The sequence below is a fragment of the Listeria floridensis FSL S10-1187 genome, assembly GCF_000525875.1.
Taxonomy (GTDB): domain Bacteria; phylum Bacillota; class Bacilli; order Lactobacillales; family Listeriaceae; genus Listeria; species Listeria floridensis.
On the sequence record NZ_AODF01000001.1, the window covers coordinates 230,686 to 287,045 of the forward strand.

The 56,360-nt window shown below is 42.7% G+C and carries 65 protein-coding genes, 8 pseudogenes and 2 other annotated features (2 of these 75 only partly in view); of the genes and pseudogenes, 6 read left to right on the forward strand and 67 right to left on the reverse strand.

Going from position 1 to position 56,360, the window contains the following annotated elements; genetic code table 11:
* The 5 genes and pseudogenes from MFLO_RS01185 to MFLO_RS01205 form a co-directional block, all read right to left on the reverse strand.
* Positions 1–52, reverse strand: the 5' portion of a protein-coding gene (locus MFLO_RS01185; RefSeq protein ID WP_077913114.1) for a MarR family winged helix-turn-helix transcriptional regulator. 578 nt of this gene lie to the left of the window's left edge; 52 of the gene's 630 nt are visible here — the first part of the coding sequence; its start codon is at positions 50–52; its stop codon lies off the left edge, out of view.
* Positions 53–163: 111 nt separating this feature from the next.
* Positions 164–808, reverse strand: a complete 645-nt coding sequence (locus MFLO_RS01190; protein WP_036095744.1) for a histidine phosphatase family protein — start codon at positions 806–808, stop codon at positions 164–166.
* 145 nt (positions 809–953) lie between these two features.
* Positions 954–1,914, reverse strand: a pseudogene (locus tag MFLO_RS01195) (ring-cleaving dioxygenase).
* Between the two features lie 15 nt (positions 1,915–1,929).
* The gene (locus MFLO_RS01200; RefSeq protein WP_036095747.1) at positions 1,930–2,343 is read right to left on the reverse strand and encodes a MarR family winged helix-turn-helix transcriptional regulator; all 414 of its coding nucleotides are present in this window, start codon (positions 2,341–2,343) and stop codon (positions 1,930–1,932) included.
* A gap of 65 nt (positions 2,344–2,408) precedes the next feature.
* Entirely contained in the window at positions 2,409–2,948 is a 540-nt protein-coding gene (locus MFLO_RS01205) for a TetR/AcrR family transcriptional regulator (protein WP_036095749.1), read from the reverse strand.
* A 147-nt stretch (positions 2,949–3,095) separates the two neighbouring features.
* Between MFLO_RS01205 and MFLO_RS01210 the strand changes: the two genes are divergently transcribed.
* Together MFLO_RS01210 and MFLO_RS14425 are read left to right on the forward strand one after the other, a co-directional pair.
* Entirely contained in the window at positions 3,096–4,559 is a 1,464-nt protein-coding gene (locus MFLO_RS01210) for a glycoside hydrolase family 1 protein (protein ID WP_036095750.1), read from the forward strand.
* A gap of 248 nt (positions 4,560–4,807) precedes the next feature.
* On the forward strand, positions 4,808–6,199 hold the full coding sequence (locus MFLO_RS14425; RefSeq protein ID WP_051993390.1) for a GW dipeptide domain-containing protein: 1,392 nt from the start codon (positions 4,808–4,810) through the stop codon (positions 6,197–6,199).
* 298 nt (positions 6,200–6,497) lie between these two features.
* On the opposite strand, the gene rpoC is transcribed toward MFLO_RS14425, so the two are convergent.
* The 28 genes and pseudogenes from rpoC to MFLO_RS01355 all read right to left on the reverse strand — a co-directional run bounded on the left by rpoC (position 6,498) and on the right by MFLO_RS01355 (position 35,010).
* Positions 6,498–10,106, reverse strand: a complete 3,609-nt coding sequence (rpoC, locus tag MFLO_RS01220) for a DNA-directed RNA polymerase subunit beta' (protein WP_036095751.1) — start codon at positions 10,104–10,106, stop codon at positions 6,498–6,500.
* A 162-nt stretch (positions 10,107–10,268) separates the two neighbouring features.
* Positions 10,269–13,820, reverse strand: coding sequence for a DNA-directed RNA polymerase subunit beta (gene rpoB / locus MFLO_RS01225; protein ID WP_149022937.1), 3,552 nt, complete (start codon positions 13,818–13,820; stop codon positions 10,269–10,271).
* A gap of 496 nt (positions 13,821–14,316) precedes the next feature.
* Positions 14,317–14,925 carry a class I SAM-dependent methyltransferase gene (locus tag MFLO_RS01230; protein ID WP_036095755.1) on the reverse strand — a complete coding sequence of 203 codons (609 nt, stop codon included), beginning with the start codon at positions 14,923–14,925 and terminating at the stop codon, positions 14,317–14,319.
* A gap of 98 nt (positions 14,926–15,023) precedes the next feature.
* Positions 15,024–15,392, reverse strand: coding sequence for a 50S ribosomal protein L7/L12 (rplL, locus tag MFLO_RS01235; protein ID WP_036095756.1), 369 nt, complete (start codon positions 15,390–15,392; stop codon positions 15,024–15,026).
* Between the two features lie 54 nt (positions 15,393–15,446).
* The gene (gene rplJ, locus MFLO_RS01240) at positions 15,447–15,947 is read right to left on the reverse strand and encodes a 50S ribosomal protein L10 (protein ID WP_036095758.1); all 501 of its coding nucleotides are present in this window, start codon (positions 15,945–15,947) and stop codon (positions 15,447–15,449) included.
* 49 nt (positions 15,948–15,996) lie between these two features.
* Positions 15,997–16,139 (reverse strand) — a sequence feature (ribosomal protein L10 leader region).
* Positions 16,140–16,185: 46 nt separating this feature from the next.
* Positions 16,186–16,875 carry a 50S ribosomal protein L1 gene (gene rplA / locus MFLO_RS01245; protein ID WP_036095762.1) on the reverse strand — a complete coding sequence of 230 codons (690 nt, stop codon included), beginning with the start codon at positions 16,873–16,875 and terminating at the stop codon, positions 16,186–16,188.
* 36 nt (positions 16,876–16,911) lie between these two features.
* Positions 16,912–17,338: pseudogene (rplK, locus tag MFLO_RS01250) on the reverse strand (50S ribosomal protein L11).
* A 238-nt stretch (positions 17,339–17,576) separates the two neighbouring features.
* Positions 17,577–18,110, reverse strand: coding sequence for a transcription termination/antitermination protein NusG (gene nusG, locus MFLO_RS01255; RefSeq protein WP_036095765.1), 534 nt, complete (start codon positions 18,108–18,110; stop codon positions 17,577–17,579).
* Between the two features lie 152 nt (positions 18,111–18,262).
* Positions 18,263–18,442 (reverse strand): preprotein translocase subunit SecE, encoded by a 180-nt coding sequence (gene secE, locus MFLO_RS01260; RefSeq protein WP_036095768.1) that lies wholly within the window; start codon positions 18,440–18,442, stop codon positions 18,263–18,265.
* A 19-nt stretch (positions 18,443–18,461) separates the two neighbouring features.
* On the reverse strand, positions 18,462–18,611 hold the full coding sequence (rpmG, locus tag MFLO_RS14965; protein ID WP_077913116.1) for a 50S ribosomal protein L33: 150 nt from the start codon (positions 18,609–18,611) through the stop codon (positions 18,462–18,464).
* Positions 18,612–18,741: 130 nt separating this feature from the next.
* Positions 18,742–19,359, reverse strand: coding sequence for an RNA polymerase factor sigma-70 (locus MFLO_RS01265; RefSeq protein WP_036095771.1), 618 nt, complete (start codon positions 19,357–19,359; stop codon positions 18,742–18,744).
* Positions 19,360–19,433: 74 nt separating this feature from the next.
* A complete protein-coding gene (locus MFLO_RS01270) occupies positions 19,434–19,946 on the reverse strand; it encodes an NYN domain-containing protein (RefSeq protein WP_036095773.1) in 513 nt (170 codons plus the stop codon).
* 2 nt (positions 19,947–19,948) lie between these two features.
* Positions 19,949–20,698, reverse strand: a complete 750-nt coding sequence (gene rlmB / locus MFLO_RS01275) for a 23S rRNA (guanosine(2251)-2'-O)-methyltransferase RlmB (RefSeq protein ID WP_036095776.1) — start codon at positions 20,696–20,698, stop codon at positions 19,949–19,951.
* A complete protein-coding gene (locus MFLO_RS01280) occupies positions 20,688–21,101 on the reverse strand; it encodes a Mini-ribonuclease 3 (RefSeq protein ID WP_036095779.1) in 414 nt (137 codons plus the stop codon). The genes rlmB and MFLO_RS01280 overlap by 11 nt, the downstream gene beginning before the upstream one ends.
* Positions 21,102–21,104: 3 nt before the next feature.
* Positions 21,105–22,520 (reverse strand): cysteine--tRNA ligase, encoded by a 1,416-nt coding sequence (gene cysS / locus MFLO_RS01285; RefSeq protein WP_036095782.1) that lies wholly within the window; start codon positions 22,518–22,520, stop codon positions 21,105–21,107.
* The gene (epsC, locus tag MFLO_RS01290; RefSeq protein WP_036095784.1) at positions 22,521–23,138 is read right to left on the reverse strand and encodes a serine O-acetyltransferase EpsC; all 618 of its coding nucleotides are present in this window, start codon (positions 23,136–23,138) and stop codon (positions 22,521–22,523) included.
* A gap of 87 nt (positions 23,139–23,225) precedes the next feature.
* Positions 23,226–23,448: a binding site (T-box leader), on the reverse strand.
* A gap of 256 nt (positions 23,449–23,704) precedes the next feature.
* The gene (gltX, locus tag MFLO_RS01300) at positions 23,705–25,183 is read right to left on the reverse strand and encodes a glutamate--tRNA ligase (protein WP_036095788.1); all 1,479 of its coding nucleotides are present in this window, start codon (positions 25,181–25,183) and stop codon (positions 23,705–23,707) included.
* A gap of 13 nt (positions 25,184–25,196) precedes the next feature.
* Positions 25,197–25,673, reverse strand: coding sequence for a 2-C-methyl-D-erythritol 2,4-cyclodiphosphate synthase (gene ispF, locus MFLO_RS01305; protein WP_036095789.1), 477 nt, complete (start codon positions 25,671–25,673; stop codon positions 25,197–25,199).
* On the reverse strand, positions 25,670–26,365 hold the full coding sequence (ispD, locus tag MFLO_RS01310; RefSeq protein WP_036095793.1) for a 2-C-methyl-D-erythritol 4-phosphate cytidylyltransferase: 696 nt from the start codon (positions 26,363–26,365) through the stop codon (positions 25,670–25,672). Before ispD ends, ispF begins: the two co-directional genes overlap by 4 nt.
* Positions 26,366–26,383: 18 nt before the next feature.
* Complete coding sequence (locus tag MFLO_RS01315) at positions 26,384–27,466, reverse strand: PIN/TRAM domain-containing protein (protein ID WP_036095796.1); 1,083 nt, start codon at positions 27,464–27,466, stop codon at positions 26,384–26,386.
* A gap of 223 nt (positions 27,467–27,689) precedes the next feature.
* On the reverse strand, positions 27,690–29,066 hold the full coding sequence (gene radA / locus MFLO_RS01320) for a DNA repair protein RadA (protein WP_036095798.1): 1,377 nt from the start codon (positions 29,064–29,066) through the stop codon (positions 27,690–27,692).
* A 93-nt stretch (positions 29,067–29,159) separates the two neighbouring features.
* A pseudogene (locus MFLO_RS01325) lies at positions 29,160–31,143 on the reverse strand (SA1320 family protein).
* Position 31,144: 1 nt separating this feature from the next.
* Positions 31,145–31,969: a DUF1672 family protein gene (locus MFLO_RS01330; protein WP_051993392.1), complete on the reverse strand. Its 825-nt coding sequence runs from the start codon at positions 31,967–31,969 to the stop codon at positions 31,145–31,147.
* 239 nt (positions 31,970–32,208) lie between these two features.
* Entirely contained in the window at positions 32,209–32,613 is a 405-nt protein-coding gene (locus MFLO_RS01335; protein ID WP_051993395.1) for a MerR family transcriptional regulator, read from the reverse strand.
* A gap of 156 nt (positions 32,614–32,769) precedes the next feature.
* Positions 32,770–33,081, reverse strand: coding sequence for a carboxymuconolactone decarboxylase family protein (locus MFLO_RS01340; protein ID WP_036095804.1), 312 nt, complete (start codon positions 33,079–33,081; stop codon positions 32,770–32,772).
* Positions 33,078–33,503, reverse strand: coding sequence for a cupin domain-containing protein (locus tag MFLO_RS01345; RefSeq protein WP_036095807.1), 426 nt, complete (start codon positions 33,501–33,503; stop codon positions 33,078–33,080). Before MFLO_RS01345 ends, MFLO_RS01340 begins: the two co-directional genes overlap by 4 nt.
* Before the next feature lie 4 nt (positions 33,504–33,507).
* Positions 33,508–34,023 carry a flavodoxin gene (locus MFLO_RS01350; protein ID WP_241433503.1) on the reverse strand — a complete coding sequence of 172 codons (516 nt, stop codon included), beginning with the start codon at positions 34,021–34,023 and terminating at the stop codon, positions 33,508–33,510.
* A 102-nt stretch (positions 34,024–34,125) separates the two neighbouring features.
* Positions 34,126–35,010: a LysR family transcriptional regulator gene (locus MFLO_RS01355; RefSeq protein WP_036095809.1), complete on the reverse strand. Its 885-nt coding sequence runs from the start codon at positions 35,008–35,010 to the stop codon at positions 34,126–34,128.
* Between the two features lie 253 nt (positions 35,011–35,263).
* Here MFLO_RS01355 and MFLO_RS01360 point away from each other — a divergent pair, with 253 nt between their 5' ends.
* Both MFLO_RS01360 and MFLO_RS01365 read left to right on the forward strand, forming a co-directional pair.
* Positions 35,264–35,986: a RibD family protein gene (locus MFLO_RS01360; protein ID WP_036095811.1), complete on the forward strand. Its 723-nt coding sequence runs from the start codon at positions 35,264–35,266 to the stop codon at positions 35,984–35,986.
* A 79-nt stretch (positions 35,987–36,065) separates the two neighbouring features.
* The gene (locus MFLO_RS01365; protein ID WP_173400568.1) at positions 36,066–36,425 is read left to right on the forward strand and encodes a cupin domain-containing protein; all 360 of its coding nucleotides are present in this window, start codon (positions 36,066–36,068) and stop codon (positions 36,423–36,425) included.
* Positions 36,426–36,544: 119 nt separating this feature from the next.
* On the opposite strand, the gene MFLO_RS01370 is transcribed toward MFLO_RS01365, so the two are convergent.
* The 3 genes and pseudogenes from MFLO_RS01370 to MFLO_RS01380 all read right to left on the reverse strand — a co-directional run bounded on the left by MFLO_RS01370 (position 36,545) and on the right by MFLO_RS01380 (position 38,299).
* Entirely contained in the window at positions 36,545–37,180 is a 636-nt protein-coding gene (locus tag MFLO_RS01370) for a hypothetical protein (RefSeq protein WP_036095812.1), read from the reverse strand.
* Between the two features lie 10 nt (positions 37,181–37,190).
* Positions 37,191–37,733: pseudogene (locus tag MFLO_RS01375) on the reverse strand (matrixin family metalloprotease).
* A gap of 164 nt (positions 37,734–37,897) precedes the next feature.
* Entirely contained in the window at positions 37,898–38,299 is a 402-nt protein-coding gene (locus tag MFLO_RS01380) for an HTH domain-containing protein (RefSeq protein WP_036095813.1), read from the reverse strand.
* A 90-nt stretch (positions 38,300–38,389) separates the two neighbouring features.
* On the opposite strand from MFLO_RS01380, the gene MFLO_RS01385 reads away from it, so the two are divergent.
* The gene (locus MFLO_RS01385; protein ID WP_036095814.1) at positions 38,390–38,836 is read left to right on the forward strand and encodes a hypothetical protein; all 447 of its coding nucleotides are present in this window, start codon (positions 38,390–38,392) and stop codon (positions 38,834–38,836) included.
* A gap of 108 nt (positions 38,837–38,944) precedes the next feature.
* Here the strand turns inward: MFLO_RS01385 and rpsI are convergent, their stop codons facing one another.
* The 6 genes and pseudogenes from rpsI to MFLO_RS01415 all read right to left on the reverse strand — a co-directional run bounded on the left by rpsI (position 38,945) and on the right by MFLO_RS01415 (position 43,274).
* The gene (gene rpsI / locus MFLO_RS01390; RefSeq protein ID WP_036095816.1) at positions 38,945–39,337 is read right to left on the reverse strand and encodes a 30S ribosomal protein S9; all 393 of its coding nucleotides are present in this window, start codon (positions 39,335–39,337) and stop codon (positions 38,945–38,947) included.
* A 22-nt stretch (positions 39,338–39,359) separates the two neighbouring features.
* Positions 39,360–39,797 carry a 50S ribosomal protein L13 gene (gene rplM, locus MFLO_RS01395; RefSeq protein WP_036095817.1) on the reverse strand — a complete coding sequence of 146 codons (438 nt, stop codon included), beginning with the start codon at positions 39,795–39,797 and terminating at the stop codon, positions 39,360–39,362.
* A 220-nt stretch (positions 39,798–40,017) separates the two neighbouring features.
* Positions 40,018–40,776, reverse strand: a complete 759-nt coding sequence (gene truA / locus MFLO_RS01400; protein ID WP_036095819.1) for a tRNA pseudouridine(38-40) synthase TruA — start codon at positions 40,774–40,776, stop codon at positions 40,018–40,020.
* Between the two features lie 14 nt (positions 40,777–40,790).
* Positions 40,791–41,590: pseudogene (locus MFLO_RS01405) on the reverse strand (energy-coupling factor transporter transmembrane component T family protein).
* Complete coding sequence (locus MFLO_RS01410) at positions 41,587–42,459, reverse strand: energy-coupling factor ABC transporter ATP-binding protein (protein ID WP_036095820.1); 873 nt, start codon at positions 42,457–42,459, stop codon at positions 41,587–41,589. The pseudogene MFLO_RS01405 and the gene MFLO_RS01410 overlap by 4 nt, the downstream one beginning before the upstream one ends.
* Positions 42,435–43,274 carry an energy-coupling factor ABC transporter ATP-binding protein gene (locus MFLO_RS01415; RefSeq protein WP_036095821.1) on the reverse strand — a complete coding sequence of 280 codons (840 nt, stop codon included), beginning with the start codon at positions 43,272–43,274 and terminating at the stop codon, positions 42,435–42,437. Before MFLO_RS01415 ends, MFLO_RS01410 begins: the two co-directional genes overlap by 25 nt.
* 119 nt (positions 43,275–43,393) lie before the next feature.
* On the opposite strand from MFLO_RS01415, the gene MFLO_RS01420 reads away from it, so the two are divergent.
* Positions 43,394–44,056 (forward strand): MgtC/SapB family protein, encoded by a 663-nt coding sequence (locus tag MFLO_RS01420; RefSeq protein WP_036095825.1) that lies wholly within the window; start codon positions 43,394–43,396, stop codon positions 44,054–44,056.
* A gap of 203 nt (positions 44,057–44,259) precedes the next feature.
* On the opposite strand, the gene rplQ is transcribed toward MFLO_RS01420, so the two are convergent.
* The 25 genes and pseudogenes from rplQ to rplB all read right to left on the reverse strand — a co-directional run.
* Positions 44,260–44,655 (reverse strand): 50S ribosomal protein L17, encoded by a 396-nt coding sequence (gene rplQ, locus MFLO_RS01425; protein WP_036095827.1) that lies wholly within the window; start codon positions 44,653–44,655, stop codon positions 44,260–44,262.
* 24 nt (positions 44,656–44,679) lie between these two features.
* Positions 44,680–45,625, reverse strand: a pseudogene (locus MFLO_RS01430) (DNA-directed RNA polymerase subunit alpha).
* A 103-nt stretch (positions 45,626–45,728) separates the two neighbouring features.
* Positions 45,729–46,118 (reverse strand): 30S ribosomal protein S11, encoded by a 390-nt coding sequence (gene rpsK / locus MFLO_RS01435; RefSeq protein WP_036095830.1) that lies wholly within the window; start codon positions 46,116–46,118, stop codon positions 45,729–45,731.
* A gap of 27 nt (positions 46,119–46,145) precedes the next feature.
* Positions 46,146–46,511, reverse strand: a complete 366-nt coding sequence (rpsM, locus tag MFLO_RS01440) for a 30S ribosomal protein S13 (protein ID WP_036095833.1) — start codon at positions 46,509–46,511, stop codon at positions 46,146–46,148.
* A 28-nt stretch (positions 46,512–46,539) separates the two neighbouring features.
* Positions 46,540–46,653 (reverse strand): 50S ribosomal protein L36, encoded by a 114-nt coding sequence (gene rpmJ, locus MFLO_RS01445; protein WP_003720928.1) that lies wholly within the window; start codon positions 46,651–46,653, stop codon positions 46,540–46,542.
* A 101-nt stretch (positions 46,654–46,754) separates the two neighbouring features.
* A complete protein-coding gene (infA, locus tag MFLO_RS01450; RefSeq protein WP_003720929.1) occupies positions 46,755–46,973 on the reverse strand; it encodes a translation initiation factor IF-1 in 219 nt (72 codons plus the stop codon).
* A 329-nt stretch (positions 46,974–47,302) separates the two neighbouring features.
* Positions 47,303–47,959: an adenylate kinase gene (locus MFLO_RS01455; protein ID WP_036095837.1), complete on the reverse strand. Its 657-nt coding sequence runs from the start codon at positions 47,957–47,959 to the stop codon at positions 47,303–47,305.
* 64 nt (positions 47,960–48,023) lie between these two features.
* Positions 48,024–49,319 carry a preprotein translocase subunit SecY gene (gene secY / locus MFLO_RS01460; RefSeq protein ID WP_036095838.1) on the reverse strand — a complete coding sequence of 432 codons (1,296 nt, stop codon included), beginning with the start codon at positions 49,317–49,319 and terminating at the stop codon, positions 48,024–48,026.
* The gene (gene rplO, locus MFLO_RS01465; RefSeq protein WP_036095840.1) at positions 49,319–49,759 is read right to left on the reverse strand and encodes a 50S ribosomal protein L15; all 441 of its coding nucleotides are present in this window, start codon (positions 49,757–49,759) and stop codon (positions 49,319–49,321) included. Before rplO ends, secY begins: the two co-directional genes overlap by 1 nt.
* A 51-nt stretch (positions 49,760–49,810) precedes the next feature.
* Positions 49,811–49,990 (reverse strand): 50S ribosomal protein L30, encoded by a 180-nt coding sequence (gene rpmD / locus MFLO_RS01470; RefSeq protein WP_036095841.1) that lies wholly within the window; start codon positions 49,988–49,990, stop codon positions 49,811–49,813.
* Between the two features lie 16 nt (positions 49,991–50,006).
* Positions 50,007–50,510 carry a 30S ribosomal protein S5 gene (rpsE, locus tag MFLO_RS01475; protein ID WP_036095843.1) on the reverse strand — a complete coding sequence of 168 codons (504 nt, stop codon included), beginning with the start codon at positions 50,508–50,510 and terminating at the stop codon, positions 50,007–50,009.
* 21 nt (positions 50,511–50,531) lie between these two features.
* Positions 50,532–50,892: pseudogene (gene rplR, locus MFLO_RS01480) on the reverse strand (50S ribosomal protein L18).
* A 34-nt stretch (positions 50,893–50,926) separates the two neighbouring features.
* The gene (gene rplF, locus MFLO_RS01485; protein ID WP_036095847.1) at positions 50,927–51,463 is read right to left on the reverse strand and encodes a 50S ribosomal protein L6; all 537 of its coding nucleotides are present in this window, start codon (positions 51,461–51,463) and stop codon (positions 50,927–50,929) included.
* Positions 51,464–51,489: 26 nt separating this feature from the next.
* Complete coding sequence (gene rpsH / locus MFLO_RS01490) at positions 51,490–51,888, reverse strand: 30S ribosomal protein S8 (RefSeq protein ID WP_036072868.1); 399 nt, start codon at positions 51,886–51,888, stop codon at positions 51,490–51,492.
* A gap of 32 nt (positions 51,889–51,920) precedes the next feature.
* The gene (locus MFLO_RS01495) at positions 51,921–52,106 is read right to left on the reverse strand and encodes a type Z 30S ribosomal protein S14 (protein WP_036072865.1); all 186 of its coding nucleotides are present in this window, start codon (positions 52,104–52,106) and stop codon (positions 51,921–51,923) included.
* 28 nt (positions 52,107–52,134) lie between these two features.
* Entirely contained in the window at positions 52,135–52,674 is a 540-nt protein-coding gene (gene rplE, locus MFLO_RS01500) for a 50S ribosomal protein L5 (RefSeq protein ID WP_036095851.1), read from the reverse strand.
* Positions 52,675–52,705: 31 nt separating this feature from the next.
* Positions 52,706–53,018 (reverse strand): annotated as a pseudogene (gene rplX, locus MFLO_RS01505) (50S ribosomal protein L24).
* 35 nt (positions 53,019–53,053) lie between these two features.
* Positions 53,054–53,422 (reverse strand): 50S ribosomal protein L14, encoded by a 369-nt coding sequence (gene rplN / locus MFLO_RS01510; RefSeq protein ID WP_036095852.1) that lies wholly within the window; start codon positions 53,420–53,422, stop codon positions 53,054–53,056.
* A 70-nt stretch (positions 53,423–53,492) separates the two neighbouring features.
* Positions 53,493–53,756: a 30S ribosomal protein S17 gene (rpsQ, locus tag MFLO_RS01515; RefSeq protein WP_036095854.1), complete on the reverse strand. Its 264-nt coding sequence runs from the start codon at positions 53,754–53,756 to the stop codon at positions 53,493–53,495.
* A 27-nt stretch (positions 53,757–53,783) separates the two neighbouring features.
* On the reverse strand, positions 53,784–53,975 hold the full coding sequence (gene rpmC, locus MFLO_RS01520; protein ID WP_036095857.1) for a 50S ribosomal protein L29: 192 nt from the start codon (positions 53,973–53,975) through the stop codon (positions 53,784–53,786).
* Positions 53,965–54,399, reverse strand: coding sequence for a 50S ribosomal protein L16 (rplP, locus tag MFLO_RS01525; RefSeq protein ID WP_007474821.1), 435 nt, complete (start codon positions 54,397–54,399; stop codon positions 53,965–53,967). Before rplP ends, rpmC begins: the two co-directional genes overlap by 11 nt.
* A gap of 2 nt (positions 54,400–54,401) precedes the next feature.
* Complete coding sequence (rpsC, locus tag MFLO_RS01530; RefSeq protein WP_036095862.1) at positions 54,402–55,058, reverse strand: 30S ribosomal protein S3; 657 nt, start codon at positions 55,056–55,058, stop codon at positions 54,402–54,404.
* A gap of 2 nt (positions 55,059–55,060) precedes the next feature.
* Positions 55,061–55,417: a 50S ribosomal protein L22 gene (gene rplV, locus MFLO_RS01535; protein WP_036095864.1), complete on the reverse strand. Its 357-nt coding sequence runs from the start codon at positions 55,415–55,417 to the stop codon at positions 55,061–55,063.
* Between the two features lie 20 nt (positions 55,418–55,437).
* The gene (rpsS, locus tag MFLO_RS01540) at positions 55,438–55,716 is read right to left on the reverse strand and encodes a 30S ribosomal protein S19 (protein ID WP_036095866.1); all 279 of its coding nucleotides are present in this window, start codon (positions 55,714–55,716) and stop codon (positions 55,438–55,440) included.
* Between the two features lie 90 nt (positions 55,717–55,806).
* On the reverse strand, positions 55,807–56,360 hold the 3' portion of the coding sequence (gene rplB / locus MFLO_RS01545) for a 50S ribosomal protein L2 (protein WP_036095867.1). 280 nt of this gene lie beyond the right edge of the window; only the last 554 of its 834 coding nucleotides appear in the window; its start codon lies beyond the right edge, outside the window; the stop codon is at positions 55,807–55,809.

Here is a 56,360-nt window from a genome sequence, read left to right on the forward strand (position 1 = left end):
GCATCATTTTGTCGAGTTTCAAAAATTGTTTCATTAAATCTTGATTTTCCATTTTCCATTCCTCCATAAAAAGAATTCTAATAGAAAGGTACCTTACAAAAACCATTATAAAGGTACCTGATTAATTTGTCAACAAAAAAGAAAGGTACCTGATGATACCTTCTTAAACACGAATTTTATCGAGATGATCTGTGTTATTTAGTTCAAGCACGTCAAAATTCCCATCCTTATATTCAACCACACTGATGCTGGTATTCAAAATTCGCGTTCCTTTCGTACGATGATCAGCCATTTTTCCGCCGCCAAGCAGATATAATAATAGCGTCAGTGTCATACCGTGTGAAACGACAAGCACATTGCCGCCTCTTTTCTCGCTTTGAATAATCTCATTGATGCCTTTTCGCACGCGCTCTTCCAGTTGATAATAGGTTTCGCCGCCGTTTTCCTTCGCGTCGAATGTCGCCGGACTTTTCAGCATAGCTGCACGGGCTTCCTTAAATTCGACATCAAGATCGCTGACATACTGCCCTTCCCATGAGCCAAAGCTCATTTCGCGAAATTCATCCATCAGCTTGATTGGCACCTTTTTTTGTCCAAGAATATACCGCGCCGTGTCTTGCGTCCGTTTGCTTGGACTAACATAAGCGGCATTGAATTTAATATTCTTAAGCGCCTCGCCAACAGCAATTGCGCCATTTTTACCTTCAGAAACTAGCGGTGAATCTCCCCATCCTTGCATTTGACCAGTTAAGTTCCACTCCGTTTTACCATGTCTTACAAAATAGATTTTCAAACTTTCTGACGCCAACTAAAATCCTCCTAGAAAAAACATTTCGTCCCATTTTAGCATTATTTAGATTAATTTAAAAGGGGGCTATCTGCCTCTTTTCATTCATTTTCATCCCAAATAAAAAAATCTGCCGGATATTCTTTTCCGGCAGATCAATGAATGTTTATTTATCTGTATCAAGTGGTGATAAATGTTCTAAAATTTCTTCCCGGCGCGGTTCAAGCTTTGGAGGAAGTTCGACGTATTCGCCGTGTTCCACATCAAAGTTTGTTCTAAATCCAGGACCATCTGTTGCAAGCTCAATCAAGATACCATTTGATTCGCGGAAGTAAAGCGAATGGAAGTAATGGCGGTCGATGAACCCGGAGTTTGGATAATTGGAATCTGCAATTTTTTCTATCCATTCCATCATTTCTGCATCATCAGCGACTCGGAAAGCTACATGATGGATTCCGCCAGCGCCAAGATTATGATCCTCAAGGTCAGGACGCGCTTCAAGATGCACTTCTGCACCAGTTCCGCCAGCGCCAGTTTGGAAAACAGTAAGCAATTTATCATTTTCTTCATACGCACCAACTGCCTTAAAACCAAGTACTTTTGTCAGCATATGATCTGTTTTTTTCTTTTTTATATACCGAGATGCGCACTGGGCCGAGGCCTTGGATCGCATACTCAACGGGAACTGGGCTTTCTTTCCATGGATGCCCGCCAGGAACACCCGTGTTATTTTCATCAGATACAAGGTGAATCATCAACCCATCTGGATCTTTGACGCGCATTGTTTTACGGTTAAAGCGGATTTCGACTGGGCTGTGGAAGACTTGTTGTTGATCGAGACGTTCACCCCAGTATTCAAGTGCCGCATCGTTTGGGACGCGTAAGCCGAGCGCTGAGATTTGATTGCGACCAAGCTTGTTTTTTGCCATGTTCGGCACCTCAAAGAACGTTACGGTTGTTCCGGGATTGCCAATTTCATCCGCGTAATATAGGTGATACGTATATGGATCATCTTGATTGACGGTTTTTTTCACCAAACGAAGTCCTAATACTTTTGTGTAAAAATCAAAGTTTCTACGTGCATTTTCCGTAAAAATTGATACGTGATGCAAACCTTTAAGTTCCATTGTCTATCCCTCCGATTAATCGAGTTTTTTTAGTAAGCGCAGTAGTTCTTTTTGTTCTGTACGCGTTAATTTGCTAAATTGTTCTTGCTGGAAAGATTCCTGCTCTGGCACATATTTTTTATAATAATCTTCGCCGCTCTCTGTTAGTGAGATAAACTTTTCGCGACCGATTTTTTCGCGCCTTACGAGCCCCAAATTTTCGAGTTTGACAAGCAACTGTGTAATATTACCTTTCGTGACGACAAGTTTGTCGCCGAGTGCTTGCTGTGTCAAACTGTTCCCTAGTCCGATTTGAGCGATACAATCAAACATGGCCGTTGAAATTCCCGCTTCTTTTAAGTTTTGGTTGGTTTTTTTGATATTTAAGTTATAAAAGCGGCTGAGCCGAAACCATAACAAGATTCCAAGCCTCTCTTCTGACTTTACCATTTTGATCGGCCTCCTTTGCTATCTATAGTTTAGTCCTAAACTATATAGAAAGCAAGAAAAATGCTTTATTTTTTTTGCTTAATAATACCCATCAAAAAATCGGCAACTTGTTTACGGTTCGCAGCTTCAAATTCTGGCATTCCAAGGATTCTTGCATGCCACATGCCGTCGATCGCGTAGCGAAGCAGCTCTGCTTGATCAGCACCGATTTCTGGAACGAGACGGTTAAAATCGTGCGCGTAGGCGTCATGCCATTCATGATTTCCCACTTCGCCGGAGACAACGGTAGCTAGGAGTGCACCGTGAAGACCCACTAGGTTTTTATCATCGAGCTGGCGTAAATTCCCATTTACATAAGCTTCTGTGAAGGGAAAGTTCGTTTTTTCATCGGTTTTCTCAAATTCTTCTTGTAAAATGTGTTCGTAAGCTTGAATAGTGTAATGAATCAAAGAGAGCGTTAACTCATCTTTATTTTCAAAGTGATAAAAGATAGCGGCTTTCGTCATTCCGGCTTTCTTTGCCACCTTTGCTAGGCTATAATTGGCGATTCCTTCATCTTGAATGACTTCTATGGCCGATTCGATGATGCGTTCTCTGGTTTTCATTACGTTCCTCCCATTCGCTCTTTTCTAAAGTGTACCGAATAATGCAGTTTTTAGCAATTTCCGGCTATGAAAATTATACGCTTGACATGTAATGCATTACATACTGTAGGATAAAAATGTGAGATAGATCATAAAGGAGTGACAAACATGACAAAAATGAAAAACGGCTTTCCTGAAGGCTTTTTATGGGGAGGAGCAACTGCTGCAAACCAAGTTGAAGGCGCTTACGATCTTGACGGAAAAGGATTAACAACGGCAGATATGGTTAGGTTTATTCCAAAAGAAAAACGTAAAAACGGGCATGCACTTGATGTGACAAAAGCAGAAATTGATGCGATTTTGGCGGGGCAAGAAACAGATATTCGCTTCCCGAAACGAGAAGGTATTGATTTTTATCATCATTATAAGGAAGATATTGCTTTGTTTGCGGAAATGGGATTCAAGACATTTCGACTTTCCATCGCATGGTCGCGAATTTTTCCAAACGGGGACGATAAAGAACCAAATGAAGCAGGTTTGGCATTTTATGATGCTGTTTTCGACGAGTTGCTAAAATATGGAATTGAACCGCTTGTTACGCTTTCCCACTATGAAACACCGCTTAATTTAACACTAAAATATAACGGCTGGGCGGATCGGCGTGTTATTGGGTTCTTCACTAAATATGCAGAAACAGTTTTTAAACGCTATCAAGACAAGGTTAAGTACTGGCTGACGTTTAACGAAATTAATATTATCGCAATCAGTCCTTATACAGGCGGCGGTGTTTTAACGGAAGATGCTAAAAACAAGCTTGAACTTTCATTCCAAGCTGGGCATCATCAATTTGTTGCAAGCGCGCTTGCAACAAAACTGGCACACGAAATTATCCCAGACGTAAAAGTCGGTTGTATGCTTGCTCGGATGGCCACTTATCCGGCAACAAATAATCCAGATGATATCCTGTTGGCACAATCAATTAATCAGCAAAATTTATTTTTCACAGATGTTCAAGCACGCGGCGAGTATCCAAGCTACATGGAGCGTTTCTTCTCTGACCACGATATTACGATTCAAAAAGAAGTTGGCGATGATGAAATCTTGAAAGAACATACCGTTGATTTTATATCGTTCAGCTATTACATGTCGCTTTCTGCTTCCGCTAATCCAGCTGGACAAACAGCAGGTGGAAACTTTATGGGCGGCGTCAAAAATGAATACCTAGAAACTTCTGATTGGGGCTGGCAAATTGATCCAAAAGGATTACGTTACACGCTAAACGACTTTTATACACGTTATGAGCTTCCGCTTTTCATTGTTGAAAATGGACTTGGCGCGTATGATACGGTGACAGCAGACGGTAAAATTCACGATGATTACCGGATTGATTATTTGCGTAAACACATCGAACAAATGCGTGAAGCGATTGCAGATGGCGTTGACTTGATGGGCTATACAAGTTGGGGGCCAATTGACCTTATCAGTGCATCAACAAGCGAAATGTCGAAGCGCTACGGTTTTATTTATGTCGATAAAGAGGACGACGGAAGCGGAACGCTGAAACGCTCAAAGAAAGATTCCTTTGACTGGTATAAAAAAGTCATTGCTTCAAACGGTGCAGATTTAGATTAATTTTGATAAAAGCCTTGTGTACTCAATGAGACACAAGGCTTTTATTCTATATAAAATATTAACTTTGGAAATGATGCAAACAAGGCCAAACGGGTGTTTCTGCAATTTTTTCACATCTACCCTTGAATGAAAAACTAGAAATTAAAAAGTTTTCCATATATCTCCTTCGTTACATTTCCTTTACAACTCCGAAAACCTAAACCATTATCGGTATAATAGAAGTAGCGTAATGAGAAAGGAGTTTGATGATGGGAAAAAGAAAATGGATCATCGGGATTGCAATTGGATTCGCAGTATTTTTCGGCTTCTTAGGGGGACAGCAGGCAAACGCCGCATCGTATGAAACCGTACTTTCAACAAAGACAGTCAGTTATGATGCCAAAGTAACGCGGGCAACAGATGGCATTTACACGCGGCCATACAAAACACCGAATTATAAGTGGCTTGCGTCCTCGAAAACTTACCTCAATCAAAATATAAAAGTGACCGAGGAAGTGAAAACAGTTCGGGCAACTTACGTCAAATTTATGGTTGGCGGTAAAGTGATTGGCTACATGGACAAGAACGGGATGCGAATTTATGAAAAAATAACGTCGACAAAAACCGCTAACTATGGCGCGATTATCATTACCAAAACAGATGGGGTCTACACCGCCCCGTACAACACACTCGGCTATAAGTACCTAACAAACTCGGCCAGCTACCTTAGCCGCTACGTGACTGTACTCGAGGAAAAAGTGACACCTCGCGCGACTTATGTCAAATTCGCGGTGGACGGAAAAGTGATCGGCTATGTAGATAAACGCGCGCTTAAAGCACCTGAAAAAGTAACGTCAACCAAAGCGACAAACTATCATGCTGTAATGACTTCAAAAACGGATGGCATCTACAGCGCGCCATACATGACTGCGGGTTACAAATATTTAACCATGTCAAGTAGCTACTTGAACCGCGCCGTAACGGTACTTGAAGAAAAAGTAACGCCGCGGGCAACTTACGTCAAGTTCTCTTATGCAGGAAAAACAATCGGTTATGTCGACAAACGCGCACTCCGAATTGGGGAACAAACCATTGCCAGTTCGCCGACTGCAAAGAAAACCGATCAAATTCTAACGGTGGTTGGAAATGGTTCAAAGGCAACTGTCACCTTCTGGCAAAAAGCTTACGGCGTCTGGAACACTAAATTCGTCGTACAAGGGCATGTTGGGAGCAAAGGAGTGGGTGCCGCTAGTGAAACTACGAGTTTCACGCCAAAAGGCTCTTACAAGCTTGGATTCAGCTTTGGAACGAGTAACCCCAGTTCCGCCTCAACTTTCAAAAAAATTACAAACAGCAGCTACTGGATATCAACCGTATCGAGTCCTTACTACAACACGTGGCGCGAGTTTAAAATCTCAAATGCGGATGAACATTTAGCGAGCTATCCGGTGCAGTATCAATATGCGCGCGTAATCAACTACAATACGAATCCTGTTGTAAAAGGTGCGGGCTCGGCATTTTTCTTACACGTTGATAACGGTCAGCCAACAGCCGGATGCGTATCCATTCCTAAAAATGAAATGATTCGCGTCATAAAAGAAACCGGAAATAATGCGTACATTGTCAATGTAAATGCTGCTAGTGAAATTACGAAGTATTGAAAAAGCCTTACGCCGATATCTTAATTCGAATACTGCTTCGGTGAGGTATGTGTTTCTAATGGGAATTAAGTAGGAATTGAAGTAAAACAAGCTGTTTTGATAAAAGTCTTATATAAAATTGTTAAAAAATTAGAGCGTTATCGTGCTCCCAATGCTGCTGACTTGATTGACCAACAAGTTTGCTTTGCAACCAATGGAAATCATGTAAAAATCCTTTATAACTGTATTTTGCGTATTGATTGGTTAGACACAAAAAAAGCCGTCCAAGTAAAAACTTGGACGGCTTTTTCAAAAAATATTACGCATTTGTGGTTTCTTCTGTATCTTCTTGGGGTGTCGCTCCCACAACTTGTGATTTTAATTTGCGATAACGGCCAATTCCTGTTCCGGCTGGGACAAGTTTACCAAGAATAACGTTTTCCTTAAGACCAAGTAGCTCATCACGTTTTCCTTTGATGGCTGCGTCTGTAAGAACACGTGTAGTTTCTTGGAACGATGCCGCTGACAAGAACGAATCGGTTTCAAGTGAAGCTTTTGTGATCCCTAGAAGGACTGGACGACCAGTTGCCGGCTGTCTGCCATTCATAAGCGCATCACGGTTTGCTTCTGTAAAGGTGTGAATATCCATCAATGTTCCAGGAAGGATATCTGTATCCCCTGTATCCATTACGCGGATCTTGCGAAGCATTTGGCGAACCATTACTTCAACGTGTTTATCCCCAATTTCTACCCCTTGCATCCGGTAAACTTTTTGTACTTCGGCAAGCAAGTATTCTTGAACGGATAATACGTCACGAACACGGATCAATGCTTTCGGATCAATCGAACCTTCCGTTAAAGCTTCCCCGCGGTCTACAAATGAACCTTCTTGAACACGCAAGCGCGCTGTATAAGGAACGGTGTAGCTACGGCGGTCATCTGTACCTTGGATCGTGATTTCTTGTCCGCGGTCACGTCCTTCTTCGATCGAAACAACTTCACCAGCTACCTCAGTGATTGTTGCTTGACCTTTCGGATTACGCGCTTCGAAGATTTCTTGGATACGTGGAAGACCTTGTGTGATATCGTCTCCGGCAACCCCACCGGTATGGAACGTACGCATTGTAAGCTGTGTTCCCGGTTCCCCGATTGATTGAGCGGCAATGATTCCCACTGCTTCCCCAACTTCAACTTCGGTACCTGTTGCCAAGTTTTTACCGTAACATTTTTTACATACGCCGTGTTTCGTATTACATGTGAAGGCAGAACGGATAGAAACTTCTTCAATGCCTGCTTCCACAATATTGTGAGCAATTGGTTCTGTAATCAAATCGTTTTCTGCAACAAGGATTTCTCCTGTTTCAGGGTGACGAATTGTTTTACGCGCATAACGACCTTCAAGACGTTCTTCAAGGGATTCGATGATTTCTGTGCCTTCACGAATCGCTTTGATTGTAAGTCCGCGGTCCGTTCCGCAATCGTCTTCACGAATGATAACATCTTGCGCCACATCAACAAGACGACGAGTAAGATAACCAGAATCGGCCGTTTTAAGGGCTGTATCGGTAAGACCTTTACGCGCTCCGTGAGTCGAGATGAAGTATTCGAGGACAGTCAGCCCTTCACGGAAGTTTGATGTGATTGGAAGTTCTACGATACGTCCAGATGGATCAGCCATCAGTCCACGCATGCCGGCAAGCTGAGTGAAGTTCGAGATGTTACCACGAGCTCCGGAATCTTGCATCATGAAGATTGGATTTAGGCGTTCCAAGCTGACGATCAGTTTTTCTTGAATTTCATCTTTTGCAGCATTCCAGACGCCGATAACGCGTTCGTATCTTTCTTCGTCTGTAATCAAACCGCGACGGAATTGTTTCGTAATTTTTTCAACCATATCATGCGCTTCTTCAAGGATTTCATGTTTTTCATTCAATGTCAGGATGTCGGCGATACCAACTGTGATCCCTGCTTTTGTTGAAATTTTGAATCCAAGGTCTTTCATCCGGTCAAGCATTTTCGAAGTTTCCGTAATGTGGAACCGTTTGAAGACTTCCGCAATGATATTTCCGAGAATTTTCTTCTTGAATGGATCAACAAGCGGCTGTTTCGCAATATGCTCTTTCACATCCGTCGTTGTGTCCACAAAGTATTTCTCAGGCGTTTCAATTTCCAAGTTATACTTGGTCGGTTCATTAATATAAGGGAACGATGTTGGTAAAATTGTGTTAAAGATCAGCTTACCAACCGTCGTAATTAGAAGCTGCCCGCGTTGTTTGTCGGTAAAGCGTTCGTTTGGAATCGATCCGGCATAGACAGCAATACGAGAATGAAGATGAACGTAGCCATTTTGATAAGCTAAGTTCGCCTCGTTAAGGTCTTTAAAGATCATTCCTTCGCCGACTGCATTTTCACGTTCAAGCGTCAAATAGTAGTTCCCGAGCACCATATCTTGTGAAGGTGTAACAACCGGTTTACCATCTTTTGGATTCAGGATATTTTGAGCAGCGAGCATCAAAATCCGTGCTTCCGCTTGCGCTTCTGCCGAAAGTGGAACGTGAACCGCCATTTGGTCACCATCAAAGTCAGCGTTATAAGCTGTACATACGAGCGGGTGAAGACGAATTGCGCGTCCTTCAACAAGCGTTGGTTCAAAGGCTTGGATACCAAGTCTGTGAAGCGTAGGGGCACGGTTCAAGAGAACTGGATGCTCACGAATAACTTCTTCAAGCACATCCCAAATTTCTGGCGCCATACGTTCAATTTTGCGTTTTGCACTCTTAATATTGTGCGCAAGTCCGCGACCAACAAGCTCTTTCATCACAAACGGCTTAAAGAGTTCAAGCGCCATTTCTTTTGGAAGACCACATTGGTACATTTTAAGATTAGGTCCTACGACGATAACCGAACGTCCAGAGTAATCTACCCGTTTACCGAGCAAGTTTTGACGGAATCGACCTTGCTTCCCTTTCAACATGTGCGAAAGAGATTTTAACGGACGGTTCCCTGGTCCAGTTACCGGACGACCACGACGACCATTATCAATTAGCGCATCGACCGCTTCTTGTAGCATCCGTTTTTCATTTTGCACGATGATCGTTGGAGCACCAAGATCAAGCAAACGTTTCAAACGATTATTCCGGTTGATTACACGACGATACAAGTCATTCAAATCACTCGTAGCAAAGCGACCGCCTTCAAGTTGAACCATTGGACGAAGTTCTGGCGGAATAACCGGGAGAACATCAAGAATCATCCAACTAGGTTCATTTCCTGAGTTACGGAACGCTTCCATAACTTCAAGACGACGAATGGCACGCGTACGACGTTGTCCTTGAGCTGTTTTAAGCTCTTCTTTCAGTTCATCCGTTTCTTTTTCAAGATTGATATCAGAAAGAAGTTTTTTGATCGCTTCCGCACCCATTCCGGCTTGGAAAGTCTGACCATATTTTTCGCGATAAACGCGGTATTCTTTTTCAGAAAGAAGCTGTTTCTTTTCAAGTGGTGTATCACCTGGTTCAGTGACCACATAAGAAGCAAAATAAATGACTTCTTCAAGCGCACGCGGGCTCATATCCATCACAAGACCCATACGGCTTGGGATACCTTTAAAGTACCAGATATGCGATACAGGAGCAGCAAGTTCGATATGTCCCATACGTTCGCGACGAACTTTCGATTTTGTTACTTCAACACCACAGCGGTCACAAACAACACCTTTATAGCGTACACGTTTGTATTTTCCGCAAGAACATTCCCAGTCTTTTGTTGGACCGAAGATACGTTCACAGAACAGGCCATCACGTTCAGGCTTAAGCGTACGATAGTTGATTGTCTCAGGCTTTTTCACTTCACCGTGCGACCATGAACGGATTTTATCCGGAGATGCTAGACCTATTTTCATATACTCAAAATTATTAACATCTATCAAGTGCCCTACCTCCTAATTTTGGTTGCGCCTTTTTGAGCCGGGATTCCAAGCAGAATTTGGCGTTTCTTTCTGCTAAAAATCACCGGTTCTAAAAAGAGCGCTTCGTTTATCGGCAAAAACATTCGTTTTTAATCTATATTGGAGTTTATAAATTCGGGCGGGTTAATCAACCTGCTCGGTAGTTTCTTCCGGCTTCACGATATTGAAAGCTTCGTTTTGTCCACCGAAGTCGTCATCCTCTGTATCACGCATCTCGATTTCTTCCTCGTCTGCAGAAAGAATCTTAACATCCATCCCAAGACTTTGAAGTTCTTTGATGAGTACGCGGAATGATTCTGGCACGCCTGGTTTCGGCACACTTTCGCCTTTTACAATAGCTTCATACGTCTTCACACGACCAACAACATCGTCTGATTTAATCGTTAGAATTTCTTGCAAGGTATAAGCAGCACCATAAGCTTCCAGTGCCCATACTTCCATTTCCCCGAAACGTTGTCCACCGAATTGTGCTTTACCACCAAGCGGTTGTTGTGTTACGAGTGAGTATGGTCCAGTTGAACGAGCATGAAGTTTATCATCAACCATGTGGGCAAGCTTGATCATATACATAACCCCGACAGAAACGCGATTATCAAATGGTTCCCCAGTACGTCCATCATAAAGGATTGTCTTCGCATCGCGAGCCATTCCAGCTTCTTCTACCGTGCTCCAAACATCTTCTTCGTTAGCACCGTCAAATACCGGTGTAGCGACATGAATACCTAGTTTACGTGCAGCCATTCCAAGATGGAGTTCGAGCACTTGCCCGATGTTCATCCGTGATGGTACCCCTAGTGGGTTAAGCATGATATCAACTGGCGTTCCGTCTGGCATGAACGGCATATCTTCTTCTGGCAAGATACGCGAGATAACCCCTTTGTTACCATGACGTCCAGCCATTTTGTCTCCTTCGTGAATCTTACGTTTTTGAACGATATAGACCCTTACGAGTTGGTTTACACCTGGAGGAAGCTCATCGCCTGCTTCACGTGTAAAGATTTTCACGTCAAGGACAATTCCACCGCCGCCGTGAGGGACACGAAGTGAAGTATCGCGCACTTCACGTGCTTTTTCACCAAAGATCGCATGAAGCAAGCGTTCTTCAGCCGTAAGTTCCGTTACCCCCTTAGGCGTTACTTTCCCTACAAGAAGGTCATTATCTTTAACCTCAGCTCCGACACGGATAATACCACGGTCATCGAGGTCACGAAGTGCGTCTTCCCCAACGTTAGGGATATCGCGAGTCATTTCCTCAGGTCCGAGTTTTGTATCACGAGCTTCGGATTCAAATTCTTCAATATGAATCGACGTATAGACATCATCTTTCACGAGACGTTCGCTCATGATGATGGCATCCTCATAGTTATAGCCATCCCAAGTCATGAAAGCAACGAGAACGTTTCTTCCAAGCGCAAGTTCGCCTGAATCCATCGAAGGACCGTTACCAAGGATTTCGCCTTTTACAACGCGGTCTCCTTCAGCAACGTTTGGACGTTGGTTATAACAAGTTCCTTGGTTCGAACGAACAAATTTCCGTAACGTATATTTGTCGATTCCGCCAGTCACTTCTTTACCATCAACCATAGATACGCGTCGAACCCAGATTTCTCGTGCTTCAACGTGTTCTACAATTCCGTCATGCTTCGCAACAACAGCAGCTCCTGAGTCTTTTGCAGATACGTGTTCCATACCTGTTCCGACAAATGGTGCTTCCGGATGCATAAGCGGTACAGCTTGACGCTGCATGTTCGCACCCATAAGGGCACGGTTACTATCATCATTTTCAAGGAACGGGATACAAGCCGTCGCAACCGATACAACTTGTTTCGGTGATACGTCCATGTAATCGACACGTTCTTTATCTACAGCAAGGTTTTCAGAACGGAAACGAGCCATAACTTCTTCTTCCGTGAAGACCCCGTTTTCATCTAGCTTCGAGTTTGCTTGCGCAACCACGTAGTTATCTTCCTCATCAGCAGTCAAATAATCAATCGTATCGGTTACTTGATGCGTTTCAGGATCAACGCGGCGGTAAGGTGTTTCAATGAACCCGAAACGGTTAACTTTCGCATAAGAAGACAGCGAGTTAATCAGCCCGATATTCGGACCTTCCGGCGTTTCAATTGGACACATACGACCATAGTGAGAGTAGTGAACGTCACGAACTTCATAGCCGGCACGTTCACGCGTCAAACCACCAGGTCCGAGCGCAGAAAGACGACGTTTATGCGTCAGTTCACTAAGCGGATTCGATTGATCCATGAACTGCGATAATTGCGAACTTCCGAAGAACTCTTTGATCGAAGCGACTACCGGACGAATATTAATGAGTTGTTGTGGCGTAATTGTACTCATGTCTTGGATAGACATCCGCTCGCGAACCACACGCTCCATCCGAGATAAGCCGATCCGGAATTGATTTTGCAGTAATTCCCCAACAGAACGAAGACGACGGTTTCCAAGGTGATCAATATCATCCGTGTCGCCAACACCGTGAAGCAAGTTGAAGAAATAACTAATTGAAGATACGATATCAGATGGCGTAATATGTTTCACTGTTTCATCAATGTAAGCATTACCGATGATGTTGATTTCTTTCTCTTCATCATCTGGCGCATAAATCTTAATTGATTGAACAAGAACACTGTCTTCCATTACACCGTCAGTTGGACGAAGTGTGCGGAAGCCAACACCGTTTTCAAGATTAGGAATGATTGCATCTAGTTTACGGCGATCAAGAATATCACCTTTCGATGCGATGATTTCCCCAGTTTCAGGGTCAACCAATGTTTCAGCAAGTGTTTGATTAAACAAGCGGTTCTTCAAATGAAGCTTCTTGTTAATTTTATAGCGTCCAACGCTTGCAAGATCATAACGTTTTGGATCGAAGAAGCGGGAAATCAGTAAGCTTCTTGCATTTTCTACAGTTGGCGGTTCGCCTGGACGAAGCCGTTCGTAGATTTCAAGAAGAGCTTTTCCAGCGCTGTCAGTATTGTCTTTTTCGAGCGTGTTGCGAAGATAATCATTATCTCCGATTAAATCAATGATTTCTTGGTCAGAACCAAAACCTAAAGCACGAAGAAGAACAGTAACCGGCAATTTACGCGTACGGTCGATACGAACGTGAACAACATCTTTCGCATCCGTTTCGTATTCAAGCCATGCTCCGCGGTTTGGAATTACCGTCGAACCAAAACCTTTTTTACCGTTTTTGTCCACTTTATCGTTGAAATAAACCCCTGGCGAACGAACAAGTTGCGAAACGATAACACGTTCAGCACCATTAATAATGAATGTTCCCATTTCCGTCATTAACGGGAAATCTCCCATGAAGACTTCTTGGTCTTTTACTTCACCAGTTTCTTTGTTGATTAGGCGCAATTTCACACGAAGCGGAGCTGCGTAGTTAGCATCACGGTTTTTAGACTCTTCAACCGAATATTTCGGCTCGCCGAGATCATAATCGATAAACTCAAGTGATAGATTTCCTGCAAAGTCTTCAATTGGAGAAATATCGCGGAACATTTCCCTAAGACCTTCATCTAAGAACCACTGATAAGAAGCGGTTTGAATTTCGATCAAATTCGGCAACTCTAAAACTTCACTAATCCGAGCGAAACTTCTACGCTTACGGTGTCTGCCGTATTGTACATCATGTCCTGACAAACTCTTCACCCCTCAAATTTTTTAAATTTATAAGCACACCTCTGCTTTTACACACATCCGCAAAACAGTGGAACCCCCCGCACCCGGCGTTTAAACTAAAGAGCTTTTTACACGTGTAAAAAATACCCGCTTAAACGTCCGTTCATCAAAAGTTTCCTGCTGCCTGCTCACTCTTACTTCTTTCATCTGCGTAAAAACACAAGTGGAACTATTAAAATCGTCTAGGCTGTTTTAGACAAAAAGAAAGCGGATTTCATCTTGCTTGATACTTTCCTAAAAAAGTTTCACGACAATCGCGAAAATACATTCCGTTTTTGTCAGCACCTTGAAAACCACATCCATATCTTTTATTTAACCAAAATCGCTGTAAACGCTTCATTTTCCTCAGTTTCCATTGAAAAATGGGCATGCGAAAAAACAGTCTAGATTCTTTTGGCATTTTACTATATTACAACATTCACCATTAAATGTCAACCTACATGATTCAAAAAAGATGCCTATCTGATTAAGCATCTTTTCTGCTACGATAAATATAATAGCCCTTATCTTTTTTCATGATCTCAACATTCCCAAATACTTGCTCCATCTTGTTTGCCGCCGAAGGTCCACCTTGTTTTTTCTGAATAACAATCCAAAGCTCGCCTCCAGCGACAAGCCGTTCATAAGCACCTTCAAGTATCGCATGTACAACAGCCTTCCCAGCACGAATCGGCGGGTTGCTGACAATCGCTGCAAAGTCCGCATCTGATACTTCCTCATAAACCGAGCTCTCATAAATTGATACATTTTCAATTCGATTTAACGCCGCATTTTCTTTTGCAAGCTCAAGTGCACGCAAATTGACATCCACCATTTCAACTTGCATCTGAGGATACGCTCCAGCAAGCGCAAGCCCAATTGGGCCATACCCTGCTCCAACATCCAGTATTTTCCCAGAAGCCGCATCAATTTTAAAGGTTTCAATCAGAAGACGCGAGCCAAAATCGACCGTCTTTTTCGAAAAAACGCCATCATCGCTAATAAAAGAAAAATCTCGATCGCGCAAGCGAAACGAAAAAGTTTGTCGATTCGATTTCAAGCTTGCATCGTTAGTAAAATAGTGATTATTTGCCATCGTTCTTCTTTCCCCTCCTCATCTTAGTTATTCTACCATACAAAAAGCCTGCCGAGAAATGAATCCCAGCAGGCCCGAAACTTAGCTGTCAGCAGAAATTACTTAACTTCTACGTTAGCGCCAACTTCTTCAAGTTTAGCTTTAATTTCTTCAGCTTCTTCTTTAGCTACGCCTTCTTTAAGCGCTTTTGGAGCGTTATCTACTAATTCTTTAGCTTCTTTTAAGCCAAGACCAGTGATTTCACGAACCACTTTGATAACTTTGATTTTAGAATCCCCAGCAGAAGCTAGTTCTACAGTGAATTCAGTTTGTTCAGCAGCGCCGCCAGCAGCACCAGCAGCAGCTACAGCTACAGGAGCTGCAGCAGTTACGCCAAATTCTTCTTCGATTGCTTTTACTAAATCGTTAAGTTCTAGTACAGATGCTTCTTTAACAGAAGCAATGATTTCTTCAATGTTTAAAGCCATTTTAAAATTCCTCCATTTATTGTTTTTTGATAGGGACTGATTTCCCTTACTAAATTAAGCTTCTTGTTCAGCTTTTTGGTCAGCAACTGCTTTTGTAGCAAGAGCAAGGTTGCGAACTGGAGCTTGCAAGACGTTGCAAAGCATTGATAGCAAGCCTTCGCGCGATGGAAGTGTTGCAAGAGCTTTGACTTCATCAATCGAAGAAACTTGTCCTTCGATGATACCTGCTTTAATTTCAAGCGCTTCGTGATCTTTCGCAAAGTCGTTCAAAATTTTAGCTGGTGCGACAACATCGTCATTACTGAAAGCAATCGCGTTTGGTCCAGTCAAGACTTCTTCAAGACCTTCAAAACCTTTTGCTTCAACGGCACGACGAACCATTGTGTTTTTGTAGACTTTAAAATCGATTCCTGCTTCACGTAATTGTTTACGAAGTTCAGTAACATCCGATACGTTAAGTCCACGATAATCCACGATGATCGTAGATGCGCTGTCAGTAAGTTTCGCTGTAATTTCATCAACTGTAGATTTCTTAGCATCTAAAATTGCACTCATTTTTACACCTCCGTCCAAGTTTTCTAAACATTTCTGTTCGGCTTTTTGCTTTTAAAAACAAAAATGACCCTTGCTACCGTATCAGCGAAGGGTCAAGAAAACAGAAAATCTGTTCATCTATAAATTCCTCGGCGGGCATATTTTAAACGCACAAGGCGTACCTGCTGTCTACGGTAAGGATATTCACTTTTAAGCCTTTCCTATCTTATCAAAAAACAGAAAAGGCGTCAAGTTAAGATTATAGAGACGATGGATCTACTTGGATTCCAGGTCCGAAAGTAGTAGTTACGCTCAAGTGTTTCACGTAAGTACCTTTCGCTGCAGCTGGTTTCGCTTTTTGAAGCACGTCATTAACCGTGCGGAAGTTTTCGATCAATTTATCAGTGTCAAATGAAACTTTACCGATAGCAGTGTGGATGTTACCAGCTTTGTCAACACGGTATTCCACTTTACCAGCTTTAATTTCATTAACTGCTTTTGTTACGTCCATCGTAACTGTACCCGTTTTAGGGTTTGGCATTAGGCCTTTTGGTCCAAGGACACGACCTAATTTACCAACTTCACCCATCATGTCAGGAGTTGCTACGATTACGTCAAAATCAAACCAGCCTTGGTTGATTTTTTCTACATAATCAGATTCCCCAACGAAGTCAGCTCCAGCAGCTTCTGCTTCTTTTGCTTTTTCTCCTTTAGCGAATACCAAAACACGTTGAGTTTTACCCGTACCGTTTGGAAGTACTACGGCACCACGGATTTGTTGGTCCGCTTTTTTAGGGTCTACGCCAAGACGGAATGCAACTTCAACAGTCGCATCAAAGCCGGCGAAATCGATTTCTTTAGCAAGCGCTACTGCTTCTTCAACAGTATACGCTTTATTTGTATCAACTTTTTCTAAAGCTGCTTGATACTTTTTACCTTTCTTAGCCATTTCTTTTCCTCCTTATTGTTTCAGAATTGCTTGAAATTAGTCTTCTACAGTGAATCCCATAGAACGAGCTGTACCTTCAACCATACGCATTGCAGATTCAACATTTGCAGCGTTTAAGTCAGGCATTTTTGTTTCAGCAATTTCTTGTACTTGAGCACGAGTTACAGTTGCAACTTTGTTACGGTTAGGTTCACCAGAGCCTTTTTCCACTTTAGCCGCTTTTTTTAAGCAAAACAGCTGCTGGCGGAGTTTTAGTGATGAACGTAAACGAACGGTCTTCAAATACACTGATTACAACAGGAATGATAAGACCAGCTTGATCGGCTGTACGAGCATTAAACTCTTTACAGAATCCCATAATGTTTACACCAGCTTGACCTAGTGCAGGTCCGACTGGAGGTGCAGGATTTGCTTTACCTGCTGGAATTTGAAGCTTCACTTCTTTGATAACTTTCTTAGCCACGAGACATACCTCCTTAAGTCCGTGCTGTGGTTATATGGGGATGAAAATTTCCCCTCCCACGTCAAAAAATACGCAAAAACGTACTTGTAAATGATACCACCAATGCGCAATAAACGCAAGATCTAATTTGCGAATTGATGTTGTAGTGCTTTTTATGTTTTTTCAAGCTCTTTCTGTTTCTATATTTCTGCTTAGCGCGAAAAAAGCAGCTTGCTTCCGCAAGCTGCTCACAAATTTGTTAGATTTTTTCAACCTGATTGAAGTCTACTTCGACCGGTGTTTCGCGACCAAACATGTTTACCATTACTTTAGCTTTACCCTTATCAAAGTCCATTTCGTCCACCTTACCTGAGTAATCTGCAAACGGTCCTTCTTTGACCATAACGGTTTCGCCGATTTCAAAGTCTGCCTCAGCCGCTTTGTCAACCATTCCCATTGTTTTGAGAATGCGATCTGCTTCATCTGGAAGAAGTGGTGTTGGTTTTGATCCAGAACCAGCCGAACCGACAAATCCTGTTACGCCTGGCGTGTTCCGTACAACATACCAAGAATCATCTGTCATAACGATTTCAACTAAAACATAACCTGGGAATGTTTTCCGTTTGACCGTTTTCGTTTTGCCGTTCTTTACTTCCGTTTCCTCTTCTTCTGGGACGATGACGCGGAAAATTTTATCCGACATCCCCATGGATTCCACACGTTTTTCAAGGTTTGCTTTTACTTTGTTTTCATAACCAGAATAAGTGTGTACAACATACCAATTTTTTTCCATTGTTTTGTTGGCGGCACTTTTGCCGCCATCCTCCTTTAAGTTTTATATCAAAATTCAAGTTAGATACGATTTTTTTCAAAACAAAAAACCCGGTTAAAATCGGGTTTTAGCTCAAGTAGTATTATAGCACTCTTTTTATAAAAATCCCAGTCTTAAAGAATAAGTTGAATCAGTTGTTCGATTCCAAAATCTAAGACCATGAAGAATACGGCAAAAAGAATAACTGTGATAACTACAGTAACAGTGTATTTCACCATTTCTTGACGTGTTGGCCATGTAACTTTGCTCATTTCAGAACCAACATTTTTAAAGAATCTTGTAATTGCTGACATGTCTAAACCTCCAATAACCCTATTTCGTTTCCCGATGTAGTGTGTGTTTATTACAGTGCCGGCAAAACTTTTTAACTTCTAAACGAACTTGTTTATTTGTACCGCTAGCACTTATTGTGTAATTTCTAGATCCGCACTCGCTGCACGCAAGTGAAGTTTTCTTTTTCATTTTCTTCTTTCAACTCCGATACTTTTCAATTCGTGATGTTTCAAAGAAGACTATCCACCTCTATAAATATATCATTTCTCAACTGGTGGCGTCAATTCAATTTTTGTGTCCATTTAGTTACAAAATCAACTTAATGCAGTTCTTTTCCCATTTTACGCTTAATTCGCTGTAACGCATTATCAATTGATTTTTCTTTCACATCAAAGATTTCTGCCATTTCTTGATAACTTTTCCCCTCAAGATAATGCCGCAAAACTTGCTTCTCAAAATCGCTCGTCACTTGCTCCAGTTTTCTTGCCGCCTGTGCCACATCCTCATTCTTAATCAAGAAATCTTCTGGCGTCTCTGCCTGCTTCTCTGAAATGACATCAAGTAGCGTCCAGTCAACCGTCTCATCATCTTGAAGAAGCGGTGTATCAAGTGAAACCGACTGGTTGAGCGGCATATTTTTCTTCCGAAGCGATCGTTTCACCGCAGAAAGCAACTGCCGATTGATGCACATTTCCGCAAAAGACTTAAACGATGCCTCTCTTTCTGGATCGTAGTCGCGAATCGCTTTGAAAAGCCCGATCATCCCTTCTTGAATCAAATCTTCACGTTCTGCTCCCTGCAAAAAATACTGTGTGGCTTTCCAGTAAATAATCGATTGGTATTTTGAAAAAAAGTATTCTAGCGCTTCCGCATTTCCCCCCCGAGCAAGTTCAAGCAATTCCAGTTCATTGTTTGGATCATGGTTTTCATTCTTCAATGGTTGGTCTGCTCCTTTGCTAGAAGAATTTTGATTGCTTCATTATACTAAGCAGAACACAGAAGCGTCAATCACTATTTTTCGCCCCTTCGCCAGTTTTCTAACTGTTTGATCACCTCAGAATCCAGATTAAGCTTTGATTTCGGCTTTTCTTCTTGGATTCGTTTGATTTTCTTATCAATTTCCCTGCTCATTTCTTGAATTTCAAACAGCAGTTCACGTGATGAAATCCGAAGTGCGCCTTGTCCGAAAATCGCCCACTGCTCCGTATAGTCGCTCGTTGCCACCATGATTTGCGTTTTCGCATTTTTCCATGCAATCGCTTTTCGTTCGATATATTCATCGGCCGTTTCATCTTCTTTCGTAAAAACGACATCAATATTGTTTTTCTTGAACTTTCTTTTTATACCCTTAACATACTGAGCATCAAACACCACGACTACCTGATAACCCGTATAACTTTGATATTCTGCCATCCATTCAATCAACATATTCCGCGCCGATTCCAAATCATAGTCTTTTAATCGGCTGAGTTCCGGCCAAGCTCCGATCACATTATAACCGTCGACAAGCAAGATCTGCTTCATAACTACTGCTCCAACGGCTGACGTTTACGGTATACTTCATACATTAAAATACTTGCCGCAACAGAAGCGTTGAGCGACGTTACCTTGCCGACCATCGGCAGGTGAATGAGAAAATCGCATTTTTCCCGAACCAAACGACTCATTCCTTTGCCTTCGCTTCCAATGACAAGCGCGAGCGGCAAATCCGCATCCATCGTTCGGTAATCGCTGCTACCAGATGCGTCCGTCCCAAACATCCACAAACCGCGTTTTTGCAGTTCATCCATCGTCTGCGTAATATTGGTCACCCTTACAACCGGAATATATTCAATTGCTCCCGTTGAAGCTTTCGCCACCGTTTGCGTTAAGCTGACCGAGCGCCGCTTTGGAATAATGATCCCGTGTGCGCCGACCGAATCTGCCGTACGCATGATCGAACCAAGATTATGCGGATCTTCCAGTTCGTCAAGGATGATGAAAAACGGCTTTTCTTGTCTTTCTTCCGCTTTTTGGAATAAATCTTCCAAATCGAAGTAGCGATACGCCGCCACTTGAGCAGCTACCCCTTGGTGTGCGCCGGAGGCTACCTTATCAATCTTGGCTTTTGGCACAAACCGAACTTCCACTTTGCGCTCCTTAGCAAGTCCGATAATTTGTTTCATTACCCCTTTTTGCGAACCTTCCGCGATCATAATTTTCTGGATATCCCGCCCAGAGCGGAGCACCTCAAGAACGGGATTCCGTCCGCTAATCCAATCTTCATTATTTGCCATCAAGATTCCCCTCCTCAATAATTTGAACCGACCGCTCGAGCCATTCAATCAATCGCAACTCATCTTCCCCAAGATACAGATAACCGATAATCGCTTCAAATGCCGTTGATAAATTATAGGTAACTGCATCCGTATTTTTCGGAGCCGCATGCGATTTAGCATTACGACCACGCTTAAATATCGCTTCCTCTTCTTCCGTCAAAAAACCCGCTTCTCTGAGTACAGAAAGCACCTTAGCTTGACCTTTTGCCGAAACATACTTCGTTGCTGCTTTGTGAAGCTGATTAGGTTTTGTTTTACCAAACATGAGCAAACGCTCTCGGACATATTTTTCATAAACAGCATCTCCCATATAGGCTAGTGCAAGTCCGTTTAGCTGTTTGTAATCTTTCATTCGCGGCATCCGTCAACCTCGTTTCCAGCGTGTTCCGTGCGCCGTATCTTCCAAAATAATATCCTTTTCTTTCAGCAAATCACGAATTTCATCTGCCCGAGCAAAGTTACGTTCATTACGCGCTTTAAGCCGCTCCTCGATCAAATCGTCAATTTCTTCATCAGCAAGTCCGTCTACCGCTGTTTTTTCAAGCTTAATGCCAAGGACTTCTGCAAACAGCTGCATCATACTTAAAAATTCGCGTAGCACAGAAACAGAAACACGATCGCGCGCCAAGTAGATATTGGCCCGCTTCGCTAACTCATAAAAAGCCGTTATCGCATTAGCCGTATTGAAATCATCATCCATTTCATCTTCAAACTGCATTTTAAGTTCCGTCAATTGCTCAAGCCATTCTTCTTGATGCTCTGCTTCCATGTAATCTTCTTCAAGCATCTCGATCCGATATTTCAAGTTTTGATAAGCCGTTTCAAGCCGTTCAAGACCGTTGGCCGCATCCTCAAGCGTGGCATCACTAAGCGAAATCGGTCGGCGGTAATGCACCGAAAGCATGAAGAAGCGCACTACATTCGGATCTGTATCTTGAAGCACATCGTGAAGCGTAATAAAATTCCCGAGCGACTTCGACATTTTCTCGCCATCAATATTCAAAAAACCGTTATGCATCCAATAATTGGCAAACGTATGACCCGTTAGTGCTTCCGATTGCGCAATTTCATCCTCATGATGCGGGAAAATCAAATCTTGCCCGCCGGCATGAATATCAATCGTATCACCAAGATACTTGCGTGCAAGCGTCGAGCATTCAATATGCCAACCTGGGCGCCCATTTCCGAATGGACTTTCCCAATAAATTTCGCCAGGTTTCGCTTTTTTCCATAAAGCAAAATCAAGCTGTTCTTCCTTCAGATCATTCGTTTCAACACGTGCCCCGTGCCGCAAATCTTCAATCGGCTGGTGCGAAAGCTTGCCGTAACCTTCAAATTTGCGCGTCCGGTAGTAAACATCACCTTGAGACTCGTAAGCAAAACCTTTATCGACCAAGGCTTTAATAAATTCAATAATTTCGTCCATATTTTCGGTAACACGAGGATTGACCGTCGCCTTCGCGACATTAAGCTGGTCGACATCATCAAAGTAAGCGCCAATAAATTTGTCTGCCACTTCCGGCACAGTAAGCTTCAGCTCTTCGGCAGCCCGTATCAGTTTATCATCCACATCCGTAAAATTCGAAACAAAGTTTACATCATAGCCGCGGTAAGTTAAATAGCGACGTACAGTATCAAACACAATAATCGGGCGGGCATTCCCAATGTGAATATAGTTGTAAACAGTCGGCCCGCAGACATACATCTTCACTTTCCCGTCCTCAATCGGCTTAAAAACTTCCTTCTCTCGCGTCAGCGTATTATAAATTTGCAGAGACATCTATTCATCGACTCCTTCTTCAATTTGAGCTAATTTACGTTCCAATTTTTCAATCCGCGCATAAAGCACATCCAAGTTCGGCTCCGCATGTCCGACCGTTTTGCCATTAATACGAACAATCCGTGCTGGTATCCCAACTACAGTTGCATAAGGCGGTACATTTTTCAAGACGACCGCGCCGGCTCCGATTTTTGACTCCTCACCAATTTCAACTGGCCCAAGAACTTTGACCCCAGCAGAAATCATGGCGCCATTTTTTACAGTTGGGTGTCGTTTCCCGGTATGCTTCCCTGTTCCCCCAAGCGTCACCCCGTGAAAAATCACAACATCCGTTCCCATCTCAACTGTTTCACCAATCACAACCCCCGCGCCGTGATCAATGAACAAACGTCTGCCGATTTGCGCCCCCGGATGAATTTCAATATTCGTCAAAAATCGTCCTATTTGCGAAATTATTTTAGCGAATACGATCATTTTATGCCGGTAAAAAAAATGAGCAAAGCGATGCGCCCATATCGCATGAACCCCTGCATTCGTAAAAAACGCATCCAGATAGCCGCGCGTCGCCGGATCATTTTTAATCACCGTCGCCAAATCCTCTTTCACTTTCCACACCATGCCGTTTCCTCCTAGACCCTTGTCTTTGCTGTAACTCCCTCATCAAACGAACATTTTTGATCAAACAAAAAGGACGTCTCCATCAAACACAGAGACGCCTTGCGCGGTTCCACTCTGATTGAACTTTCCTAGAAAAAGTCCCACCTCATACTAGTTTTAACGACCTGCGCCGTCTCATGATACTCGCGAATGATTTCCCATGAGAACTCCGGGAGGCATTTCCAAAACGTTCCAACTAAACCGCTCTCAGCAAAAATCGGCTCTCTCTGTGAGTTTCCCGTTTCGTACTTCTTCCCATCCAAGTTTTCGTCCATTTGAATACCTCTATTATAACAGCAAAATAAAGAAGCGCAAGCAGAGAGTTATTTGGAAAGCTTGGGGATATAGCCTCGTCAAATTTATACACCTTTTCTTTTGCGCTACAGGCACCATACCCGGCCAAGCCGTTCCTGCAAAAGCCCTATTCTCCCTGTTAATCGCTGATCTGCCAGACTTCTTTGCTTTAACTTGGCCAAGATCAGCTCCATAATCAAAAAAGACATCCGCGTGCGGATGTCTTTTTCAAATCACTTATTATTTTCAAGCCAAGTATGCAAGCGGCTAAGCACTTTTTCGCGTCCTAAGACTTCGATTGCAAGCGGCAATTCCGGTCCATGCATTTCACCCGTTGTGACAATTCGAATCGGCATAAACAAGCCTTTTCCTTTCACACCCGTATCTTTTTGCACACGTTTAATTGCAGCTTTCACTTCATCCGCAACGAACGGTTCAAGCGATTCCGCTTCCTTCGCAAACGCTTCGATCACAGTCGGAACAGTCTCCGCACTAAGCACTTCCTGTTCTTCCGCATCAAATGTCATTTCACTCGCATCTGCAAAAAACATTTCTGACAAGCCGACGATTTCCGCGCCATAACTCATTTGCTCGTGATAGAGCGAAACCAGTTTATGCACCCATTCACGTTCCGCATCACTCATATCAGCCGGAACAACGCCCGCTTCAACTAAATGCGGCAACGAAAGTTCTACCACATCATTCAGCGGTAATTTTTTCACGTATTGATTGTTAACCCACGTTAGTTTTTGTTTGTCGAACAGCGCCGGTGACTTCGACAGACGCTTTGGATCAAACATTTTTATAAACTCTTCTTTTGAAAAGATCTCTTCCTCGCCCTCAGGAGACCAGCCAAGCATCGCTATAAAATTGAACAGCGCTTCCGGCAAGTATCCAAGATCGCGGTATTGTTCGATAAACTGGATGATCGAGCCGTCACGTTTACTTAATTTTTTCCGACTTTCATTCACAATTAATGTCATATGTCCAAAAGTTGGTGCTTCCCAGCCAAAAGCATTATAGATCATAATTTGCTTCGGTGTATTCGAAATATGGTCATCACCGCGTAAAATATGCGTCATTTCCATCAAATGATCATCAACCGCTACTGCGAAATTATACGTTGGCATCCCATCTTTCTTGCCGATAACAAAGTCGCCAATTCCGTTTGTATCAAACGACACATCATCTTTCACCATATCTTTAAACGTAATCGTTTCATTTTCAGGCACAAGGAAACGAATACTTGGTTTAAGCCCTTGCGCTTCCTTTTCCGCACGTTCAGCGTCCGTCAAATGGCGGCATTTCCCACTATAACGAGGCATTTCACCGCGTGCTTTTTGCGCTTCACGTTCCGCTTCAAGCTCTTCTTCTGTGCAGTAGCACTTGTAGGCTTTCCCCTCATCAAGCAACTGTTCAAGTAGCGGATCGTAAATATCCTTCCGCTCAGATTGGCGGTATGGTCCGTATTTCCCCGGTTTATCCACACCTTCATCCCAATCAATCCCAAGCCAGCTCAAGTTGCGCAGCTGACTTTCCTCGCCGCCATCCACATTCCGTTTCAAATCCGTATCTTCAATCCGGATAATAAAATCTCCATCATTATGACGCGCAAACAAATAATTAAAAAGAGCTGTACGTGCATTCCCAATATGCAAATATCCAGTTGGACTTGGCGCGTAGCGCACTCTTACCTTTTTATTTTCAGACAAAATCCATCACTCCTCATTCTTTTTCAAGCAATACAACCGCCATGCTTGCAATCCCTTCGCCTCGTCCGACAAACCCCATTTGTTCAGAAGTTGTCGCTTTCACATTCACTTGACTGGGTTCAGCTTCAAGCAATTCTGCAATCCGGTCACGCATCGCATCAATATACGGTGCCATTTTCGGCTGTTCCGCAACCACCGTGCAGTCTAAATTTGAAAGTCGGTAACCGTCCTTCTTCACTTCCCGAAACACCTCGCGTAAAAGCTCCGCTGAATCCGCATCCTTGTAAGCTGCATCCGTATCCGGGAAAAAGTGTCCGATATCGCGTCTTGCTACCGCGCCGATCACAGCATCCGTAATCGCATGTAGCAATACATCCGCATCACTGTGTCCAAGAAGTCCAAGTTCATGCGGAATTTCAATCCCGCCGATCATCATTTTCCTTCCCTTCACAAGTTGATGCACATCATACCCCTGTCCAATCCGAATCACTGCTCGTCCCCTCCTCGTTCATCCAAAATCACCCGCGCGAAGAGCAAATCCTCCGGCGTTGTCACCTTCATATTCAAGTAGCTGCCTAAAACAACCTTTATTGGAACAAAAAGCCGCTCAACAAGACTCGCTTCATCCGTACCGAGAAATCCGCTTGTGCTAGCAAACTCGTGTGCCTCAACCAAAAGCTCCCGCTTAAAAGCCTGCGGCGTCTGAACTTGCCATAAGTCCTCACGTGGCAGCGTCTCAGCCACCAAATCCTTTTTAACCCGTTTCACCGTGTCTTTCACCTGTACGCCGCAAATCGCCGCACCAACCTCTCGAACCCCTACAAGGAGCCGATCTACAATATCCCGAGTAACAAACGGGCGCGCCCCGTCATGTACGAGCACAATCTCCGCCCGACCGCATTTGCGAAGACCATTCCGAACACTATACTGACGCTCCGAACCACCATGCACAAGCTCAATTTCAGCAAGCTGCTCCCCGAGTCTATCCAAGGCTCCCTGAATTTGCTCCGTTTCTTCTTCCCGGCAGACAATCACAATATGCTTACAACGTTCGTCTTGCAGAAAAGGCTTAAGCGCGTGAACAAACAGCGGTTCGCCAGAAAGCTCAAGCCACATCTTATTTTGTTCCATATTCATCCGTTTTCCTTGCCCAGCAGCAAGAAAAATAAGTTCATAATCCATCAATTTCTAAGCACCCGCTTATCGTCCATTCGGTTTAGCAAAAATCATTCTTCCCGCCGAAGTTTGCAGCACACTTGTCACTTCGACATCAATGGTTTCATTAATAAATTTACGCCCGTCCTCAACAACAATCATCGTACCGTCATCGAGATAAGCCACACCTTGATTGTGTTCCTTCCCGTCTTTCACGACAAGAACACTCATTTTTTCCCCTGGAAGTACGACTGGTTTAACCGCATTAGCCAAATCATTGATATTCAGCACAGGTACATTTTGAAATTCGCAAACCTTGTTCAAGTTATAGTCGTTCGTCACAACCGTTCCGCCCATTATTTTCGCGAGCTTCACAAGTTTGCTGTCCACTTCTGGAATATCTTCAAAATCCCCTTCATACATTTCAACCCGAATTTTTTCTTCCTTTTGAATCCGGTTCAAAATATCAAGCCCGCGTCTGCCGCGAGTTCGCTTCAGCGTATCCGACGAATCGGCAATATGCTGCAGTTCAGCAAGCACAAATAACGGAATAACGATTGTTCCGTTCAAAAAACCGGTCATCAAAATATCCGCAATCCGCCCGTCAATTATAACACTTGTATCAAGGATTTTATAGTCCTCCGTTCGGGTCTGCGCCGGAGTTTCCTGACCTGTAGCCATCTTTTTCCTTGCGTTCCGACCAGAAAAAAGCGACCCTAATTCATTCCGCCGACTAATACCAACTTGAAAGCCCAGATAAGCTAGAACAAGTGTAAGTACAACCGGCACAACCGAATCCACAATTGGAATCTTCGTTTGGCTGAACGCATTGCCTGCAAAAAATGCAATAACTAGACCAATAATCATGCCCAGTCCCCCGTAAACAATGGTTACGCCTGAAACACGCGTAAGCCTTTCCTCAAGCCAATTGAGTGCGGCTTCTATATATTTCACCGCCCAAAAAGTAATAAGATAAAATATAAGTGCACCAACAAGAGCATTAGCATAAGGATTGTTCAACCACAACAAATCTCCGATCCCGATTTTCCCATAAATTCCTGGAAGCGAAAACACACCCGCTGTCCCGCCGAATAAAATAAAACATACTCGAATAATCCATTTCAGCATTTTTTCTCCTCCTTTCCTGCATTATTGTAAAAACAGTAACAAGTTCCCCCTTATTTTACACTAAATCCCAGATGCTCGGCAAATTTTGTTTGACAAAAAGCAGTTCTTTCACCTATAAAAATCTCTAGCCATAAACCGCCATATAAAAATCGCACACTCATTGTCGTTGAGTATGCGATTCACTATTTATCGCCTAACCGCCCAATGGATTCGAAGCATCTTTTTACTTCGGTAGTGCAATCCGAAGCGCATCTGCAATCGTTGCCGCATGTACAATCTCGACATCTTTCGGCACTTTAAAATCCCCGCCATTATTAGCAGGAATAAAAATCCGCTTGAATCCAAGTTTAGCCGCTTCCTTGACCCGTTCCTCAATCCGAGCAACACGCCTCACTTCACCTGTCAAACCTAACTCACCGATGAAACAGTCCGTACTACGCGTTGGTTTATCATTGTAACTCGACGCAATACTGACTGCGATTGCAAGATCCACGGCCGGTTCATCGAGCTTTACACCACCTGCCGCTTTCAGATAAGCATCTTGGTTTTGCAACAACAATCCGACCCGTTTTTCAAGCACCGCCATAATCAGCGAAACTTTATTGTAATCAAGCCCCGTTGCCATCCGCTTGGCATTTCCAAACATCGTTGGCGAAACAAGCGCTTGAATTTCAACTAAAACAGGACGCGTCCCTTCCATCGAAGCAACAACCGTTGATCCGGATGCATTATCAAGCCGTTCCTCAAGGAAAACTTCCGATGGATTTTGTACTTCTACAAGCCCAATATCGCGCATCTCAAAAATCCCAATTTCATTCGTCGAACCAAACCGATTTTTAACCGCACGTAAAATCCGATACGCATGGTGACGTTCACCTTCAAAATAAAGCACCGTATCTACCATGTGTTCCAGTAAGCGCGGTCCTGCGATGGCACCTTCTTTTGTCACATGACCGACGATAAAAACCGTGATATTCTGCATTTTTGCGATCCGCATCAAGGCCGCTGTTGATTCACGCACTTGCGAGACACTTCCGGCAGCGCTTGTCACATCTGGATGGTAAACCGTTTGGATGGAATCAATGATGACAAAGTCCGGCTTGATGAAATCTATCGTTTCTTGGATAGCCTCCAAATTTGTTTCCGCATATAGATATAAATTATCGCCCGAAACTTGAAGCCGTTCCGCGCGCAACTTCGTTTGTTTGACCGACTCCTCACCTGAAATATACAGCACTTTTTTCCCAGCAAGCGTAAGTTCTGCTGAAACTTGAAGAAGGAGTGTCGATTTCCCAATGCCCGGATCTCCCCCGACAAGCACCATGGAGCCGACCACAACTCCACCACCGAGCACTCGATTTAGTTCCGGCATTTTCGTTTGCACACGTTTCTCAGATTCACTCGTAACATCTGTAATCCGTGTCGCTTTCGCAGGTTCGCCAGTATGTTGAAAACTGCTTCGTGATGCTTTTTTCGAAGGTTCAAGAGCCTCTACCATCTGATTCCATTCTCCGCAGTTAGGACATTTCCCCATCCATTTTGGCGATTCATAGCCGCAGGAACTGCAGACAAATTTGGTCGTTCGTTTCGCTTTTGCCATAGCTCATCCTCCATTCCCACCTATTGTAACACAGAATGTACGTTCGTTGGGAAGTTTCAAGGAAAATCGTTTTTTTAGTAAGGATACGCCATTTTACACATTGATACTGCCTCGTTTTATTTGGCCAATCAGCGTCTCTAAATTCAAACACACCTTACCTGCCAAGCCATCAAGCGCCGTAATCGCCGCCGCTTCATTTTCACTGAGCTGCCAGCGAATATCATTGAACACTATTCTGGCACTTTCGAACAAATTGAATCCTAGCTTATTCAACAAAATTACATCTTGAAATTTCGTCCCTTCAAAAAGCGCCGTATCAATATAAGGCCGATAAGCCGCCAAAATCCCATCCAAGTTGAGCTCACCATTTCGAACCGCATTTTCCAAACCGTCAAGCATCATCAAATACTGCGTGCCCTCCGCAATTACCCCGTCCAGCCAGTCACGCATACTGTCATCAAAATCCACAAACGGAATATCAAGCATGCCAAGCGCACCGCGAATCGTTTTCAAGCCGCCGAGCCCATCCTCCAAAACCAAGCCGAGCTGATTGATCGTGCTTCTCAAATTTGCAAGCGCTGGTTTAAGCGAACTGCATGTCAGTGCCTTAAAATCGTTGAAATTCTTATCTACTAAAGTCTGCTTTTTGCCCATCCCTGTTTTTAAAGCACTGGATTCTTCTAGTGAAAACGCCGCTGTCGCTGGAGGAGCCGCAACCCCTTCAATCCGCTCCGTTTCGGTCAACAATTTGTCTGCCTTTTCGATTTCCCGCGCCACATAACCCACTTGGTCACTAAACGTTAAAATTTGATTCACAACGACATCCTTATTGCGGTCAAGCACCATATAATGCTCCCTCAGCTCCGCCACCATACCATCATCCAGAAACTCATTGTCTATCCCGCGAAACAATTTAGGAATTGCTTCTCGTTTAAGTTGACCAACACGATCTACAATATCTTCAAGTTTCAAAAGCGTATCTCCGATCAAAAACGGAATATTAAGAAACCCTTCTACCGCACTGAATGGAGACATTGAAAGAAAGTCGAGCACGTCCGAGATAAATGGAGCCGTTCTAATTCGCTGGATAATATCAAGCGCCCCAGTCGCAATCGGGTTAATCTTTTCTACCTCATTCCGTACTTGCTCATAAGCCTCAGCATACACGAGAACTTGCCCAAACGACGTTTGCTTCAAGAGATCATCAAAAGCGACATTCAGACTGCTTGTTCGGTTATCCAGATTGCTACCTTCTCGGATTACGATATCCGCTGCTTCATCCAGAAAACTTTGCGCATCCTTCACTTGACTCGTCATCCGTGTTGCCAAACTACTGGCCAGAATCTGCATATTTTTAGGATTAATAGCAATTTTCTGCCCCGTTCCTCCCGTTAAAATGGCACCGCTCCAAATACCGATCGGCAAATAGGCATCTGCTTCAATTTGAATTTGCTTTCCGCCGATTGTCACACTATCCCCGTAGCCTACATGATTGCTAATCATCGTGCCCATCCAAGGCATGTTATTTTGCAGCTTCACACATTTCCCTGGAAATCTCGAATCATATCCAGCCGCCATTTCGCCGAGCGTCAGCGGATCATATTCACTCATGTAGTTTGTAATTCTCGAATTGTTCAAATCATAACTTCCCTCCGGCAGAATTGCCGGATTATACGTCACACTCCGCACTTCATTTTGCGAGGCCACATAATTGGCAAGCCCACCGCCAAGCGAATTCCCCGCCCACATATGAAATTGCATATTTTCCGCTAAGCCTTTTATAAGCCTCATCCGCCGCACGAAGCTGCGCATCAGGAACCGTTCCCGGAAGCGTTCCGTCCGTGACAACATCCTTGATCCCTTGCGTCCCTTCAAAGATCATGCTAATTTCGCCTGTCTCCACATTCTTAACCACCATGTAGTCGAGACCAGATGAAGTATCATAAGATTGTTCTACAACTCTGTATTCATGCCCATTTACATCGAGCTTTTCATCTTTAAGGGGATGAGTGTATACTTCTTTCCCGCTGAGTTCGATCAAGTCGCTATCAGTCGTAGCACCTAACTGTATCGCCATGTTAATTCCCTCCCATTTGGAAATCAATGCTGGCCGTATTTTCTCCATCAGATTGCCCCACTTGATTTACTATACTATTCTTGAAAACACTTAAATTATATAAACTTATAGGCAGCATTTCTCCTTTTTGAAACCAACTCACAGCTTCTTGAACCTTTTCTTCTTTAGGAAGACTATTTGTTTTTGAATACAAACGAATAGCAATTAAACTTTTTTCTCCCTTAGGATCCAATTGTTTGAAAAGCACCGCCAGTTCTTCTTTCGTTATCTTAGGATTTTCTTGATATCCTTGCAGTATTTGCTCAAAATCTTTAGCAAAAATTGATATGAAATAATGAGTTGTAACAAATCCAGAATCAGCAGTTTTATTCACAGCTTCCTGTGTCATTCCACACCAATTAAATTTTTTCTCCAACTGAACTAGTCGCCTATCCAAATTCTCAAATTCCTTCGCATAAGCTTTTACAAACAAGCCGCCGACGATTGCTTTTTCAACTTCGCCATCTTCCGAACGAACTGCTCCATCTGGTTGAAGCTTTTTATTTTGCATATCCACATCAACAATCACTGATGTATGAAACGCGATCGGCTGTTTCGCCTCTACCATCACAACTGCCGCATTCCGCGCCGGAACGACATTATTTACAACAACATCAGTATGATATTTTTCCTTTATATATGTAACCGCACGTTTTTCAATTTCTGCTTGATTTTTTTCGACAACCGTTTTCGATTTCTCCCCGTCCACCAAGCTGTATCCTTGTCCTGTATACTCTTCCACCGGTGTTGTTTGAACAGCATCCTTTTTCTCTTTATCTTCATTCATCGCTGAGCACCCTCCTAGAATTAGTATCCCCATCAACAACGGAACGATTATTTTTTTCATCTTGTCCCTCTTTTCTTAGATGATCTATACTTTCTGCCCAATTATAACAGTTTTCACCTCCGACTAAACGGTAAAAACCCAACTTAATAAGGAAAACTTTTGTCTATTTTGTGAATTTTTCTGTCAAATGTATAAAAAACTACTTCAAAGATAATCTCTCTGAAGCAGTTTTCCAAACATTATTCGTTAACTTCCATGCCCACAAAATGGTCAAATAAATCATTTCTCGCCCCGCTAGCGATTTCCTCACGATAAACTTCAATTTTCTTGTCTAGAAGAAGTAGATTTTTTTGGAAATCTTGAATTTTGGCTTCCACCAATTGACGATGCTTCACAAGCAGTGCCATGAGTTCCTCGAGCGGCGGATCGTCCGACTTTCTTAACTCCGTATAGATTTTCATATCACTAAGCGGCATCCCTGTAGCTCGCATATGAATCAAAAATTCAATCCAGAGCCGATCTTCTTCGGAGTACATCCGATTATTTCCTTTTCGCGCCGGAACTACCAAACCTTCCTTTTCATAATAGCGCAAACCATGAGTTGTCATCCCAACCAGTTTCGCGAGTTCACCGATTGAATACACCAGTCTTCCTCCTTTTACATCTTGCTTTAAATGTCAGCCTAAATCCTCAAGCTTCGATTGATGCAATTTTTTTCTGTGAGGTTTTAGCTGCCCTTTTTCTTATCTTAGCTTTCAAGTCCAGCATATTCCCGTTCTATCTCAGTCAGCCGAGAAGTTTCAATCAAAAACTTCCTTGGCAAACTGAAATGCCGTCCACGCTTTCGGCCAACCCGTATAAAATGCCAGATGCGTGATCAGTTCCACCATTTCTGCTTTCGTAACTCCGTTTTCCTTAGCAATCTTCATGTGCGCTTCAAGTTGCGGCACACCTTGCGTCATCAAGCTGGCACATGTAATCAGACTTCTATCGCGTGCGGGAAGCTCCGCTTCCCGCGCCCAAACTTCCCCGAACAAAACATCATCATTTAACGCCGCAAACTGCGGTGCAAATTCAAAAAGTGCATCTCGTCCTGCCGTTTGTTTTTTCATTTCAAATCCCCGCTTTCCAAAGCCTCATAAATTTCATCCGAAACCGGCTCAAGCCATTCCGGCGTTCCTGATGTAATCGCAATATGTTCAAACCAGCTATCCTTCGAAGCTCCGTGCCAATGTTTCACCCCGTCATGCGTCACAATCACGTCGCCAGCCCGTAAGAACTGCGCCACTTTCCCTTCTTCTTGATACCAACCTTCTCCGCCAGTCACAAGCAAAAGCTGAAAGCCACCGCGATGAATATGCCAGTTATTGCGACATCCCGGCTCAAAAGTCACATTGCCAACCCCAACACTAACAGCCGGATCTGCAACCAACGTCTTCAGATAACTTTGCCCGACAAAAAACTGCGCAAAAGCCTCATTTTTTTCACCTGCTGGGAAAATAACCCCATTTTTCACCTGTTCAAACTTTGCCATAACTTCATTCCTCCCATTCATATCGTTGTGCGAGCCAATTTGTGACCGCTTTTCCCGCCTTATTCGCACGAGATCCCCTGACCGCAAGCCCTGGCATCCACTTCGCTTCCGGAAACAATCGCTCGAGTTCCACAAGACTTTTCCCAAAAGCCCCGCCTTCATGCGTACAAAACGGATAAATCCTTTTTCCTGTTAGTACCTGCTTCTCAAGCAATGTTGCGATAACCATTGGAAACGAGCCGCACCAATTCGGAAAGCCAAGGAAAATCCTTTCATAGCGATCCCACTGAATCCCCAAATCCCGAACATGCGGGCGCGCATCATATTTTGCTTCCTTCCGAGCCAGTTCAACCGCCGCCTGATACCCATCCGGATACGGATTTAGCGGAATAATTGGCACCAGTTCTGCCCCAAGCTCACATGCAATTATCTTCGCAACCATTGCTGTATGCCCCGTGTCAATCCTTACAATTTCCCCGTTCACCAAGTTTTCCCCTTGCCGTGAAAAATAAATCACCACATCCAATTCTTTCACCCCACGAAAAAAGCTGTAACTGAACTTCCTACAAGTCCATGTTACAGCTAACAAATCTATTCGTCTAATGCTTATTAACTAGCCTGCCTATGCCTCAAAAGCATCCTTAAAATACTGTAAAAACACCGAAACGGCTGGCGAGAGTTCTCGATTTTTCTTCCAAACGAGTACACAATTCGTTTTCACTTCCGGCACAAGCGGCAAAAACTTCAACGTATCCGAACGCTGATTGGATACGGCACCTTCGATTCCAAGTGCTGATCCGACATGATTTTCAACGAGCGGAAAAACATTAAAAATCAAATTGAACCTTCCGACGATTTGAAACGGAACTCCCTGTTCTTTTGACCAAGATTCAATCATCGCCTGCACTTCCGCTCGCGAAGAACTGAGCAGCGGAATCCCGGCCAAGTCAGCAATCTTAATAGCATCTTGTGCCGCAAGAAATGATTCCCTTGAAACAAGCAAACCCCAACGTTCTTCACGTGGGAGTACTAATTTTTCAAATTGCTTCGTGTCCACCGGTTCGAGTAGCACTGCTAAATCGAGTAAGCCTTTCTCCAATTTTTCAACAATCATATCACTTGTCCCGCTGAAAATTGTAAACGTTACTTGCGGGTAGTCGCCAACGAGCTCCTCGAGCATCATCGCAACCGTATCCGAGTTGTCCGCCTCGACACAGCCGATTGAAACGTGCCCGCTAAAAAGTGTTTTCTTTTGATCCTCAAATTCCCGTTCCGTCCGCTCCGCAAGCTCCAAAATCTCCTCCGCCCGGCTTTTTAGAAACTGCCCAGCTTCCGTTAAAACGAGCTCTTTATTCTGCCGAACGAACAATTCCGCCCCGAGGCTTTCCTCAAACTCCTTCAACTGCCGGCTGAGCGTTGGCTGCGTAATGTGCAAAGCTCGAGCTGCCCTTGACACATTTCGTTCCTCTGCTGCCGCCAAAAAGTAGCGCAACAATCTGATTTCCACTTTCTGCTCACCCTCTCGTATTTCCTACACATTTATGATGCGCGAAAACGATGCGAGATGCAAGTTTTTATTCTACTATCTAAATTTGCTTCCACGAATGAATCCGGATGCGATACTTGTTTCCGCCACCATTTTTGCTAATAGCCGAATTTCAACCACAACCACATCCGTATCCAAACTTGACTTAGAGTCAACTCGAAACTATACACTAAACTTAAAGTAAGATACTCATTTTGAAAAAGGAGCGAATAACATGACACGACCGTATATTTTCTGCCACATGCAAACCTCACTTGATGGAAAAATCATTGGCAACTACATGGAAACACCGGAAGGGCGCGCCGGCAGCGATTGGTTTTACGAGCTGGCATTTGGCACAAACGCGCACTATAAACACCAAGGTTGGCTTTCTGGGCGCACCACGACCGATGATAATTTCACACATTATAAAAAACCGAATTTACCCAAAAATCCGCCGCAAGTTCCGGATGGCGACTTCATTGTTCCGACAAGACATACTAAATACTACATTTCGATTGATCCGTCCGGAAAGCTTGGCTGGGAAACGAACACGCTTACGTATCGCGACACCGAGGCGCATGTAGTCGAGGTTTTGACCGATCGAGCGTCCAACGCATACAAGGCGTTTCTTCGAGAAAAACAAATTTCGTATGTTTTAGCAGGAAAAAGTTCACTAGACGCGGGACTTGCGCTAGAAAAACTGCGAGACTTGTTCAATCTCCAACTTGTGATGCTTGGCGGGGGCGGCGTCCTCAACTGGTCGTTCATCGAGCAAGGCTTATGCGACGAAGTGAGCGTCGTGATCTCTCCAGCCGCTGATGGTGCGGCCGAATCCCCATCCTTGTTCGAGACGAAAGCCGGCCTATCCGGCGACGCGCCTGTCGCATTCGAGCTTCAAGGTGCCGAAACAAATAGCAGCGGCGCGGTGTGGTTGCGGTATTTGGTGAAGAAATGAAGCAATAAGCAAATCAAATGACATTGCTTTTCAAGTTTGCAATACTTGAAGCAACCCTAACAAGAAAAGAGGATGATTTATGCTGAAAAAAATTAGTTTCTCAGAAAAATTTGCTTCCTTTTCAGAACCTTGGCAACCTAAAATCGTTGGTGAAATCAATGATACACACGTAAAAGTTGTAAAGCTTGAAGGTGAATTTGTTTGGCATTCTCACGAACATGAAGATGAAATGTTTATCGTCGTAAAAGGTAAGCTCACGATCAAATTTCGCGACCAAGATGTCCATCTTAGCGAAGGCGAGGCGCTTGTTATTCCAAAAGGCATCGAGCATCAGCCTGTAGCCGAGGATGAAGTTTACGCCATCCTGATTGAGCCAAGCACAACAGTAAATACGGGGAACCTAACAAATGAACGTACCTATATCCCACCGAAAATTTAACTAACAAATGAAACTCAAGCGAGCAAACTTGCCCGCTTGAGTTTTTATTACGTATGGTTTATCATTGTGTTTTTTTCAAGGTGGACTGATTTACCGGAATCCATACTAATTTCTCCTATTCAATACTTCATTCGCACTTCATTATAAAATTGATTATATCGTTCTTTTAGCTCCGAGTTCTCCGCACTATTGTCATTCAAAAAACGGCTACGTGTTGTTACATTTCGCTTTGGATACTTACTCAAAATAGCATTGGTGAGCACATAATTATCCCCCGAAGTACTTTTTCTAAGAAACAAAATATAGTCCTTTCCTTGTTCCATTTTCTTATAGCCATCAATTGTAATATCCACGCTTTCTCCATCCATCTCAACATTCGTCACACTATCTTCCAAAACTTGAATGGTTTGTCCAGTAACCACCTTCTTCGTTGTATCCTTATCAACCTTCTTGATTTTTACATTTCCCATCGTATAAAAATCAGTTGGCACATTACTTCCCTTCGTTTCCCGCTTAATCGTTTGTTTTTCACTTTCCTTCGTCCCGACTACAATAATTGGAGAACCTTCGTCAAGTTCTCGCACACTTTGCGCAAGCTTTTGATATTTCCCCGAAAAAGAGAGAACCCGTCTAACTTGATCCTCACGTTCACCCTTGGCAAATTTGTTCTCCGCTTTATTTTCCTCGTTCCCACAAGCCGTGAGTATGAAAATTGCAGTTACTAATAATAAAATTTCTATCCATCTTCTTCTCACTTTTCTCACCTCATTTGTATAATTCTTTGATGCCGTTTAAATCATTTGCTTGTGGTCTTAGTTTATTGATAAAACCCACATCTAACATGATTGCATTTTTGGTTTTAACATGCCCCAATCCAAAGCCATGACCAAATTCATGAATAATGGTTTCTGTCTTATTAAGAATAGAAAGAGATTTATAGGCTTTATATGTAGTTACTACATTTTTAGCAATAACATTTGTCCCACTGAACACCCAAGGCGAACATGTCGCAACAATGGCTCCTTTATCTACATTTGAACTGCTGACAATAAAACTTGGATTTATTCCATCTTCACCAATACTTATCGTTTTAGTATATGGAGAAACGTTCCACGCTTTTGCTCCGTTTATGATTTAAGGCTTATATACTTTGGCACTTGGATTAATAAAAATCTTGAAATTTTTAGCATCCATTTTTTTCATCACATAGCCTAACCTAGTATATGCAAAAGCTGGTTCTGCAAACTCACAGAAAAGACTGAAAATAAAGAGTGTGAGCAAGCTACAAATGATAATTTTTTTCATGATGTCATCTCCTCGTTGTAAGATTTCAATATGGTAAACGTACCATTGTATTGTGTATATTTCAACAGTCCGACTCAGTAGAAAGATTTTCCCGCTGAGTTTTCATTGCGTGTGTCTTATTATCACGTTCCTTCCATGATAGACTACAAAATAGTTTAAACATATCCTTATCCAAGAGGACCTTTTATAGCAAATCTATCCAGTAAGGACAACCGACTACAAGCATCAAATTTTTGTTTATCGGTTAAATCTGACTTTCCCTCACAGTAATCTCTGAGCTCATTTTCATCGATCTTTGCATATGCAGCGAGGACATTTAATGGGAACTTTCCAATACTTCGAAGAGTTTCTATTAGCTCTTTCAATCTTTGATTTGTGTTTAAATCTCGAAATGGTTCTGTAAGAAAAACACTTGTCTGAATCGCTCTTTGATAGCGAACGTCATTCGTATCCTCTAACTCTTGTAATTCTTGGTAATTAAGTTGGAAATAAATTTGAAATAATTCATCTGTAAATAAATATTTTTCTTTTAGTTCTTTGCTATTTTTCTTTAGACTTGCAAATTTCATTTGTCTAACCGCCTTTATAAAAATATTTGCAAACTTCTTAACATTCATTGTACAATAAATGTTAAGAAAAACACAAGGAGGAGAAGACACATGAAAAGATTAAATTTTTGCAGCTTTATTGTTTTATTCAGCGTATTTCAGATTTTATCTCCCACTATTTCATCTGCAAAGCAAGTTCCATCGAATGACTCATCCAAAGTTTATACTCAGGAAATCGCTATTACGAAAGAACAAAACCCAAGAACTAGAGCGCTCAGCCGTATAGGCACCTTAAACATTTGGGTATCAACAAAACCTAAACGATTAAATTGGAAGATTACTATGAACCCACCTTATAGAGGAACAGGATTTAAAGGATCATGGAGTATCGCGGAACTTTCTCATGGTACACCCACTCAACGTGTTAACGTTACTGGCATGTCTGGATCTATTACTCCACCTATGTTAAGAAATACATATGGCGCGCCTCTATCTGGTAAAGTGACACCTGTTGGCTATGTGCTTGGGTCTAAATACTTAGTTTACAACAACTATTAAGTTCCAAAAAAAAGAGAAACCGGAACACTAGAAACACTTTTACAACCGGACACACTCTAAAAAAACAAAAACCCGCTCCCTTCCGGGAGCGGGTTTAAAAATTCGATATTAACGTTTCGAGAACTGAGGAGCACGACGAGCGCCTTTAAGACCGTATTTCTTACGTTCTTTCATACGAGAATCACGAGTAAGAAGTCCAGCTGATTTAAGAGCTGGGCGGTATTCAGGTGCTACTTGTAGAAGTGCACGTGCCACGCCGTGACGGATTGCGCCAGCTTGGCCAGTGTATCCACCACCGTGTACGTTTACTAATACATCGTAACTTCCTAGAGTTTCTGTTGCAACAAGCGGTTGCTTGATGACTTCACGTAGTGCTGCGAATGGGATGTAATCTTCCCAGTCACGATTATTGATAACAACTTTGCCGTCGCCGGGTACTAAACGTACACGTGCTACTGAGCTTTTACGACGACCAGTTCCGTAATATTGTACTTCTGCCACTTTCATTTCCCTCCTTTAATAATTAACCGCGTAGTTCGTATACTTCTGGTTTTTGTGCTGCATGTTCATGCACATCGCCTGCATATACGTGTAATTTTTTAAATTGTTGACGTCCAAGAGTATTCTTTGGAAGCATTCCTTTTACAGAAAGCTCGATTAATCTCTCAGGATTGTTTGTACGCAAGTCGCCTGCTGTACGAGATTTCAAACCGCCTGGATATTGCGAGTGACGGTAATAGATTTTGTCCGTTGCTTTTTTACCAGTAAGTCCTACCTTACCAGCATTAATTACGATTACAAAGTCTCCAGTATCAACATGTGGAGTAAATTGTGGTTTAGTTTTTCCGCGAAGAATTGAAGCAACTTCGCTCGAAAGACGACCTAGAGAAACGTCAGTAGCGTCGATCACATACCATTTACGTTCTACTTCGCCTGGTTTCGCCATATAAGTTGTACGCATGAGTTACCCTCCTAATAAATTGAAAATTGCGCCCGGAACCGTTCCTTGTTCCGAAACATCTTAATTCTTACTATTGTTTTTTCAACACAACAACCTTCCGGGGCTTATTGTGGGGTAAACAATACCATAGTCCATAATACAAGTTCTACGCTTAAAAGTCAATGGATTCTCTGAAAAAAGTCGGACAGGGAAACAAATTTCACTCCGCTTTCCAGATACGCTATTTTCCGAATTCATCATAAAACACGTTCATCAAGTAAAGTCCTTCCGGAGGCGCCGTTTTACTCCTTAACGCTTCCCGATTTTTCGCATCAAGCGCTTCTTTCAATCCTTGCGGGGTTAACCTGCCTTGTCCGGAATCAAGCAAAGCCCCAGTAAGTATCCGCACCATATTATACAAAAACCCATTGCCCCGATACGTTAACGTTAAGATATCCTCGGCTGGTTGCTCAATCGAAATAGCGTAAATCGTCCGCACTTTATTTTCCTGCTCCGTCTTCGTTCTGCAAAACGATGTGAAATCATGTTCGCCAATCAGAACTCGGCTCGCTTCCTCCATCTTCAAAAGATCGAGCGGATACGGATAATGCCAAGCAAAATGACGCATAAACGGGTCAAACAACTCAGAACGCTTAATCACATATTGGTATTCTTTTCCCGTCGTATCAAAGCGCGCATGAAAATCATCCGCAACAGCTTCAACCGACCTAAAACTAATATCGCGTGGCGTCCGCGTCTCAAGCGCCATCCGAAACGCATCCGGCGGGATCGCAAACGGAGAATCAAAGTGAATCACTTGTCCTTTCGCGTGAACACCCGCGTCCGTCCGTCCCGATGCCGTAATCCGCACCACGTTACCTTTATGAATTTTCTTAAGAGCGGCTTCAATTTCACGCTGAACCGTGCGCTTCCCAGGCTGCACTTGATAGCCGGAAAAACCGCTGCCATCATATGCCACAACCGCCTTATATCGTGTCATCGCGCCACCCCTCCTCAAGTTCTAAATACGTACAATAAAATGGTTAGCACTGCTAGTGAAACAAGCAACCACGTGTCGCTCCACCGCCAGTTGAGGAGGCGAAATTTTGTTCGACCTCTCCCGCCGCGGTAACCCCGAGCTTCCATTGCAATCGCCAAGTCTTCGGCGCGCTTGAAGGCGCTGATGAACAGTGGAATTAGGAGCGGAACAATCGCTTTAATCCGCTCCGATAGCTTCCCACTCGTAAAGTCCACGCCACGGGCTTTCTGGGCCTTCAAGATTTTCTCGGTTTCATCCATTAAAGTCGGAATGAAGCGCAGCGAAATACTGAGCATAAGCGCCAGTTCATGAACCGGCAAACGCACCACTCGAAATGGCGCCAAAATTTTCTCAAGTCCATCCGTCAGTTCGATCGGACTCGTCGTTAGCGTTAAAAGCGTCGTCATAAAGACAATCAAAACGAAGCGGCAGAACATCTTCACCCCGTTTAAAAGGCCAAGCGTCGTAATTTTAACCGGTCCAAGCGCGAGTAGCGTATCTCCGCCTTGTGTAAAAAACACTTGCAAAAACAGCGTTAATAAAATCAAAAACATGATCGGCCGAAGCCCTTTTATGAAAAAACAAAAAAAGGAACTTTTGAACTGAATACTAAATATAAAACATAGGCAAACATGAGCAAGTAAGTAAGCCAATTATTCGCCAGAAAAACAATCACGATAAAAAACATGACCGCTGTAATTTTTGCACGCGGATCAATCGCATGGAACCATGAATCGCCTGGAATATAACGTCCCAGAATCATTTTATCCATCATGAGGCCGACCCGCCTCGCGGAAGAAAGCGTGCCATTTCTTCAAGCAGCTCTTCCATATTCAAGCACGTCTTTTGAAACGCCACATTGAATTTTTTCTCAAAATCGTGTTGAAACCGAACCACTTCTGGTACAAGCAGCCCCAGTTCTGACAGTTTCTCTGCTTCCGCAAATATGTCACGGGGATGCCCGACTTGGTCAACGGTTCCGCCTTTCATCAACACAATTTTTTCTGCGTAACGCGCCGCATCTTCCATGCTATGGGTCACAAGGATGGTTGTCAGACCTTTACGCTGATGCAGTTCATAAAACATATCCATGATTTCTGTGCGGCCACTTGGATCTAGTCCCGCAGTAGGCTCATCCAGAACGAGCACTTCCGGTTCCATCGCAAGCACACCTGCAATGGCCACACGGCGCATTTGACCGCCTGAAAGTTCAAATGGCGAGCGCTCCAAAATCGACTCGGAAAGTCCCACTTCAAGGATCACTTCTCGCGCACGCTGTTCGGCTTCTTCTTTAGAAACGCCAAAGTTAAGTGGGCCGAAACAAATATCCTTCAGCACGGTTTCTTCAAATAGTTGTGCTTCTGGAAATTGAAATACAATGCCAACGCGTTTGCGAATGTCCTTCAATTTTTTTTGCTTCTCGCCAGCCAAAATTTCCCGATCAAAAATTGTGATACGACCTTCTGTCGGTAGCAAAAGCGCATTTAGATGCTGCAACAAAGTCGACTTGCCGGAACCAGTATGCCCGATAATAGCCGTATAGCTGCCATCTTCAAACGCGACTGTCACATCTTGCAGGGCTCGCTTTTCAAATGGACTATTCTTTTGATAACAATATCCTAATTGTTCGAGTTTAATTGCCATAACAGTTCTAATAACGCTCCTTCCGACAGAATCGGCTTCTCAATCGAGATCCCTTGTTTTTTCAAACGCTCTTCCAACTCTACAATAAACGGCACCCCGAGCCCGATTTGCTTCATCTCCTCCGGCCGCTCGAAAATCTCCTCCGGCGCCCCTTCGCGCAGCAGCTTGCCCTTGTTCATCACAATGACGCGATCCGCATAAATCACTTCATCGAGGTCGTGTGTGATCGAGATAACGGTTATGTCCTCGCGTTCGCGCAAATTCCGAATGGTCGCCATCACTTCCGCCCGTCCGCGCGGGTCAAGCATCGAAGTCGCTTCATCCAAGATAATCACATCCGGACGCAGAGCTAAGACGCCGGCGATCGCAACACGCTGCTTCTGTCCTCCTGAAAGCCGCGCCGGCTCATGTAAGGTATAATCGCTCATACCAACTTCACGAAGTGCACTCTCGACACGCTCAACCATATCGTCGTGCGGGACGCCATGATTTTCCAGTCCGAAGGCAACATCATCTTGAACGGTTGCCCCGACAAATTGGTTATCAGGATTTTGAAAAACCATTCCAACTTGTTTACGAATATCCCAAATCGTTTTTTCGCCGAGTACAAAATGACCGATTTTAATTAGACCTTTCTCTGGGAAAAGCAGACCGTTAAGCAGTTTAGCGAGTGTCGATTTGCCAGAACCGTTATGGCCGACGAGAGCTAACCATTCGCCTTTCTTTACCGAAAAAGTAACGTCATCTACTGCAAAATTTTCTTCTCCATCATATTTATAAAAAACGTGCTCTAAGCGTACAAAATCCTCAGACAAAATCTGCACCTCATTTCTTTCGGTTACACTCTTTTCATTATAGTATAAAGCAACTTCCTGCGCAAAGCTTGTTATTTTCTGAAAAAAGGAGGAGAATGTGTATGATAAGGAGTGATTTTATGTGGCTTGAATTTTTATTACGCTTATCTGTCGCAGGAATTTTAGGTGGTATCATCGGGCTCGACCGGGAACTTCGAGCCAAAGAAGCTGGCTTCAGGACACACTTTCTTGTTTCGCTTGGCAGCGCTCTGATTATGATTGTGTCTCAATATGGTTTTTTCGGCGTTACGGGACATGATAATGTATCCTTTGACCCAAGTCGTGTTGCCGCTCAGGTGGTCAGCGGAATTGGTTTTATCGGCGCCGGAACGATTATTATTCAAAAGCAATTTGTCCGTGGCCTCACAACGGCTGCTGGACTTTGGGCAACATCAGGTATTGGTCTCGCAACTGGAGCAGGGCTTTACTCACTTGGTGTTGGCGCAACGGTTCTTACGCTAATCGGTCTTGAGGCGCTCAGTTTATTCACAAAATCGGTTGGTTACCATACTGTGCTTTTGATTTATTCAACGAGTGACCGAAAAAATTTAGTGAATATTACGAATTACCTGCACGAACACGACTACCTGATTTCAACATATGAGACGAAGCGAGAGCCATTTGGTGATGTGGAAGCCTATCAGGTGACGATGCAAATCAAATCGAAGTCGATCCAAGAGGAAAAGAACTTGTTTCACTTTGTTCAAACACGTCCGCATGTAACGCTTGAACGAATGGAATAAAAAAAGAGCGCTAAGCTGAAAATAGCTTAGCGCTCTTTTTAAAATAGAAAAACTCAAAGCTTGTAAGAAAAACTTTGAGCGAATCGAAAACGAAAAAAAAGCCTGCGCTCCCCAAGATACTAATCTCGGGGAACACACAGAGCTAGACAAGACAAGGAATTACTCGCTTATCATGACACTCCACTTGCTTTAAATATCAGTTCTTATTTAACTAATTCAATGATAACCATTGGTGCACCGTCACCACGACGAGGACCTTTTTTGTAGATACGAGTGTATCCACCTTGGCGCTCAGCGTAACGAGGAGCTACATCATCAAATAATTTTTGCAAAGCATAAACTGCTTGGTTTTTCTTACCGTTAGCACCGTCAACTTGTTTGACTTCTGCTACTTCGTGGCGGATGAATGATGCTGCTTTACGACGAGCATGCAAGTCACCTTTTTTACCAGAAGTGATAAGACGGTCAACAACTTTGCGAACTTCTTTCGCGCGTGCTTCCGTTGTTTCGATACGTTCATGAACGATTAAATCTGTTGCAAGGTCACGTAGTAAAGCTTTACGTTGTGAGCTTGTACGACCTAATTTTCTGTAACCCATGGAATTCCCTCCTTACATTTCTAATCAGTTTTCGTTGCGAAGACTTAAGCCAAGATCAGCAAGTTTTACTTTCACTTCTTCTAAAGATTTACGACCCAAGTTACGCACTTTCATCATGTCATCTTCAGATTTGTCAGCAAGTTCTTGAACTGTATTGATTCCAGCACGTTTCAGACAGTTATAAGAACGGACAGATAAGTCGAGTTCTTCAATCGTCATTTCAAGTACTTTTCTCTTTATGGCTTTCTTCTTTTTCAATCATGATTTCAGCTTTTTGTGCTTCATCTGTTAAGTTAACGAAAATACTTAAGTGCTCAGAAAGAATTTTAGCGCCTAACGACACTGCTTCTTCTGGACTAATGCTTCCGTCAGTTAGAACATCAAAAGTAAGCTTATCATAATTTGTAGATTGACCAACACGTGTATTTTCCACTTGATAATTCACACGAATAACAGGCGAGAAAATAGAATCTATTGGAAGAACACCAATAGGCATGCTTTCACGTTTATTTTGATCAGCCGGCGTATACCCGCGGCCTCGAGCAGCATTTAGGCGAACATGAAATTTCGCATTTTCACTCAATGTTGCAATATGAAGATCTGGATTTAAGATTTCGACATCACTATCGTAATTAATATCTCCAGCTGTTACAACACCAGGTCCTTGTATATCAATTTCCAATGTTTTTTCTTCATCAGAATAAACTTTAAGAGCAAGTTTTTTGATATTCAAAATTATGGTTGTCACATCTTCAACTACACCTTCAATTACAGAAAACTCATGCAAAGCTCCATCAATTTGAATGGAAGTTACAGCAGCGCCTGGAAGTGAAGATAATAGAATACGACGTAAGGAGTTACCCAAAGTTGTACCATATCCACGCTCAAGTGGTTCTACAACAAACTTTCCATATTTGGCATCATCGCTGATCTCAATCGTCTCGATTTTTGGCTTTTCAATTTCGATCATTCAAATATACCCTCCTTCAAAACGTCTTATTTCAGAAACTTAGTCGAACCTCATCTTGTTTCAAAACATCGGTGTTTTAAGAATTGCGTAAGAAGACGACTACTTATACACGGCGACGTTTTGGAGGACGACATCCATTGTGAGGAACTGGAGTAACATCTTTAATTGCAGTAACTTCAAGACCTGCAGCTTGAAGAGCACGGATTGCTGCTTCACGACCTGCACCAGGACCTTTAACTGTTACTTCAAGAGTTTTAAGACCATGTTCCATAGCTGCTTTTGCAGAAGTTTCTGCTGCCATTTGCGCTGCGAAAGGAGTAGATTTACGAGAACCTTTAAATCCTAGAGCTCCAGCACTTGACCAAGATAAAGCATTACCATGTGTATCAGTAATCGTTACAATTGTATTATTAAATGTAGAACGAATGTGTGCAATACCGCTTTCGATATTCTTTTTCACACGACGTTTACGTGTATTTGTTTTACGTGCCATTCACTAATTACCTCCTTTACTATTCGTTTATTTCTTCTTACCTGCGACAGTCTTAGAAGGACCTTTGCGAGTACGCGCATTGTTTTTCGTATTTTGTCCGCGTACAGGAAGTCCACGACGGTGACGCATACCACGATAAGAACCGATTTCGATTAGACGTTTAATGTTTAAGTTCACTTCACGACGAAGATCCCCTTCAACTTTAATGCGGTCTACGATTTCACGGATTTTACCTAATTCTTCTTCACTTAGATCTCTTGTGCGTACATCTTCAGAAACGCCCGCTTCTTTCAAAATTTGAATAGCTGTTTGTTTCCCAATACCAAAGATGTATGTCAGCGAGATAACGATACGTTTTTCACGTGGAACGTCCACACCAGCAATACGTGCCATCTAATCAAGCACCTCCTTGTTTTATAGATTAACCTTGTTTTTGTTTATGTTTAGGATTTTCACAAATTACCATAACTTTACCTTTACGACGAATAACTTTACATTTTTCGCACATAGGTTTAACAGATGGTCTTACTTTCATTCCATATACCTCCTTGTTTACTAGAGAAAATGTCTCTATAAACCGATAATTACTAAGCTGGCGAACCAGACCGGTATATAAATTCAATTTCGGAGTGCAAATTATTTAAAACGATAAGTGATTCTACCACGAGTCAGATCATACGGGGAAAGCTCTACGGTTACCTTATCACCAGGCAAAATACGGATGTAGTGCATACGAATTTTACCTGAAACAGTGGCAAGCACTTTGTGTCCATTTTCGAGTTCAACATTGAACATCGCATTGGGTAGAGTTTCTTGTACAACGCCTTCTACTTCAATTACATCTTCTTTAGCCATATGTTCGCTACCTCCTTCTCGGTTACTAGACCACTTGGTTACTTATTTAATCAGTGTAAAAACGTGATTACATGAAAAAACGTGAAAAGAGATCTGCTTCCTTTTACTCGAAAGCCGATCGTTCTTTAGACAACCTGAAAAGTGAAATCCGTAATCCAGAGAACTTGAGTACGAAGACTAAAGTTCGATTTAGGCATAAGTTTCGGATGATCTTCAAATGGTTCTCTCGTTCATCATGATTTGCTCAGATGCTATACTCCACTGCCAATTATCCATTATACTACAAATCAAATTAATTTGCACGTTTAAATTTTTGGCGTGTGTTTAGCTTATTCTCCTTTAAAAGAAGCCAAAATTTGATCGACATCAAGAAAAACTTTATCAATATCCTGTTCGCCGTTAACATTATGAAGTTTACCTGTCTCTGTATAGAAATCAAGCAGAGGCTGTGTTTGTTTTAAGTTAACGTTCAAACGATTTTCAACAGTTTCTTTCTTGTCATCTTCACGTTGATAGAGTTCTGTTCCATCGAAATCGCATTTCCCTACCACTTTAGGCGGATTGTAGATTTCATGATAAGTGCGGCCACAAGTTGGACAAATCCATCTTCCTGTAAGACGCTTCATCAGGACTTCTTTTTCAACATTAATATTAATAACGGCATCCAGTTCTGTTCCAAAATCACTTAAGATATTTTGGAGTTCTTCAGCCTGAGCGACTGTTCTTGGAAATCCGTCTAGAAGGAAACCATTTTTTGCATCGTCTTGAGCTAAACGCTCGCGAACAATACCATTTGTCACTTCATCAGGAACTAGGTCGCCTTTATCCATAAAGGATTTAGCTTTAAGCCCCAGTTCTGTTTCGTCTTTCATCGCTTGGCGAAACATGTCCCCTGTTGAGATGTGCGGAATATGATATTTTTCAACTATTTTCTCAGCTTGAGTACCTTTACCAGCACCAGGCAGTCCCATTAATACTAGTTTCAATTGATTCGCTCCTCGTATACCCGCAAGGCGCCCTGCTAGGAAAACCTAAGCAAGTGCCTGCGTGTTATTTGATGAATCCTCGATAATTCCGTTTAACAAGTTGTCCTTCGAGCTGTTTCGTCGTATCAAGTGCTACACCGATTACGATTAGAAGACTCGTACCGCCAATTGCAAGTGTCTGTGGCAAGTCAAATGCCGTAGTTCCAATTGTCGGGATGATGGCAACTGCTGAAAGGAAGATCGCACCTACAAAGGTTAAGCGATAAAGGACCGAAGTCAGATAAGCTTGCGTCTCTCTTCCAGGACGTTTACTAGGAATATATCCACCTTGCTTCTTCAAGTTATCCGCAACTTTTTCTGGATTTACTTGGATGAAAGCATAGAAATAAGTGAATGCGATGATTAGAGCTACATACAAGACCATTCCGATTGGTTTTGTATAATCAAATACGTTTTTTAGTACCGAAACAACACCATTGTCGTTATTAAAGAATGTCAAAATCGTTTGCGGTGTAATGATGAATGCACTCGCAAAGATTACTGGAATAACCCCAGCCGAGTTGAGTTTAAGCGGCAAGTGAGTTGCTTGCGCACCAGCTTGTTTATTACCGGCAACACGCTTCGAATACTGAATCGGAATTTTACGCAATGCTTGTTGGAAGTAGATAACTACGACAATAATTAAAAGCGCAGCTAGTGCAATTCCAGCAAGAACTAAGATGTGTAGGAAAAGCTGATCGCCCGAATCTTCAATTTGCTGTACGTATACTTGGCGGATACCATCAGGGATACGCGCTACGATACCAGCGAAGATGATGATCGAGATACCATTTCCAACACCTTTAACTGTAATTTGCTCCCCTAACCACATTAAAAACATTGTTCCTGTTGTAAGTACAATCGCAACGATGATGTACTGAGTAACAGAAGCATTGAAAATTAGTGTAGATCCAGAAAGTTGGTTAAAGCCGTAAGCCATACCGAAAGCTTCGATAAGACCTAGGATAATCGTCAAATAACGAGTTAATTGGTTTAATTTTTTACGTCCCATCTCACCTTGTTTAGCCCACTCAGTAAGTTTTGGAACAACATCCATTTGCAAAAGCTGCACGATGATGGATGCGGTGATGTAAGGCATAACACCCATGGCTAGTACAGAGAAGTTCTTAAGAGCTCCACCGTTGAACGTATTCAAGAAGCCAAAAATGCCGCCTTCCATTGTTTGTTGTAATGCTGCTGCATTCACCCCAGGCACAGGTATGAATGTTCCGATACGGAAAATGATGAGCATTGCAAGAGTGAAGAAAATTTTATTCCGGATATCTTTTACCCGAAAGAAGTTCGCTAACGTCTGAAACATTAGATCACCTCAGCTTTTCCACCAGCAGCCTCGATTGCTTCCTTAGCAGCAGTAGAAAATTTATTTGCTTTCACTGTAAGTTTTTTCTCAATAGATCCATTCGAAAGGATTTTAATACCAGATTTAGCATTACGCACAACACCTGTTTCGATTAACAATTCAGGTGTTACTTCTGTACCGTCTTCAAAACGATTTAAAACATCCAAATTTACGATTGCAAATTCTTTACGGTTGATGTTTGTAAATCCGCGTTTAGGTATACGACGGAAAAGTGGAAGTTGTCCACCCTCGAAGCCTAAACGTACTCCACCGCCTGAACGAGCTTTTTGCCCTTTGTGTCCACGGCCGGAAGTTTTTCCGTTACCAGAGCCTGTACCACGACCAACACGATTACGCTCTTTACGAGATCCTTCAGCAGGTTTAAGTTCGTGTAGTTTCATGTCAAGCACCTCCTCCTATTTCTAGTTCATTTCTTTTAAAAATAATTTCGCTTAAACTTCTTTTACGTCCAGAAGATGACTAACTTTGTTAACCATCCCACGAATTGCAGGATTATCTTCTTTAACAACAACGGAATTTGTTTTTCCAAGGCCTAAAGCCTTAACAGTTTTGCGTTGTGTTTCGGGACGACCGATTAAGCTACGTTTTAGAGTGATTTCTAATTTAGCCATAATGATAATTCCCTCCTTATCCTAACAATTCTTCAACTGTCTTGCCGCGAAGTTTTGCAACATCCTCAGCTTTTTTAAGTTGTTTGATTCCATCAATTGTAGCGCGAACCATATTGATTGGTGTGTTAGATCCAAGCGATTTTGAAGATACATCAGCAACTCCAGCAAGCTCAAGTACGGCACGTACTGGACCACCAGCAGTTACCCCAGAACCGGCGCTAGCAGGTTTAAGCAAGATTTCTCCGCCGCCGAAACGACCTACAACTGTGTGTGGAAGAGTTGTTCCAACTGTTGGTACGAAAACCATGTTTTTCTTCGCATCTTCAACTGCTTTACGAATCGCGTCTGGAACTTCTTGTGCTTTACCAGTACCAAAGCCAACGTGACCATTCTTATCGCCGACAACAACAAGTGCTGTGAAACGGAAGCGACGTCCACCTTTTACAACTTTAGCAACACGGTTAATCGTAACAACGCGTTCTTCTAAATCTAATTTGTTTCCATCAATAATTTCAGCCATCTAAGTTTTCCCTCCTTCTTATTAGAATTCTAGTCCGTTTTCACGAGCTGCTTCAGCTAGAGCTTTTACGCGACCATGATACAAGTATCCTCCGCGGTCAAAAACAACTGCAGAAATTCCTTTTTCAGAAGCACGTTTAGCAACTAATTCGCCAACTTTGCTAGCAGCGTCAACTTTCGATTCAGCAGAACCAAAGTCTTTATCTAAATTCGATGCATTAACAAGTGTTACGCCATTTACGTCATCAATTAATTGAGCGTAGATGTTTTTGTTAGAACGGAAAACGTTCAAACGCGGACGGCTTTCTGTTCCAGTAATTTTAGAGCGAACACGAGCATGTCTTTTTTTTACGAACTTTATTTTTGTCGATTTTAGTAATCACACGACTCACCTCTTCTCTTATCGCTTACGCGGCATTATTTACCAGTTTTACCTTCTTTACGGCGTACATATTCGCCTTCATAACGGATACCTTTACCTTTATACGGTTCAGGTGGACGTACAGCGCGAATGTTTGCAGCTAGTTCACCAACATGTTCTTTATTGAATCCTTTAACGATTACTTTCGTATTCGCAGGAACTTCAATTTCAACACCTTTTGGTGCTTCGAATTCTACTGGATGGGAATACCCTACGTTAAGAACAAGTTTTGAACCTTGTTTTTGAGCACGGTAACCGACACCGACTAATTCAAGTGATTTTTCGTAACCTTCAGAGACACCTACAATCATGTTATTTAGGACTGCACGAGTCGTACCATGAAGAGCACGGTGATTTTTATTATCAGTTGGACGCGAAATGTTGATTTCGCTTCCTTCGATTTCAATTTTAATGTCTGGGTTAAACTCTCTTACAAGTTCACCTTTAGGACCTTTAACTGTTGCCTTCGTTCCGTCAAGTGTAACTGTTACACCAGCTGGAATCGTAATAGGCTTTTTACCGATACGGGACATCTATCGCACCTCCTTATGAATAAATTTTACCAAACGTAAGCTAGTACTTCTCCGCCCACTTGTTTAGCGCGAGCTTCTTTGTCCGTTAAGACACCTTGAGAAGTTGACACGATTGCGATACCAAGGCCGTTAAGCACTTTAGGCACCTCATTCGATTTAGCGTAAACGCGAAGTCCAGGCTTACTAATACGTTTAAGACCAGTAATTACACGTTCGCCAGACGGGCTGTATTTCAAGAAAACACGGATTGTTCCTTGTTTTTCATCTTCGATATACTCAACGTCGCGGATAAAACCTTCACGTTTCAAGATTTCAGCGATTTCTTTTTTGATTTTCGATGCAGGCAATTCTAATTTGTCATGTTTCACCATGTTCGCATTACGGATGCGAGTTAGAAAATCTGCAATTGGATCTGTCATCACCATGTGTTATTATCCTCCTTCCTTCTATCTGATTCTTACCAGCTTGCTTTTTTAACGCCAGGAATTTGACCTTTATAGGCAAGTTCACGGAAACAAATACGGCATAATTTAAATTTGCGAATAACGGAATGTGGACGACCACAACGTTCACAACGAGTATAGCCTTGAACTGCGAATTTAGGTTCGCGTTTTTGTTTAGCAATCATTGATTTTTTAGCCACGTTTTCGCCTCCCTACTTTAATTATTGATTATTTTTGAAATGGCATTCCAACTTGAGTTAACAACTCACGGGATTCTTCATCAGTGTTTGCAGTTGTAACGATAACTACGTCCATACCACGAACTTTTGATACTTTATCATAATCAATTTCAGGGAAAATCAATTGTTCTCTCACACCCAACGTGTAGTTGCCGCGGCCGTCGAAAGCTTTTTTCGATACTCCACGGAAGTCACGAACACGTGGAAGTGAAACAGTAATTAATTTGTCTAAGAAATCATACATACGCTCACCACGAAGCGTTACTTTCGCACCGATTGGCATTCCTTCACGAAGACGGAATCCAGCGATCGAATTTTTTGCTTTTGTGATAACAGGTTTTTGACCAGTGATTAAAGCTAATTCTTCAACAGCACTGTCCAAAACTTTAGCGTTTGCTACTGCGTCACCAACACCAGTGTTGATTACGATTTTTTCAATTTTTGGTACTTCCATTACGGAAGAATAGTTAAACTTGCTCATCATACTAGGAACAATTTCCTTAAGATAGCGATCTTTAAGGCGATTCATGTAATGTTGCCTCCTTCCTCAATTACTTTCATTATTTATCGATGACTTCACCGGATTTTTTTGCTACACGTACTTTTTTTATCGCCTTTAACTTCGTAGCCTACACGAGTAGGTTCGCCAGATTTAGGGTCGATAAGCATTACGTTAGATACGTGAATTGGTGCTTCAACATTCAAGATTCCACCTTGTGGATTGATATTGGAAGGTTTTGTATGTTTTTTCACCATGTTAATTCCTTCAACAATTACACGATCTTTTTTCGGGAATGCAGCAAGAATTTTGCCGGATTTGCCTTTATCTTTACCAGTAATAACTTGTACTTTATCACCTTTTTTGACATGCATTGGTCTTAGCACCTCCTTGGTTTGAAACTTGTTTATTAAAGAACTTCTGGAGCTAAAGAAACGATCTTCATGAAGTTGTTTTCACGAAGTTCGCGAGCAACAGGTCCAAAAATACGTGTTCCACGAGGACTTTTATCATCACGGATAATGACACATGCATTTTCATCAAATTTGATGTAAGAACCATCTTGACGACGTGCTCCACTCTTAGTACGAACGATTACTGCTTTAACAACTTCGCCTTTTTTGACAACGCCGCCTGGTGTTGCTTGTTTAACAGTACATACAATAACATCACCAATGTTAGCAGTTTTGCGTCCTGATCCACCTAGCACTTTAATTGTTAGCACTTCACGTGCGCCAGAGTTATCAGCCACTTTTAAACGACTTTCTTGTTGAATCATTAGGACACCCTCCTTCCAGAATAACAGACAAGATATCTAATGCCTAGACTCTTGTGCTTATATAAAAACTTTAGATAATAACTGCTTCTTCTACTACATCTAATAAACGGAAGCGTTTAGTTGCAGATAGAGGGCGAGTTTCCATGATACGAACGATATCGCCAGTTTTTGCAGTGTTATTTTCATCATGCGCTTTGAATTTCTTCGAGTACTTCACGCGCTTGCCATACAAGCCATGTTTTTTGTATGTTTCAACAACTACAGTGATAGTTTTATCCATTTTATCGGATACTACGCGGCCTGTATAGATTTTACGTTGATTACGGTCAGCCATGTATTAAACCTCCTTATTAATTTCGTCTTAAGCAAGTTCTCTTTCTTTAACAATTGTTTTCATACGAGCGATCGATTTACGTACTTCTTTAATACGAGCTGTATTTTCCAATTGTCCTGTAGCTAATTGAAAGCGCAAGTTGAAAAGCTCTTCTTTCAATGCTTTTTCCTGATCTTTAATTTCGGTAGTGGATAGTTCACGGATATCATTAGCTTTCATTTGCTTCACCACCAATTTCTTCACGTTTTACGATCTTTGTTTTGACCGGCAGTTTGTGTGATGCAAGACGTAATGCTTCACGCGCTACTTCTTCAGGCACACCTGCGATTTCGAACATAATTTTACCACGTTTAACTGGGCTTACCCAGCCTTCCGGAGCACCTTTACCTTTACCCATCCGAACCCCAATAGGTTTCGAAGTGTAAGATTTATGAGGGAAAATTTTAATCCAAACTTTACCGCCACGTTTCATGTAACGAGTCATCGCGATACGGGCAGCTTCAATTTGACGGTTCGTGATCCAAGAAGCTTCAACAGCTTGAAGACCATATTCGCCAAAAGCAACTTCAGTGCCGCCTTTTGCACGTCCACGCATGTTTCCACGGAACTCACGACGGTATTTTACACGTTTAGGGACTAACATACTTATTTTCCTCCTTCCACATTGTTTTTCTTCGTTGGAAGGACTTCACCACGGTAGATCCAAACTTTAACGCCTAGTTTACCATAAGTTGTATCTGCTTCTTCCCATGCATAATCAATATCAGCACGAAGTGTATGAAGAGGTACAGTTCCTTCACTATAATGTTCAGCACGAGCAATATCAGCTCCGCCAAGACGACCAGATACTTGAGTTTTGATTCCTTTCGCACCAGCGCGCATAGTACGTTGAATAGCTTGTTTTTGTGCGCGACGGAAAGATACACGTCCTTCAAGTTGTCTAGCAATATTTTCAGCTACAAGTTTAGCATCAAGATCAGCACGTTTGATTTCAACGATATTGATATGAACACGTTTGCCTGTAAGTTCGTTTAGGGATTTACGAAGCGCTTCGACTTCGGAACCACCTTTACCGATAACCATACCAGGTTTTGCAGTATGGATTGTGATATTCACACGGTTAGCTGCACGTTCGATCTCAACGCGAGAAACAGAAGCATCAGCTAAGCGTTTTGCGATATAGTCACGAATGCGTAAATCTTCATGCAAGAAATTAGCGTAATCTTTTTCAGCGTACCATTTCGAATCCCAGTCACGAATGACTCCGATACGCATACCAATTGGATGTACTTTTTGACCCAACGTTATCCCTCCTTCACTTCAGATACCACAACAGTAATGTGGCTCGTACGTTTGTTAATAGCACTTGCACGACCTTGTGCACGTGGGCGGAAACGTTTAAGTGTTGGACCTTCGTCAACAAATGCTTCCGAAACCACTAAGTTATTTATGTCTAAATCATAGTTATGCTCAGCGTTCGCCATAGCAGATTTCAATACTTTTTCAATGATTGGTGAAGCTGCTTTTGGAGTAAATTTCAAGATAGCGATCGCTTCCCCGACTTGCTTACCTCGGATTAAATCAATAACGATTCTCGCTTTACGAGGAGCAATACGTACCGTTTTGGCAACGGCTTTTGCGCTTGTAATTTCACTTGCCATTTAGATAGCCTCCTCTCGAATTATCGTTTTGTTTTCTTATCGTCTCCCGCGTGTCCACGGTAAGTACGAGTTGGTGCAAATTCACCTAATTTATGTCCAACCATATCTTCTTGGATGTAAACAGGAACATGTTTGCGTCCATCATATACAGCGATTGTTTGACCTACGAATACTGGAAAGATTGTGGAACGGCGCGACCAAGTTTTAATTACTTGTTTCTTTTCGCTTTCGTTAGCAACTTCCACTTTCTTCATCAAATGATCATCGACAAAAGGTCCTTTCTTTAAGCTACGACCCATGACGGAACCTCCCTTCGTATAGCTAGGAAGCTCGGAGCAAACCTCCGTGCACTCCCTGCTATCAAATTTAAAGTGATTTTATTCCAGATCTTATTTACCTTTACGACGACGTACGATAAATTTATCGGAGTTGTTGTTTTTCTTACGTGTTTTGTAACCAAGAGTTGGTTTGCCCCATGGAGACATTGGAGATTTACGTCCGATCGGTGCTTTACCTTCACCACCACCGTGTGGGTGATCATTAGGGTTCATTACAGATCCACGAACTGTAGGGCGTTTACCCATCCAACGTGAACGTCCGGCTTTACCGATATTGATAAGTTCATGTTGTTCGTTACCAACTTGACCGATTGTAGCACGGCAAGTAGCAAGAATCATGCGAACTTCACCAGAGTTAAGACGGATAAGAACGTATTTTCCTTCTTTACCAAGCACTTGAGCACTCGTTCCAGCTGAACGAACTAATTGTCCGCCTTTGCCAGGTTTAAGCTCGATATTGTGGATAACAGTACCCACTGGAATATCTTTAAGTTCCAGTGCATTTCCGACTTTAATGTCAGCTTCTGCTCCAGAATGAATTGTTTGGCCTACTTCAAGACCTTTAGCTGCGATGATGTAGCGTTTTTCTCCATCAGCGTAGTTGA

Bases quoted from the DNA above. Each gene is read 5' to 3' on its own strand.
- MFLO_RS01200 (WP_036095747.1), bottom strand. From the start codon at position 2,343: ATGGTAAAGTCAGAAGAGAGGCTTGGAATCTTGTTATGGTTTCGGCTC.
- MFLO_RS01205 (WP_036095749.1), bottom strand. From the start codon at position 2,948: ATGAAAACCAGAGAACGCATCATCGAATCGGCCATAGAAGTCATTCAA.
- MFLO_RS01210 (WP_036095750.1), top strand. From the start codon at position 3,096: ATGACAAAAATGAAAAACGGCTTTCCTGAAGGCTTTTTATGGGGAGGA.
- MFLO_RS14425 (WP_051993390.1), top strand. From the start codon at position 4,808: ATGGGAAAAAGAAAATGGATCATCGGGATTGCAATTGGATTCGCAGTA.
- MFLO_RS01230 (WP_036095755.1), bottom strand. From the start codon at position 14,925: ATGGCAAATAATCACTATTTTACTAACGATGCAAGCTTGAAATCGAAT.
- rplL (WP_036095756.1), bottom strand. From the start codon at position 15,392: ATGGCTTTAAACATTGAAGAAATCATTGCTTCTGTTAAAGAAGCATCT.
- rplJ (WP_036095758.1), bottom strand. From the start codon at position 15,947: ATGAGTGCAATTTTAGATGCTAAGAAATCTACAGTTGATGAAATTACA.
- rplA (WP_036095762.1), bottom strand. From the start codon at position 16,875: ATGGCTAAGAAAGGTAAAAAGTATCAAGCAGCTTTAGAAAAAGTTGAT.
- nusG (WP_036095765.1), bottom strand. From the start codon at position 18,110: ATGGAAAAAAATTGGTATGTTGTACACACTTATTCTGGTTATGAAAAC.
- secE (WP_036095768.1), bottom strand. From the start codon at position 18,442: ATGTCAGCAATTACAAGATTCTTTAAAAATGTTGGTTCTGAAATGAGC.
- rpmG (WP_077913116.1), bottom strand. From the start codon at position 18,611: ATGAAAAAGAAAACTTCACTTGCGTGCAGCGAGTGCGGATCTAGAAAT.
- MFLO_RS01270 (WP_036095773.1), bottom strand. From the start codon at position 19,946: ATGAAGCAGATCTTGCTTGTCGACGGTTATAATGTGATCGGAGCTTGG.
- rlmB (WP_036095776.1), bottom strand. From the start codon at position 20,698: ATGGCAAATAATGAAGATTGGATTAGCGGACGGAATCCCGTTCTTGAG.
- MFLO_RS01280 (WP_036095779.1), bottom strand. From the start codon at position 21,101: ATGCCGCGAATGAAAGATTACAAACAGCTAAACGGACTTGCACTAGCC.
- cysS (WP_036095782.1), bottom strand. From the start codon at position 22,520: ATGTCTCTGCAAATTTATAATACGCTGACGCGAGAGAAGGAAGTTTTT.
- epsC (WP_036095784.1), bottom strand. From the start codon at position 23,138: ATGGTGTGGAAAGTGAAAGAGGATTTGGCGACGGTGATTAAAAATGAT.
- ispD (WP_036095793.1), bottom strand. From the start codon at position 26,365: ATGGATTATGAACTTATTTTTCTTGCTGCTGGGCAAGGAAAACGGATG.
- MFLO_RS01315 (WP_036095796.1), bottom strand. From the start codon at position 27,466: ATGCTGAAATGGATTATTCGAGTATGTTTTATTTTATTCGGCGGGACA.
- radA (WP_036095798.1), bottom strand. From the start codon at position 29,066: ATGGCAAAAGCGAAACGAACGACCAAATTTGTCTGCAGTTCCTGCGGC.
- MFLO_RS01330 (WP_051993392.1), bottom strand. From the start codon at position 31,969: ATGAATGAAGATAAAGAGAAAAAGGATGCTGTTCAAACAACACCGGTG.
- MFLO_RS01340 (WP_036095804.1), bottom strand. From the start codon at position 33,081: ATGAAAAAACAAACGGCAGGACGAGATGCACTTTTTGAATTTGCACCG.
- MFLO_RS01345 (WP_036095807.1), bottom strand. From the start codon at position 33,503: ATGGCAAAGTTTGAACAGGTGAAAAATGGGGTTATTTTCCCAGCAGGT.
- MFLO_RS01360 (WP_036095811.1), top strand. From the start codon at position 35,264: ATGACACGACCGTATATTTTCTGCCACATGCAAACCTCACTTGATGGA.
- MFLO_RS01365 (WP_173400568.1), top strand. From the start codon at position 36,066: ATGCTGAAAAAAATTAGTTTCTCAGAAAAATTTGCTTCCTTTTCAGAA.
- MFLO_RS01380 (WP_036095813.1), bottom strand. From the start codon at position 38,299: ATGAAATTTGCAAGTCTAAAGAAAAATAGCAAAGAACTAAAAGAAAAA.
- MFLO_RS01385 (WP_036095814.1), top strand. From the start codon at position 38,390: ATGAAAAGATTAAATTTTTGCAGCTTTATTGTTTTATTCAGCGTATTT.
- rplM (WP_036095817.1), bottom strand. From the start codon at position 39,797: ATGCGTACAACTTATATGGCGAAACCAGGCGAAGTAGAACGTAAATGG.
- truA (WP_036095819.1), bottom strand. From the start codon at position 40,776: ATGACACGATATAAGGCGGTTGTGGCATATGATGGCAGCGGTTTTTCC.
- MFLO_RS01410 (WP_036095820.1), bottom strand. From the start codon at position 42,459: ATGGCAATTAAACTCGAACAATTAGGATATTGTTATCAAAAGAATAGT.
- MFLO_RS01420 (WP_036095825.1), top strand. From the start codon at position 43,394: ATGTGGCTTGAATTTTTATTACGCTTATCTGTCGCAGGAATTTTAGGT.
- rplQ (WP_036095827.1), bottom strand. From the start codon at position 44,655: ATGGGTTACAGAAAATTAGGTCGTACAAGCTCACAACGTAAAGCTTTA.
- rpsK (WP_036095830.1), bottom strand. From the start codon at position 46,118: ATGGCACGTAAAACAAATACACGTAAACGTCGTGTGAAAAAGAATATC.
- rpsM (WP_036095833.1), bottom strand. From the start codon at position 46,511: ATGGCACGTATTGCTGGTGTGGACGTTCCACGTGAAAAACGTATCGTT.
- rpmJ (WP_003720928.1), bottom strand. From the start codon at position 46,653: ATGAAAGTAAGACCATCTGTTAAACCTATGTGCGAAAAATGTAAAGTT.
- infA (WP_003720929.1), bottom strand. From the start codon at position 46,973: ATGGCTAAAGAAGATGTAATTGAAGTAGAAGGCGTTGTACAAGAAACT.
- secY (WP_036095838.1), bottom strand. From the start codon at position 49,319: ATGTTTCAGACGTTAGCGAACTTCTTTCGGGTAAAAGATATCCGGAAT.
- rplO (WP_036095840.1), bottom strand. From the start codon at position 49,759: ATGAAACTACACGAACTTAAACCTGCTGAAGGATCTCGTAAAGAGCGT.
- rpmD (WP_036095841.1), bottom strand. From the start codon at position 49,990: ATGGCTAAATTAGAAATCACTCTAAAACGTAGCTTAATCGGTCGTCCC.
- rpsE (WP_036095843.1), bottom strand. From the start codon at position 50,510: ATGGCTGAAATTATTGATGGAAACAAATTAGATTTAGAAGAACGCGTT.
- rplF (WP_036095847.1), bottom strand. From the start codon at position 51,463: ATGTCCCGTATCGGTAAAAAGCCTATTACGATTCCAGCTGGTGTAACA.
- rpsH (WP_036072868.1), bottom strand. From the start codon at position 51,888: ATGGTGATGACAGATCCAATTGCAGATTTTCTAACTCGCATCCGTAAT.
- rplE (WP_036095851.1), bottom strand. From the start codon at position 52,674: ATGAATCGCCTTAAAGATCGCTATCTTAAGGAAATTGTTCCTAGTATG.
- rplN (WP_036095852.1), bottom strand. From the start codon at position 53,422: ATGATTCAACAAGAAAGTCGTTTAAAAGTGGCTGATAACTCTGGCGCA.
- rpsQ (WP_036095854.1), bottom strand. From the start codon at position 53,756: ATGGCTGACCGTAATCAACGTAAAATCTATACAGGCCGCGTAGTATCC.
- rpmC (WP_036095857.1), bottom strand. From the start codon at position 53,975: ATGAAAGCTAATGATATCCGTGAACTATCCACTACCGAAATTAAAGAT.
- rplP (WP_007474821.1), bottom strand. From the start codon at position 54,399: ATGTTAGTCCCTAAACGTGTAAAATACCGTCGTGAGTTCCGTGGAAAC.
- rplV (WP_036095864.1), bottom strand. From the start codon at position 55,417: ATGGCAAGTGAAATTACAAGCGCAAAAGCCGTTGCCAAAACGGTACGT.
- rpsS (WP_036095866.1), bottom strand. From the start codon at position 55,716: ATGGGTCGTAGCTTAAAGAAAGGACCTTTTGTCGATGATCATTTGATG.